Source organism: Nocardia vermiculata NBRC 100427 (assembly GCF_001613265.1).
Classification (GTDB): Bacteria; Actinomycetota; Actinomycetes; order Mycobacteriales; family Mycobacteriaceae; genus Nocardia; species Nocardia vermiculata.
This window is the reverse complement of record NZ_BDCA01000046.1, coordinates 1-40,899: the sequence shown is the minus strand read 5'-3', so window position 1 is coordinate 40,899 and position 40,899 is coordinate 1. Positions and strand designations below refer to the sequence as shown.

Genomic DNA, 40,899 nt, shown 5'->3' with positions numbered 1-40,899 from the left:
GCACACCGAGTTCGAGGGCCAGGCGTACATCCTGTCGAAGGACGAGGGCGGCCGCCACACCCCGTTCTTCAACAACTACCGCCCGCAGTTCTACTTCCGCACCACCGACGTGACCGGCGTCGTGACCCTCCCCGAGGGCACCGAGATGGTCATGCCGGGCGACAACACCGAGATGAGCGTTGTGCTCATCCAGCCGGTCGCCATGGAAGAGGGCCTGCGCTTCGCGATCCGCGAGGGTGGCCGCACCGTCGGTGCCGGCCGCGTCACCAAGGTCATCAAGTGACCTGGTAGGACCCGGCCGTCACGATATGTGACTGCAACGAAAAGGGCCGTTCCCCTCGGGGAGCGGCCCTTTTTCGCATGCCAACGGCCGGTATGCTGACTCCATGTCGAGAATCACGTTCGACCCGGACCAACTCGGGGGAAGGCCCTGCATTCGAGGCCTCCGCATTCGGGTGAAGGACATTCTCGAACTACTGGCGGCAGGTGAGAACGAAGACACGATCCTCGAGGATTATCCGTATCTGGAGCGGGACGATATCCGCGCCTGCCTGGCGTATGCCGCATCCGAGGCGGACCATCCGGTCCTGCGTACCGCCTCGTGAAGTTCCTCGTCGATGCACAGTTACCGCCTGCGCTTGCACGTGCGATAACCGTTGAGGGGCACGAGGCCGTGCATGTTTGTGATATCGCCTTGACCTCCGCGAGTGACCGTGCCGTATGGGACGAAGCTCTGCGACGGCGGGCGGTGGTGATCACAAAGGACGAGGACTTCATCCTGATCGGCCGGGCATGCAAGACGGATGTCGCGCCACCCGTGGTGTGGATCAGAATCGGCAACTGTTCGAAGAAGGCTCTGCTCGAAGCATTCTTGCCGATCCTGCCCACGATTGTCCGGCTGGTAGATGGGGGTGAAATGGTGGTCGAAGTGCGGTGAGGTGTGCTGTCTAATCTTCGGCGGCGAGGAGGAGAGCTTGGGCGAAATCGCGCATCCGGTCGGTGCCGCCGAACCACGAGCTGACCAATTCGACTGTCGCGGAGCGGGTCCGGTGAGCGGCGGCGATGAAATCGTCCAGGTCGACGTCGCCGCTCTCGGCAGTGCGCGCCACGTTCTCCAGGTTGTGGCTGGCCAGCAGTAGTTGTGCCACCAGGGTGATGTCGAGGACCTGCGCGTCGTCGTCGGTGGCTTTGGCGCGGCGGCGTGCGGCGCGGCGGGAGGTGGGGGACAAACCGGCGCGCGATGCGATGTCCTCGGTCGTTTCACCGGTGTGGTTCTCGGCGGCACGACGATTGCGGCGCGGCTCGGCCGCCGGTGATGCGCCCTGATCGGTAGTGACTGCCTCGCCGGCCGGCGCCTCGGTGGTCGCTGCCGTATCGGTGGTCGCGTGCTCGGCAATCGGCGTGACCGCATTCGATTCCGTGGTGTCGGTGGGCTGCTCGGGACCGAGCGCTGCCGACCGCCTGGAGCGACGGGTCCCGAACGGTGAGCCTGCGGGTGGCGCGGCATCCTCGGTGGTCTCGGACCGGCGCAGTACATCGGTGGACAGCCGGTCGGGAGCCTCGGCGCGGAGCGAGTGCGACGAGAAGTCGGGGCCCTCGGATGACCCGGTGGCGGCACGCCGCGGCAGTCCGTGGGTTTCGCCGCGAGCGGGCAGTTGAGCGGGCAGGGTATCGGTGTCGTGCTCGGACCTCTGGGGGTGGTCGGACTTCTCGGTGTGGTCGGGTTCGTCCGATGAAGTGGAGGTCGAGCCGGACAGGGTAGCAGCGGCTCGGGTGGGTAGACCGGCGCCGAAGGTCCGGCGCGGCCTCGACTGCCCCGCCGAGGCGGACCCGGACCGTCGTCCGGAGGTCTCCGCGCTGCCTGGGGTGGCGTCGGTATCCGTGGCGCTCGAGTCGGACGTGTCGGTGGTGGTCTCCGCGGTGTCGGCGGTCTCGGCTGTTGCGAGCGCGTCGGTGGAACCCCCAGCCGTCACAGCCTGCGCAGCTTCCGAATGTGCCGACGGCGCGGAGTGCTCCGCAGTGTCCGAGGATGCTGCCGTGTCCGAGGGCTCGGAGCCGGGAGTGGCAGTGAGGCGACGGGCAGGTGTGGCCGGTGACGTAGCCGGCTCGGCGACCGGCGATACCTCCGGCGTGGTGCCGGCAGTGGATCGGAATCCGTCGAATTCGGCCGAACGACCGCCTTCGTGGGCGGGTGTGGGTGACCGCAACGGCAACTTGGGTGAGGCCGCCGTGGTGGGCGCCTCGTCGGTGACTCCGGCCGATGCGGCGCTGCCGGCCGAGGAGTCGTCGGCACCGGAATCTTCCGTGGCACCGACGGTGTCGTCCGAATTGCCCTTCGGTTGCCGCTCCACGGCCGAGGGGGTGTCGGGGCTGCGCTCGGTGCGGCCGGTGGAGATCCCGAGCTGCTCGGCGATCCGGCGCACGGTGGCCTCCGGATCCGCGGAATCTTCCTGCGGATCGGTTTCGGACTCGGTGTCTTCCGGTGCCTTCACTGCCGGGGGTGTGATCGCGAAGCTGGATGTCGGCGTCGAATCGTCGTCGTCGAACAGGCCCGGCCCGGACTCCGACCGTTGCGAATCGGAATCGTAGGGAGAATCGAAGATGTTGGGCCGCTTGGGTTCCCGAGACGGCAATGCCGGTGGTGCGGTCGAGCCGCCGGTGGACGGTGTGCGCATCGGCAGTGCGCCGAGCGGGGGCGGAGCGGTGGTACCGGCCGGAACCGAAGTGCCGGTGAGGTAGTCGGGTGTGTAGGACGCGAGGTCGGTTGCCGTCACGCTCGGTGCGGGGCCGAAAATGCCGCCCGGATCCGAGTCGGAGGTATTCCCGGAGGTGTCCGCCGTGGTCGTTCGGGATTCGCCGCGGCGTTGCGGAAGCTCTCGGCTCGGTAGCACAGCCGGGGTAGCTCGAGTACTGTCGGATTCACTGTCGTGCCAATGCAAACCGATGACGCCGTTGTCGGCCGGCGAGTGGTCGGGAGTGTCCGTCGGGTGCTCCGAGTCCTGGTCGGGACTGGTCAGTCGGTGGCCCTCGCGTGCGTTATGGGGTTCCCCGAAACGGGCATTGGCGGAATCCGTCATACGACCATTCTTATCGCTCGAGGCCCGGGGTGGCGAGTCCGCGGGTGGACGACGGATTCCGCTGCTGCCGCAGGTGCGCTCACACCTCCCGTTTCTCCAGTTCCGTGCCGCGGCGCAGTGTCAGCGACATCAGCCTGCTCGGTTCGTCCAATTCGATGCGGTGCCAACGTCCCCGGGGCACGATGAACGCCTCGCCGGCCCCGACCCGCACCGGTTGCGTGACCGGTTCGTCGCGCAGGAACAGCCGTATACCGCCGGACAGTACGGTCACCAGTTCGTCGCCACCGGGGTGCATTTCCCAGTAGTCGCCGTGCACGTCGGCATCGGTGGCGACCTGGAATGCCGCCAGAGTCCATCCGTCCATGTCGCCGGTCATTCGGCGTTGTTCGTCGAACACCTCGCCGCCGGGTAGCAATCGAATACCGCGAGCGAACAGATCGATGGTGGGCATGGTGTTTCCTTTCATTGCTACCGCGGCGGGAGTGCAGCCGGTGTACTTTCTGTACATGTATAGAAAGTAGCGCGCCGCCGCTGTCGGTGTCGAGGCTTCGTGCCAAAATGTGCGGGTGGGTACTCGAACCGGACGTCCGCCGCGGCTTTCGCGGGCGCAGATCGTGGCCGCGGCCCGCGAGCTGATCGAGAACCACGGTGTGCAGGCGCTGACCATGCGCCGGCTCGCGACCGAGCTCGGTGCGACACCGATGGCGCTCTATCACCACGTTGCCGACAAGGACGCCTTGCTGCTGCTCCTGCTCGACGAGGTGGCAACGGCTGCGGGTCCGCCGGAACTGCCGGGCGACCCGCGGGATCGGCTGATCGCCGCGGCCTGTGCAATGCACGACATTCTGGCCTCGGTGCCCTGGGCGGCGGAGGTGCTGACGGCCGATGATCTGCTCTCACCGGCGGCGCTGTGGTACCCGGAAGCGATCCTGGATGCGGCGAGGGGCGCCGGTCTGGGGAGCGAGGATGCCGTCCACATGTACCGCTCGATCTGGTACTACACCGCGGGGGAGATCATCGTTCGCGCCGCTGCGGGGCGCCGCCGCGACGACGGGCGTCCGACCTTCCGGGAGCAGGTTTTCGCCGACCTCGATGCGGACCGGCTGCCGCGACTGGCCGCGGTGGCGGACCGCTGGGTTGCACTGACCGCGGTCGACACCTTCGAGCGAGGAGTGCGTGCGCTGATCGACGGGCTGCTGGCGAGCCGCTGAGCGGCGGTCGTCGGTGCAGCGAATCATCGACTGGGGAGGGCCTCCCGGCTCGGTCTGCCGGTGCCGGGGAAATCCTTCGGTAGCGTCGGATATGGTGGCCGTCACCGCAAACTAGAACGTGTTCTAGAATATGGTGGTTCGAATGGCGCAACGAGTGCCAGCGACGACGACCGTCCCGATCGTACGAGGAGAGCTGCGATGAATGCCCCCATCGTGATCGTGGGAGCGGGCCTGTCCGGCCTGCGCACCGCCGAAGAATTGCGCCGCGCCGGATACGAGGGTGGTGTGATCCTCCTCGGTGACGAGGCTCGCCCACCCTACGACCGCCCGCCACTGTCCAAGCAGTTCGTCCGCGGGGAAACCGATGACACCACCCTGCGGCCGCCGGAATTCTTCACCGAGAAAGACATCGAGCTGCGGCTGGGTGTGGCGGCCACGGCGGTGGATACCGCGGCGCGCCGGCTCTCGCTCGACGACGGGACAACCCTCGACTACGACCAATTGATCGTGGCAACGGGGCTGCGGCCCAAGCGGATTCCCGGACTACCCGAGGCGGCCGGGGTGCACGTGCTGCGCCGGCACGACGATGCCGCCGCGCTGCGCGACGGGCTGACTACCGCCCGGCGCGCACTGATCGTCGGCGCCGGTTTCATCGGATGTGAGCTGGCCGCCAGCTTCCGCGCCCGTGGTGTGGACGTGGTGCTGGTTGAACCACAGCCGACTCCGTTGGCCGCCGCGCTCGGCGAGGCGGTCGGCCGCCTGGTCGGCCGGATGCACCGGGAAGAAGGGGTGGACCTGCGCTGTGGTGTCGGACTCAGCTCGCTGGAGGTGACCGACGGCGCGGTCACCGGTGCCACCCTCGCCGACGGCAGCACCGTGAGTGCCGATCTGGTGGTCATCGGGGTCGGCTCCGCGCCGGTCACCGAATGGCTCGCCGATTCGGGCATCGACCTGGCCGAACCGCAGGCCGGGGGCGGGGTGCTGGCCGACGAGGTGGGGCGCACGTCCGTGCCGGGGGTGTGGGCGGTCGGCGATGTCGCCGCCTGGCTGCACGACACCGGTCGGCACAAGCGGGTCGAGCACTGGACCAATGCGGGTGAGCAGGCCAAGTTGCTGGTGACCGCACTGCTGGGTGGCGAGCCGCCCGCGACGGACCGGGTGCCGTATGTCTGGAGCGATCAGTACGGCCTGAAGATCCAGGTCCTGGGTACTCCGGCCGGGGCCGACGAGGTGCGCGTCGTGGAGGACGACGGCCGCAAGTTCCTCGCCCACTACTTCGATCACGGACGGCTCACCGCGGTGGTCGGCGGCGGTCGTACCGGTCCGGTGATGAAGATGCGGGCGGAACTGGTGGCCAACGCGCGCACCGTGGCGGTCGACTAGGCATCGCGAGGCGGGGGTAGGCCCCCGGATGCCTGAAGGCCGGTAGCTCCGGTGCGGCGCTGTGGCCGATATCGCAATCCGGGCGCAGGGCGCGGTGGTGGCGCTAATACAGTGGTTCCGTGATCGTTGCGCTCATCGATTCCGGACTGGGTCTGCTGCCTACGGGCGCGTGGCTGCGCAAGCTGCGCCCGGATCTCGATCTGCTGCTGCAACTGGACCCGGAAGGCGCACCGTGGGGGCCGAAGCCCGAACAGTGGGTGATCGAGCGTGTGCTGGCAGCCGCCGGGCGATCGCTGGACCTGGGGGCCGAGGCCGTCGTATTGCCGTGCAACACCGCCAGTGTCACGGCGCTGGAACATGTCCGTGCCGCAGTGGGGCCGCAGGTGCCCGTGATCGGTACGGTTCCGGCGATCAAACCGGCCGCGGCGGCATGCCGTTCGGTGGCCGTCTGGGCCACCGCCGCCACCACCGCGAGCCGCTATCAGGCTGATCTGATCGCGCGTTTCGGTGGTACGGCCGATGTGACCGGCGTGGCCTGCCACGGGCTGGCGGACGCGATCGACCGTGGTGATCTTGCCGCTGTCGAAGAGTCCATCGCGCGGGCGGCCGCGCAGACGCCGGCCGGTACCGAAGCGGTGGTGCTCGGCTGCACGCACTATCCGCTGGTACTGGATTCGATCGTTGCCGCCCTGCCTGTCGGGACACGTCTGTTCGACAGTGCGGAAGCGGTTGCGGGGCAGACGCTCCGGCGTATCGATGCGCTGGGGCGTCCCACTGCGGGCACGGGTGCGGTCACCGTATACACCAGCGGCCGTGCCGGTGAACTGCCCACCGGTGCCGCTGCTTACGAGTCGGGCCGGGTCCTGGGCGCGGACACAACCTGCTCCACCGCCTAGCCGTCGACGCGCGCGGTGGCGAATCGCCCGGCGCCACGGTGGTGCCTACGGTCGCGCCGGCGATGTATGCGGCTACCTCGGGTCGGCGCCGGGGTTTCGACGGGCCGCCTCCTCGGAAGTACGGTCCGCCGGCCGGTGTGAGCAGGCCGAGTGCGGTCCGCGCATCGGTTTGTCGGCGTGATGGTCGATACTGCCGGGATGGGTGATGTGATGTCCGCACCGAGTGGCCCCGCCGGGGGCGAGTGATGACCGGCGGGCAGCGTGCCGCCGAGGTGGCGCCGGCGGTGGATGCGGCGGGGGATCCGGATCGGGCGCTCGGGATGCGACGCTTCTTCAAAACAGGTCCGGGTGAGTACGGGGAAGGCGACGTCTTCGTCGGGGTGACGGTGCCGGGCGCCCGCGCGATCGCACGACAGTTCCCGAACCTGCCGGTCGCCGAGATCGCGATACTGCTGGACAGTCCGGTGCACGAACACCGCTTCACCGCACTGGTGATCGCGAACAACGCGATGGCCCGAGCCGGTAGACAACGCACTTACGACGTCGTCGCACAACAGCGGATCGTCGAGATGTATCTCGCGGCGGTACGCCGCGGCCGGGTGAACAACTGGGATCTGGTAGACGTGTCGGCCGAGAACATCCTCGGGCCGTGGTTGCTGGATCGGCCGCGCGCAGTGCTCTACCAACTGGCCCAGGCGGATTCGCTGTGGGAGCGGCGCGTCGCAGTGCTCACCACATTCGCGTTCATCAAGGCCGGTGACGCATCGACAACCTTCGAACTGTGCGAACGCTTACTGCACGACCGGCGGGACCTGATCCAGAAAGCGTGTGGATGGATGTTGCGCGAAGTGGGTAAGCGCATCGACCTTGCCCTGCTGACCGGGTTCCTCGATCGGCATGCGCAGGATATGGGGCGTACCGCATTGAGCTATGCGACCGAGCATTTGGCGCCCGGCCTGCGCGCGGACTACCGGGCTCGGCGTTAGGGCACGGAGGTGACACCGGCGGGCCGAGTGGTCTCGGCCCGCCGCATGCTCAGAACTGGATCTTCAGATTGTCGGTGACCGGGTGGGCCTGGCAGCCGAGGATATATCCGGCTTCGATGTCCTCCGGGTCGAGGATCTCCGAATTGTCCATCTCCACCTTGCCTTCCAGCACCGTGCAGGCGCAGGAACCGCACTCGCCCTCCTGGCAGGAGTACGGCACGTCCAGACCCTTGGCGAGCATGATGTCGACCAGGGTCTGCCGCCGCGGCCACTGCATGGAGTGGGTTTCACCGTCGAGTTCGACCTCGACGGTGGCGGCGTCGGCGGCCTCCTCCTCGCTCACCTCGACCGGGGCGGTATCGGCGAACGGATCACCGGACAGCGAGTTGAAGACCTCGGCATGGGTTCGGGTACGCGGCACGTCGAGCTGAGCCAGCGCGTCGTGCACGCCGTCCATGAAGGGCTTCGGGCCGCACATGTAGGCCCGGTAGCCGGTGTAGGGCGCGCACAGTGCGGCGAGACCGTCGACGGTCGGCAGACCCTGCAGCGATTCCAGCCAGTGCACGACGACCAGGCGCTGCGGATTCTTGCCGGTGAGCTCACGCAGTTCGTCGGCGAAGATCACCGATTCGTTGTCGCGGTTGGCGTACACCAGCACGATGCGGCCGTTGCCACGCGCGAGTGCCGACTTCAGAATCGACATCACCGGGGTGATGCCGCTGCCGGCGGCGAACAGCAGTAGGTCCTCGTCGAGGTCCTTCGGGGTGAACAGCCCGGACGGGGGCAGCACCTCGATCTGATCGCCGGCCTTGACGTTGTCACATACCCAGTTCGACGCATAGCCGTCCACGGTGCGTTTGACGGTCACCTTGGGCCGGTCGTCGGTATGTGGTGAGCTGGCCAGCGAATAGCAGCGGGCGACCGAGCCGGTGCGGTCGCTGGGGATCCGCAGGGTCAGGAACTGGCCGGGCTGGTAGGTGAAGCGCTCGCGCAGGTCCTCGGGCACGTCGAAGACCAGTGAGCAGGCGTCGGCCGTCTCGTTGACGACAGCGGCGACCCGCAGCACGGCCGAACGGGAGCTGTGCGGGACGGCGGGATCGACGGTCATGGTGTCCTCTCGGGCCGGACGTTCTACTAGAAAATTTGCTACTGAACGACGTCAAACTAGAACGTGTTCTAATTTATGATACGTGTCCGTCCTGCTGTCGGACAAGCTGGGCTTCCAGTCCGGCGATCAGTACCTCCATGCCGAAGTCGTAGGAGTACTTTCCGCGCAGGTCGCCCATGTGTTTGACGGCGCGTTCGACCGCGTCGGGCAACGGCATGTCGACCAGCGCGGAACGGTCGCGCGGATTGACCCGCGCACGGCCGAACAGGTACGTGTGGATCGTCGCATACGCGGCGAGTACGTTGCGGTCGGCGAATCCGGCGTCGGACAGGATCTCCATCACAGCGGCGATCAGGTCGAGCTGCTTGCCCAGGGTCTGTTCGATCAGCACGTCACCCAGACCGGGGTGTTTGCGCAGCTTCTCGTCGATCTGATCGATGAGTTCACGCAATCGCTGCTGCCAGGTGCCGAATTCCGGCGGTGGCGTTCGCACGCCGGTCAGTGCCGCGCTGGCCACCAGGTCGAGCAGCTCTCGTTTGTCCGCGACGTAGTAGTAGGGCGCCATCGGGGAGACGCCGAGTTCGCGGGAGAGTCGGCGCATGGACAGTTTCTCCACGCCGTCGGCGCGCACCACGCGCAATGCGGCCTCGACGATCTCGGCTTCCGAGAGTGTGTTGCCGCCCCCACTCGTCTGCATCCGTCCGACTCCCATTGCCAACCTCGAGACTTGCCGCAGCGCGCCCGGCGGTTCTTCCGCCATCCGCTGTGCAACGTGCTTGCCTTTCGCAGTCTAGAGTGCGGGTTCGCGGTGCTGGGGTGCTGCATGCCTGGTGCTGGGCGTGGTGGCCGCCGCGTGGGTAGCCCGGTGTGAACTGTGGTCGTGCATCATGCATCTCGACGGTGCGGCAATGAATGTTGCTGCACAATAGCCGGATCGTGTCGACGGTCATTGACACCGCCCGGCGCCGGAATCGGTGCGTTGCCGTTGCTTTCGTGGCGAATTCGGCCCGTTTTTTCCTACACGGGATGCCCGGCGAGCTCGAAGCGAATAACATTCCTGGAATGCGCCATGATCGACTACCCAACGGGTTCGGGGTGCGAATCGATCCTCGGGTGCGCACCTATTCCGGTGGACGGCTCTTGGTCGGCGGCTCGCCGACGAGGTTGCTGAGACTTGCGCCGGAAGCGGCCGCCCTGATCGGTGACGGGTATCTCGAAGTGACCGACCCCACATCCGCTGTGGTTGCCAGACGGCTGCTCGACTCCGGGGTTGCGAATCCGCGGCCGCGCCTGCTGCCGGCGCCGGAAGAGGTCACCGTCGTGGTGCCGCATCACAACGACGATGCCGGGTTACGGCGGCTCTTGTCGACGCTGCGTGGGCACAGCGTGGTCGTCGTGGACGACGGTTCCGACCGGCCGGTCCGAATTCCGCGCACCGGCGGCCGGTGCCGGGTGACGGTGCTGCGGCACGATGTTCGGCAAGGGGTGGTGGCCGCCCGGAATGCAGGATTGCATGCCGCGGCAACGGAATTCGTCGCGTTTCTGGACTCCGATGTGGTGCCGCGTCCGGGCTGGCTGGAAGTGATGCTCGGTCATTTCAGCGATCCCGAGGTAGCGCTGGTCGCGCCGCGGATCGTGGCGCGCGAGCCGGATGCCGGTGTACTCGGCCGGTACGAGAGTGCGCGTTCGTCGCTCGATTTCGGTCGCCGCGAAACGGCGGTCAGCTCGCGCGGCGCGGTCTCCTACGCGCCCGGTGCGGCCCTGCTGGTGCGGCGGCGCGCCCTGCTGGCCGAGGGGGGGTTCGACGAGCAGATGCGATCGGCCGCCGATATCGATCTGTGCTGGCGGCTGGAGCGGGCCGGCTGGCGGTTGCGGTACGAGCCGGCCGCGCACGTCGCCTGTGATTCCCCTGCCTCGCTGGGCAAATGGTTCGCCCGCAAGGTTTCTCACGGTGCAGCCGCGGCGCCGCTGGCCGACCGGCACGCCGGAATGGTGGCGCCGCTGCCGGTGCCGTTCTGGACGCTGGCCGCGACCGCGCTGCTGGCCACCGCCTCACGCGCCGGGATTCTCGGCGGGATCGCGACGCTCGTCGCTGCCCTGTTTCGGTTGCGGCGTGTCTTCGCCGAATTGGACAACCCGACTCGGGTGGCCGCCATCCATCTGGCCCGGGGGTTTTCGGCGGGAGTGTGGCGCATCGTCTCGGCGCTGTGCCGCCACTACTGGCCGGTGACCGTGCTCGCGATGATCGCTTCCCGCCGGATCCGTCGCGTCGCGGTGACGCTGGCCGTTGCCGACGGGCTGGCCGATTGGTTCACGCACCGAGACAGTGGTGGACTGGATCCGATGCGCTATCTGCTGTGCAAGCGCCTCGACGACCTGGCGTACGGCACGGGTCTGTGGTGGGGTGCGGTGCGCGCGTGCAATGTCGCCGCGCTGCGTCCGGCGGTCCCTCGGCATCGACCGGGTGGTGTGTGACCTGCCGGACAAAGCAGAAGCTTCACCCGTGTTGTTCCCGACCCACCGGTACAGTGTGGAACGGGAAAGAAAGGCAAATGGTCAGCAATCTCACAGGCGATAGCGGCCCGGGGCACAGGGCCGAGCCCGGGACTCAACTCGGCGCGCTGGAATCCTATGCCGCTCAGGCGCACGGGTACCTCAGTGTCGGCGGGGGTCAGCTCAATCAGCTGCCCGGATTGCTGCGACCGCTGGTGTTGGAATCCTGGTTGCGCAGCCTGCGCGGCGGCGTGGATCCGATGGATGTCCTGGACGGTCGCGGCTTGCGCGGCACCGACCTGCAGCGCTACCGCGACAATCATCCGATTGCCGGGGTCATGCCGCTGGTCGACAAATTGCTGCTGCAGGATGCCGCCGGCATCGGGCTGATCGTGGTGGTGGCCGATCAGTTCGGACGGGTGTTGTCGGTGCACGGCAACCCGGATCGGGTCGAGGCGGCGGCCGAGGTCGGTCTGCGTGAAGGGGACGACCTGTCCGAACGGCGGATCGGCACCAATGCTGTCGGTCTGGTGGTGCGTACCGGCCGCGCCACCTGGATTCACGGTCCCGAACATTTCCTGCACCGTATGCATCAGCTCACCGGCGCGGCGGCACCGGTCCACGATCCGGACGGCCGGCTGGTGGGTGTGCTGATGATCGCCGGTGGAGTGCGGGTGGCCCGCCCGGAGATCCTCGCACTGGTGAAGGCCGCGGCGACCGCGGCGGAAATGGATCTGTTGCTCTCGGCGGTACGGGTGGAGCAGCGCGGTGCGAATCGCCGTACTCCCGCCGGAAACTCCGCGGCGGCCCGGCCCACCGGGCGGTTGACGCTCGAGGTTTTGGGGCTGGGGCAGCCTCAGTTGAGCATCGATGGTGAGCGAATCACCTTGTCGCAGCGGCATGCCGAGATTCTGCTGCTGCTGGCCGAGCATGCCGAGGGGCTGTCGGCCGACCATCTGGCGCTGCTGCTCGACGATACCGATCTGGACAATGCGACCATCCGCGCGGCCATGTCACGGCTGCGGTCGGTCGTCGGGCCGGATGTGTTCGGTTCGCGCCCCTACCGGTTGCGGGTCCCGGTCTCCACGGATGTGGAGGCGTTGCGGGCGGCCCTGGACACCGGTGATGTGCACAGCGGGGTGCGTCATTACACCGGGCCGGTGCTGCCCCGGTCGGCGGCGCCCGGCGTCGTGGACATCCGGGACGAATTGCGGGTGCGGCTGCGGACCGCAGTGCTGCACTCCGGCGACGCGGCGGTGCTGAGCCGATGGACTTCCGGCGCCGAAGGGCGTGACGATGCGGCCGCATGGGTGGCCTACCGGGCCACCGCGGACCGCGATTCCGCGCTGTATGCGCAGATCGAGGCAAAGATCCGGGTGCTCGACCGGCGTATGGGGGCCGATGCAACGCGGATGCAACGTTTCGGATCGTAGGCTGCCGCTAGCACTGTGTTACGGCTCACATATCATCGTTAAGATGTGACGCCGGGCACATTTGCGTCGGAGACTGTTTCCAGTTGGACGCTTGTCCGACTTTTTTTGACGGAACTCGTTCCTTTTTAATCACCTTCCGCTTAGGGTTCGCTGCATGGCTCGGTACACCAGGTGCTGCCGAGCGGAGTGCGAGATGAGACCGCGAGGCGCGCGGTCCGAGATGTTGGAGGATGTCGAGTACGGCCGGCGAGCGGGCTGACCGGTCTGAATCACTGAGACGCAATCTATTTCGAACTTTCACACCTTCGCGGCATGCGTGAGGTGTATTCGCCGAACCATCGTGGCTGTGCGCCGCACCCGTCCTTGCCGATGGGTCCGGGGCTCGATCAGTGCTGCTCGAAAACGTTCGGTTGCAGGATATTTCGTCGATCGAGGAGGCTCTGGTGCAGGTTTCGGAGTTGGGTGGCACCGATTCGGGTGATTCCCGCCGCGCAGACGGTGCATCGGCCCCGGTGTCGTTTCCGTTAACGCCCGCACAACTCGGTGTCTGGTACGCCCAGCTGCTCGATCCCGCTACGCCGATCAATATCGCCCAATACGTCGACGTGCACGGCGATCTGGATGTCGAAGTCCTGCAGCAGGTATCGGTCGACGCCGCCCGCGAGTTCGGCTCGACCGTGGTCCGGCTCGGCGAGACCGACGGTGAACCGTATCAGTGTGTGGACCCGGCGCTGCCGGTCGATATCGTGCCGGTCGATCTGCGTGCGGCCGCCGATCCGGTCGCCGCTGCCCACGAGTGGATGCGAGCCGACTACACCGCACCGGTGGATCTGCTCTCGGACCGCCTGTTCGCCGGGGCGGTCCTGCGCGTCGGGGAACGACGCTGGTTCTGGTATCTGCGCGCCCATCACATCGTGCTCGACGGGTTCGGAGCACTTACCAACACCATGCGGGTGGCCGAGCGGTACACCGCCCACCTGCGCGGCGTGCCGGCGCCGGTGGTCGCGCCGGCCATGCTGCCGGTGCTGACCGACGGGGAGATCGCCTACCGCGACACCGCGCGATTCGAATCCGACCGTGCTCACTGGGCCGAGCGGGTCCGCGGTCTCGACGGCGCGACAACGTTGAACGGCCGGAGCGCGTCGCGCGCCGCGGGCAATCTGGTCTACGGTCGCAGCCTGCCCGACCGGGTCGTCGCGCGAATGAACGACCTTGCCGCCGCGCATGATTCGAGTGCGGCGGTGGTCCTGCTGGCCGCTTTCGCCGCCTATCTCGCCCGCTTGACCGGACGCGATGATGCGGTGCTGAGCCTGCCGGTCACCGCCCGCACGACCGCGACGATGCGGCGTTCGGCCGGGATGCTCTCGAGTATCGTGCCGCTCCGATTGCAGGTCGGTGCGTCCACCTGGGCCGAACTGCTGGCTCGGACCCGGGTCGAGGTCGCGGGCGCGTTGCGTCATCAGCGGTACCGGCACGAGGACATCCGCCGGGACGCCGGTCTGGAGGGGCTCGCCACACGTCGCGCGCTGTTCGGCCCGCTCGCCAACATCATGCTGTTCCGCAGCGATCTCACCCTCGGGGACACCACCGGGCGCTATCACGTGCTCTCGACCGGACCGGTCGAGGATATGAGTCTCAACGTCTACTACGGCGACAGCGATCGGGTGCACGTCGATATCGAGGCCAATCCGAATCTGTACGGCGCCGACGATATCGCCCGCCACCACGCTCGTTTCGCCGGTTTCCTGGAACGCCTGGTGGAGCTGGATCCGGGCCGGCCGCTGTCGACGGTGGAGGTGACAACCGATCTGGAACGCGAAGTGAGCCTGCGGATCTGGAATGCCACCGATACCGATGTCGAAGCGCTCACCGGACCCGGCGCCACGCTGGTCACGCTGTTCGAGCGGCAGGTGCGCCGCACCCCCGAGGCGATCGCCTTGCGCGGTCCGGAACCGGTCACCTATGCCGAGCTGGCGGCCCGGGTCAATCGGCTCGCGCGCTACCTGGTCTCCTGCGGCGCGGGCCCCGAAACCAGAGTGGCGCTGCATATCCGGCGCTCTCCCGAGCTGGTGGTCGCGATGTACGCGGTGCTGGCGACGGGGGCGGCGTATGTTCCACTCGATCCCGATCACCCGCGCGAGCGCACCCGCTACGTGCTCGACACCGCCGCGCCGATCCGGGTGCTGACCACGACCGCCGAGCCCGGCACGGAGCTGCCGAAGCGGGTCGAGATCGATGCGCTGGACTTGTCGGGCACACCGGCACATCCGGTCACCGACGCCGAACGTCGCGCGGCGCTGCGGCCCGCGCACCCGGCCTACGTCCTGTTCACCTCCGGCTCCACCGGCAGGCCCAAAGGGGTGGCGGTGAGCCATGCCGCGATCGTGAATCGCCTGGTGTGGATGCAGAGCGCCTATCGACTCACCGCCGCCGACGTGGTGCTGCAGAAGACCCCCGCCACGTTCGACGTGTCGGTGTGGGAATTCTTCTGGCCGTTGCAGATCGGCGCGAGCCTGGTGCTCGCCGCACCCGACGGGCATCGAGATCCGGACTACCTGCGGGGCGTGATCGCCGACCACGGCGTCACCACGGTGCATTTCGTGCCGTCGATGCTGGCAGCATTTCTCGGTGCGGATCCCACCGGTGCGCAGCGGGGGTCACTGCGTCGCATCTTCTCTTCCGGAGAGGAGCTGCCCGCGGCGCTCGCGCAACGCGCGCTGGCCGCGTTTCCCCGCGCCGGCCTGCACAACCTGTACGGCCCGACCGAGGCCGCGGTCGATGTCACCGCACACCGGGTCGGGCCGCTCGATACCTCCGGGGTGCCGATCGGTGCCCCGGTCTTCAATACCCGGCTGTACGTGCTCGACGCGCGCTTGCGGCCGGTACCCGTCGGTGTCCCGGGTGAGCTGTATCTGTCGGGGGTTCAGCTCGCCCGTGGCTACGTTGGGAGGCCGGAGCTGACCGCGGAACGGTTCGTCGCCGATCCGTTCGCGGGCAGCGCCGGAGCGGGCCGCGATCGGGGCGTACGAATGTACCGCACCGGTGACCAGGTCCGGTGGACCGCCGACGGTGAACTGGAATACCTGGGCCGCACCGATTTTCAGGTCAAGGTGCGCGGCTTGCGCATCGAACCGGGTGAGATCGAGGCCGTGCTGTCCGCCGTTACCGGCGTCGTCCAGGCCGTGGTCACGGCGCGGGACGACACCGGAAACGGTGCGCAACTGGTGGCCTATCTGGTGGGCACCGATCTCGACCTCGCGCGGGTACGCGCAGCGGTGGCCCGGGAGCTGCCCGGGTACATGGCGCCGGCGGCGTATGTGGTGCTGGGATCCCTTCCGGTCAACGGATCCGGCAAACTCGACCGCGCAGCGCTACCCGCGCCCGAACGCGTCGTCGTGCACTACCGGGCGCCCGGCTCGGTCTCCGAGCGGACCGTGGCCGCGGTCTTCGCCGAGGTGCTGGACCGAGACCGGATCGGACTCGACGACGACTTCTTCGCCCTCGGTGGCAATTCCTTGATCGCGACGCAGGTGGCCGCCCGGGTCAATGCGCGGCTGGGGAGCGGTATCGGAGTGCGCGAGTTGTTCGAGGCGGCCACGGTCGAGCGGCTGGCGGCGCTGATCGACCTGGCATTCGACACCGACGATATGCGCGAGGACGTGGGGCCGGTCGCGGCGCCGCGTCCCGCGGTGCTGCCGTTATCGCCCGCGCAACAGCGGATCTGGTTCCTCAATCGGTTCTCCGGTGCCGGTTCGGACTACAACATGCCGTTCCTGGTCCGGCTGCGCGGGCCCGTGGATCTCGCGGCCGTGCGTCACGCGCTCGCCGATGTCGTCGCCCGGCACGAGGTACTGCGCACCGTCTTCCCCGCTGATGCGGACGGTGTGGCGGGACAGCGCATCCTGAACGCGGCGGAGATCGGGCCCGGAACATTCGGTGTGCAACACTGCGCGGTAGCCGATCTCGACGAGACGGCGGCCGCGTTTGCCGAGCACGGCTTCGACCTCGCCACCGAGATACCGCTGCGTGCGCGCATTCTCGAGATAGCCGACGACGACGTCGCGCTCGCGATCGTGCTTCATCACATTGTCGCGGACGGGCTGTCCCTGCCGGTGCTGGCGCGTGACGTTGCCACGGCCTATGCGGCACGTCGGGCCGGCTCCATACCGTTCCCCGAACCACTTCCGGTGCAGTACGCCGATTACGCGCTGTGGCAGCGAGACCGGCTCGGCTCGGCGGACGATCCGGATTCGCTCGCCGCCGAACAGCTCCGGTACTGGTCGCAGGCGCTGGCGGGCATTCCGGCACAACTGGACCTGCCCGCGGATCGGCCGCGTCCGGCGGTGGCCAGTGGCCGGGGTGCGAATCACGAATTCCGACTGCCGGCCCGGTTGCATGCGCGGATCGCCGAATTCGCCCGTGCCCAGGGCACTTCGACATTCATGGTGTTGCACGCGGGCTGGGCCGCGGTGCTGGCACGGGTGACGAATACCGACGACATCGTCATCGGCACGCCGGTCGCCGGACGCGGACATCGCGAAGTGGACGCGCTCGTCGGCATGTTCGTCAACACGCTGGTGCTGCGCACCCGAGTAGAGCGCGACGCGCCGTTCGTTCAACTGCTGGAACGGGTTCGGGAAGCCGATCTCAGCGCCTTCGCGCACGCCGATCTGCCCTTCGAACAGCTGGTGGAGGCACTGAATCCGGTCCGGTCGCAAGCACGGCACCCGTTGTTCCAAGTCATGCTCGGAGTCGCCGACACCCGGGACATCGCGGTCGAGTTACCCGGATTGTCCGCGCGGACGAGTAGGGTGTACACGGCAGCGACCAAGTTCGACCTTCAACTCACGGTCGCTGAAAGCTTCGCCGGTGCCGGTCCCGGGGAAGGTCCGGCACCGGCGGGGATCACGGCGGAGTTCACCTACGCCACAGATCTTTTCGACCCCGAAACCATCGCCGCCTACGCGGGATGGTGGCAGCAACTGCTCGACCGGGCGGTGGCTGCTCCCGATCTCGCGGTCGGCCAGCTGGCGCTGCTGGATCGGGCGCAGCAGGTCCGCGCGATCGAATCCGGCCGACGCCCCGCCGACGGACCGGCCACCGATGTCGTTACCGCCTTCGAACACCAGGTCCGCCGTCGGCCCGGGGCGATCGCGGTAGTCGACGGCGCACACAGCTATACCTATGCCCAGCTGTCGGCGCGGATCAACCGGTTGGCTCGGCATCTACTCGCGGTCGGGGTGCGGCCGGAAACCACAGTGCTGCTCGGGATCCGTAGGTCGGCCGATCTGATCGTCGCCACCGGTGCGGTCCTGGCCGTAGGCGCCGCATATGTGCCGATCGACGTCGAGCAGCCGGCGGGACGGCTGCGCCGGATCGCCGACACCGCCCGACCGCGGTACGTGCTGACCACCGGATCGGCGCCGGACCTCGGTGTGCCCGAGATCGCGATCGACAGCCCCGAAATCGCCGGATATCGTGGCGATCCGGTCACCGACGCCGAGCGCGCCGGCGGTGTCCGGGCCGACCACGTCGCCTATGTCCTGTTCACCTCCGGCTCCACCGGGGTGCCGAAAGGCGTGACCGTACAGCGGGGCTCGCTGAATGCCCAGATCGGCTGGATCACCCGCGAATACGCGATCGACGAGCGGGATACGGTGCTGTTCAAGACCCCGCCGACCTTCGACGTCTCGGTCTGGGAACTGTTCGCGCCGCTGTACACCGGCGGGCGGGTGGTGGTGGCCGCACCCGACGGCCACCGCGATCCGGCGTATCTGGCCGCGACGATCGCTCGGCACGAGGTCACCATGACCTCCTTCGTTCCGTCGCTGTTGTCGGTGTTCGCGAGCGCCGCCGATCCCGGCGACCTGGGCAGCCTGCGCTGTGTGCTGGTAGCGGGTGAGGCGTTGAGCGGAGAAGCCGTCCGCGCTTTCGCCGCGGTGAGTTCCGCAGCCGTGCACAACCTCTACGGTCCGACCGAATTCACGGTGCACGCCACTCACGCCCCCGCCGGTCCGCCGCACCGCGGTCCGGTACCGATCGGAATCCCCGTTTCCGACAGCACCGCAGCGGTGCTCGACGACCGGTTGTGCCCGGTGCCCGATCTGGTAGTCGGCGAGCTGTACCTGTCCGGAACACAGCTTGCGCGCGGCTATCAGGGCAGTCCCGGCACCACCGCACTCCGGTTCGTCGCCGACCCGGCCGGTGCGCCCGGAGCACGCATGTACCGCACCGGCGATCTGGTGCGGCGGCTGCGGACCGGGACACTGGAATATCTGGGACGCAGCGACTTCCAGGTCAAACTGCGTGGTCAGCGTATCGAACTCGGTGAGATCGAGGCAGCGCTGCTCGCGATCGCCGGGATCGAGGCGGCCGCGGTGCGCGTCTACCGGCATCACACCGGGGATCTGCTGGTGGCCTATGTGGTGTGCGCCGGGGACCCGCGCGCAGTGGCCGAAGAGGCGCTGCGTGCGCACCTGCCGTCGTATATGGTGCCCGCCGTCTATGTCGGGCTGCCGGCGTTACCGCTGACCTCCTCCGGCAAGCTCGATCGCAACGCGCTGCCCGACCCGGTACTGGAGGGCAGGCCGTTCCGGGCGCCGTCCCGCCCGGAGGAATGTGCGGTCGCGGCCGTGTTCGAACGCGTACTCGAGGTGGCGCAGGTCGGCCTCGACGACGACTTCTTCGCACTGGGCGGCAATTCTCTGGTGGCGACCCGGATCGCGGCGCGGCTGTCGGAGGCACTCGACCGCGACGTCGCGGTCCGTACCCTGTTCGAACATCCCGACGTCGCGAGTCTGGCTCGGCACCTGGAGAATTCGGCACCTCGTCGGCGCCGGGCGCTGGTCGCGCAGACCCGTCCCACGGTATTGCCCCTGTCCTACGCGCAGCAACGCATGTGGTTCCGCAACCAGTTCGACAGTGAATCCGCGGTCGACAATCTCACCACCGCGATCCGGCTGAGCGGCGACCTCGACATCGCCGCACTGGCGTCGGCCTGGACCGATGTGCTGAACCGGCACGAGGCCCTGCGCACCCGCTATCCCGATACCGATGGGGTGCCGCATCAGCAGGTGCTGACCGCCGAAGAGACAGTGCTGGACCTGAGACCGCTGTCGGTGGCCGAGGCGGCGCTGCCGGAGTACCTGCGCGCGGTGGCTGCTACCGGATTCGTCGTGCGGGAGCAGGCACCGATCCGCGTGCTGCTGCTGCGATGTGCACCCGATACTCATGTCCTCGTGGTGTCGATTCACCACATCGCCGCCGACGGCTGGTCGATCGCGCCGCTGACCCGGGACCTGATGGATGCCTACGTGGCCCGCGCGGCAGGACGCGCGCCACGGTGGTCGCCGCTGCCGGTGCAGTACGCCGATTACGCACTGTGGCAGCGTGCGGAACTGGGGTCCGAGGACGATCCGGATGCCGCGATCGCCGCGCAGATCGGCTTCTGGCGGCGAGAGTTGCACGACCTGCCGGATCTGCTGGCGCTGCCGGGCGACCGGCCACGACCCGCGGTCGCTTCGGGCCGTGGCGCGCACCACCGATTCCACTTGCCGGCCGAGACGACGTCTGCCCTGCGCGCCGCGGCCGAGCAGGCCGGCGGCACCTTCTTCATGGCATTGCACGCGGGATTCGCGGTGCTGCTGGCGAAACTGTCCGGAGAACGGGACATCGCGATCGGCACGCCTGTCGCCGGACGGGGTGAGGCCGCGCTCGACGAGGTGGTCGGCATGTTCGTCAACACCCTGGTCCTGCGTGCCGAGGTGCACGGTGCATCCACGTTCACCGAGCTGCTCGCGGCGGTCTGCGACCGCGATCTGCGGGCCCTCGCCAACGGTGATGTGCCGTTCGAACGACTGGTGGAGCTGCTGCGTCCGGCGCGTTCGACGGCCCGGCACCCACTGTTCCAGGTCATGCTGGACCTGCGGCAGGAAGCGTCGGTGGTACCGGTGCTGCCCGGGCTGCTGGCAGAGATGCTCGAGATCGACAACGGCACTGCGAAATTCGATCTGCACCTGACCGTCGAAGAACAGCCCGGCGGCGAACTGGCCGCCACCTTCGAATACGCGACCGACCTGTTCGACCCGGCCACGATCGCCTCCTTCGCACACCGGCTGCGCACGGTCCTGGATGCGGTGGCGGGAGCGCCGGACCGGCCGATCGGGGATATCGACCTGCTTTGCGACACCGAGCGGCAGCATATTCTGACGGCCTGGAACGACACCGCCTGTGCGGTGCCGGACACCACGCTGGCCGCCCTGACCGCGGCTCAGGCCGAGCGCACTCCGAACGGTGTCGCCCTGCACTACGAGGGCAGCGAGTGGACCTACGCGGCGCTGGCCGCCCGGATCAATCGGCTGGCGCGGCTGCTGATTTCGATGGGTGTCGGGCCGGGGCGCAGCGTCGCTGTGGGGATCCGGCGCAGTGACGATCTGGTGGTGGCTCTGCATGCCGTCGTCGCCGCGGGCGGCGCCTATGTACCGCTGGATCCGGACCATCCGGTGCAGCGCACCAGCGAGGTGTTGCGCACCGTACGCCCGGTGTGTGTCCTGACCCGCGCCGCGGATCGACTCGACCTCGATACCGGTGGCCTGGTCAGTCATTGTGCCGTAGTAGACATCGAGCATTGTGACACCGGCGGATTCTCGTCCGCCCCGGTGACCGATGCGGACCGGTCGCGGCCACTGCGGCCCGAGCACACCGCCTACGTGATCTTCACCTCCGGCTCGACGGGGCGCCCGAAGGGTGTGGCGGTGACGCACCGCGCGATCGTGAACCGGTTGGTGTGGATGCAGTCCGAGTACGAGATCGGCCCGGACGACACCGTGCTGCACAAGACCCCCGCGACCTTCGACGTCTCGGTGTGGGAACTCTTCTGGCCCCTGCAGGTCGGTGCGCGACTGGTGGTGGCGCGGCCCGAGGGACATCGGGATCCTGCCTACCTCGCCGAAGTGATTCGCGCTCAACGGGTATCGGTGGTGCATTTCGTTCCGTCCATGTTGGCGGTATTCGCCGATCGGGCGCAGGCGGGTTCGTTGCGGCTGGTGTTCGCCTCCGGTGAGGCGTTGCCCGCCGATATCGCCCGGCGGGTGCGGACGGCGACCGGTGCCCGGGTGCTCAACCTGTACGGCCCTACCGAGGCCGCGGTGGATGTGACCGGTCACGAGGTGGTCGACGCGGATGCGGTGACGGTGCCGATCGGCCGCCCGGTGTTCAATACCAGGGTCTACGTGCTGGACGCGCGGTTGCGCCCGGTGCCGGTCGGTGTGGCGGGGGAGTTGTATCTGGCCGGACGCCAAGTGGCGGAGGGATATACGGCGCGGCCGGATATCACCGCTGTTCGGTTCGTTGCCGATCCGTTCGACTCCGGCGCACGGTTGTATCGCACGGGCGATCTGGCCGCGTGGAATGTACACGGCGAACTCGAATACTTGGGCCGCACCGATTTTCAGGTGAAGATGCGGGGTCTGCGCATCGAGCTCGGTGAGATCGAGGCCGTGCTGACCGGGTTGCCCGAGATCGCCCAGGCCGTGGTGACGGTGCGCCACGATCCGGACAGCGGTGCGCGGCTGGTCGCCTACCTGGTACCGCACCAGACCGTGAACCTCGATGTCGCTGTCCTGAAAGTAGCGCTGGCACAGCAACTCCCCGAGTACATGGTGCCCGCGGCATTCTTGGTCCTGTCCGCATTCCCGGTGAATTCCGCCGGCAAGCTCGACCGCGGGCAGCTGCCGGAACCGGGCTGGGAGGTGCGGGCATACCGCGCCCCCGCCACCCCCGCCGAAACCCTGGTGGCCTCGGTATTCGCCGAGGTCCTCGGGGCGCCCCGGGTAGGTAGCGACGACGATTTCTTCGATCTCGGCGGCAATTCGCTGCTCGCGACCCGGGTACTCGCCCGGATCGGCGCCGGGCTCGACGCCCGGCTGCCGGTACCCATGCTGTTCGAATCGAGCACCGTATCCGCCTTGGCCGCCGCGGCACAGACCCGTGCCGGCGCCGGCCGTCGCCTCCCGCTGATCGCGCGGGAGCACCCGGAACCGGTGCCGGTGTCGGCTGCGCAACGGCGGATCTGGTTCCTCAACCGCTATCGCGCCGACGACGGCACCGCATCCGACGTGATCCCGCTCGCACTGCGGTTGCACGGTGACCTGGACACCGAAGCGCTCGGTGCGGCCTTGGCCGATGTCCTGAACCGGCACGAAACCCTGCGCACCCGCTACCCCGAGACTTCGGACGGGCCGGTGCAGCTGGTGGAATCCGCCGCCGATCCGATAGCGGTGCGACCGGAATCGGTGGACGAGCAGGAACTGGCCGAGCGCATCGCCACACTCTGCGCCGTACCATTCGATCTGACCGCCGAAACCGGCGTCCGCACCGCGGTGTTCGAACTCGGACCGCAGCACCATGTGCTGGTCCTGGTGCTGCACCACATCTGCGCCGACGGCCTGTCGCTGACCCCACTGGCCGCCGACGTGGCAACCGCCTACGCGGCGCGCCGCGATCGGCACGAGCCCGGGTGGTGCCCGCTGCCGGTGCAGTACCGCGATTACACCCGGTGGCAGGCCGAGATGTTCGGCGAGCCGGACGATCCGGCATCGGAGCTGCACGGTCAGCGCGAATTCTGGCGGGAACGGCTGGCCGGATTACCGGAGCAGCTCGACCTGCCGACCGACCGTCCGCGTCCGGCGGTGCCGTCGTACCGCGCCGGGACCCACCGGTTCCAGATCGATTCGGACCTGCACAGCGAGCTCGCCGAACTCGCTCGCAAACACGAGACCACATTGTTCAGCACCGTGCATGCCGCGCTGGCCGTGCTGCTGGCACGGATGTCGGGTAGCGCGGATATCGCCATCGGTACGCCGGTGGCGGGCCGCGGCGAACCCGAGCTGGATCCACTGGTCGGGATGTTCGTCAATACCGTCGTCCTGCGCAGCGAGATCGACGCGCGCGCTCCCTTCCATGCCGTACTGGATGCGGTCCGGGCCCGCGATATCACCGACCTCGCCCATGCCGGCCTGCCGTTCGATCAGCTCGTGGAGCTGCTGGCTCCCGCTCGCGCAGCGAATCGCCATCCACTGTTCCAGGTGGCGCTGACCTTCCAGAACTTCACGCTACCCACGGTCGAACTCCCCGGCCTGCGGGTCACGACCGAGACGATCGATGTCACGGCCGCACAGTTCGATATGCAGTTCACCCTCGTCGAAGCCATGGACCCCGACGGCCGGGCCGGTGGTCTGGATGTCGAGATCACCTATGCTGCGGACCTTTTCGATACCGGCACGATTGCCGGGCTGGCACGTCGGTTCGAGCAGGTCCTGGCTGCGGTGAGTCACGACCACACCGTGGTCGTCGGTGATATCCAGCTGCTGAGCGCCGAGGAGCAACAGCGGGCTCTCTACGAGTGGAGTACCACCACCGCCGGAGCCGTCGAGGTCACCACCTTGGCGGATCGGTTCCACGCCGTCGCCGAGCGGGACCCCGACGCCGTCGCGGTGCGAGCGGGCGAGGTCACGCTGAGCTTCGGCGAGCTCGAGATCCGCGCCAACCGGCTCGCCCGCCGTCTCATCGCCGTCGGCGCCGGGCCGGAAACCCTGGTCGCGGTCGCGCTGCCGCGCTCCGCCGAGCTGATCGTGGCACTGCTGGCCGTCATCGAATCCGGGGCCGGCTATCTGCCGGTCGACCCGGGGTATCCGGCCGAACGCATCGACTACATGGTGACCGATGCCCGCCCGGTCTGCGCGATCAGCAATGCCGAGGGGCCGGCGGGTGACTGGTTCGACGGTCCGGTGATCGACCTCGACGGTCTGCAGTGGGAGGAGCTGGACGGGTCCGCGGTAGCCGATACCGAACGTCGCGCACCGCTGCGGCCGGACCACACGGCCTACGTCATCTATACCTCCGGCTCCACCGGGCGCCCCAAGGGCGTGCAGATACCGCACGCCAATGTGATTCGGCTGCTGGACAATACGGACGAACACTTCGACTTCCGTGCCACCGACGCCTGGACCCTGTTCCATTCCTACGCCTTCGACTTCTCGGTGTGGGAGCTGTGGGGTGCGTTGTTGCACGGCGCCCGCGTCGTGGTGGTCGACTACTTCACCGCGCGCTCCCCGCAGCAGTTCCACGAACTGCTGCACACCGAGGCGGTGACCGTCCTGTCCCAGACCCCGTCGGCGTTCTATCAACTCGCCGCCGCGGACGCGGAGCAGCCACCGGCCGAATCTCGGCTCCGATACGTGATATTCGGTGGCGAAGCGCTGGAATCGGCCCGGCTGCGGCCGTGGTTCGCCAGATATCCTCAGGCGCCGCGGTTGGTCAACATGTACGGCATCACCGAGACCACCGTGCACGTCTCCTACCGCGCGATGGGCGGTGCTGCGGAGACCTCCGGCGTGATCGGTCGTCCGCTGCCGGGTATGGCGGTGCGCCTGCTGGACTCGCGGCTACGGCCGGTGCCGGTGGGGGTACCGGGCGAAATCTATGTCTCCGGTGGACAGCTCGCCCGCGGTTACCTGCGCCGGCCGGCTCTCACCGCCGGTCGCTTCGTCGCCGACCCCTACGGCGCTCCCGGCGCGCTCGCGTACCGCTCCGGGGACCTGGCGCGGTGGACCGCAGACGGTGAGCTCGACTATCTGGGGCGTGCCGACCAGCAGGTGAACGTGCGCGGCTTCCGGGTCGAACTCGGTGAAATCGAAGCCGCACTGCTGCAGGTGAATTCAGTGGAGCAGGCCACCGCGGTGGTGCGCCCGGGGGCGGACGGGGACGCCCGAATCGTCGGGTACGTCGTCGGTGCCGAACTCGACGGCCCGACCGTGCGTGCTGCGGTGGCCGGGCGGCTGCCCGAGCACATGGTTCCTGCCGCGGTGCTGGTCGTGGAACGAATTCCGTTGACGGTCAACGGGAAACTCGATGTTCGGGCGTTACCGGAGCCGGTGTTCGACACCGTCGCCTACCGCAAGCCCGCCACCGCCGCCGAGCAGATCGTCGCCGATGTCTTCGCCACGGTGCTGGGTGAGTTCGACTCGGAGCGTGCGGTGGGCGCCGACGACGAGTTCTTCGCGCTGGGTGGCAGCTCACTGTCGGCCGCCAAGGCCGTGGCCCGCATCGGTGCGGCGCTCGGTGTCACCGTGCCGGTCCGCGTACTGTTCGACCATCCACGAGTCGCCGACCTGGCGGCGGTGGCGGCGGCGGGCGGTGATCGGCCGGCACTGGAGGCCGGGAGGCGGCCCGCGCGGGTGCCGCTGTCTCCGGCCCAGCAGCGGATGTGGTTTCTCAACCGCTTCGACCGCACTTCCTCGGCCTACACCATTCCGCTGGTGTTGCGGCTGACCGGGACATTGGACCGCGGGGCGCTGCACGCTGCACTGTGCGACGTGGTGGCGCGGCACGAATCGTTGCGGACCGTCTATCCCGATCTCGACGGTGAACCTGCCCAGGTGATCCTGCCGGAGGGTCGCGCGGTGGTCGACACGGCGGCCGTGTCGGTGCCGGAAAGTGAGTTGGCGCAGCATATCCGGGAATTCGTCGACACACCGTTCGATGTCACGGTCGATATCCCGGTCCGGGTGCGGGTGTTCGAACTCGGTACCGGTGATCACGTGCTCGCCGCGGCGCTGCACCACATCTGTGCCGACGGCTCCTCGATCGTGCCGTTCGTCGCCGACCTGATGCGGGCCTACGAAGCCCGGCTGCGCGGGCGGCCGCCCGGCTGGTCACCGCTGCTCGTGCAGTACGCCGATTACGCGCTCTGGCAGCACCGGCTGCTCGGCGCCGAATCCGATCCGGATTCGGTGGCGGCACAGCAGATCGCATTCTGGCGCGCTGCCCTGGCCGGACTGGCCGATCAACTCGAACTCCCGGCCGACCACCCGCGCCCGGCCCGGCAGAGCCTGCGTGGTGGGCGGGTGGAATTCGCACTGGACGCCGCCACGCACCAGCGCCTGAGTGTACTCGCCCGGGCGAACGGTGCGACGGTGTTCATGGTGGTGCACGCGGCTTTCGCGGCACTGCTGGCCCGGCTCTGCGACACCGGCGACATCGCCGTGGGCACGCCGGTCGCCGGCCGCAACGATGCCGCGCTCGACGAGGTCATCGGCATGTTCGTCAACACGGTGGTGCTGCGCACGGCGGTCGATGTGGACGACCGCTTCGACAGTCTGCTGCGGCGCGTGCGCACGGCCGATATCGCGGCGCTCTCGCACGCCGATGTGCCCTTCGAACGGCTGGTCGAAGTGATCGACCCGGCCCGCTCCACCGCACGGCATCCGCTGGTGCAGGTGGGATTGTCGTTCCAGAACCACGATCGAGCGACGTTGCAGCTGCCCGGACTTTCGGTCAGCGAGGTCGACACCGATTCCGGTACAGCACAATTCGATCTGCATCTGTTCGCGGTGGATCATCACACCGCGGCCGGAGCCGCGGCCGGTATCGATCTGGCACTCGGCTATGCCACCGACCTGTTCGAACCGGCGACCGCCGACCGGATCGCGGCACAGCTCACCCGGATAGTGCACACCATCGCCGCCGAACCTTCGACCCTGATCCGGGATCTGGATCTGCTGGGGGAGCGGGAGTACCGCTTCGTGGTGGAGGACTGCAACCGGACCGCGCATCAGGTCACACCGGCCACGCTGGGCGAGCTGGTGGATGCTCGGGTGAGCGCGGACCCGGCAGCACCGGCACTGATCGACGAAACCACCCGAGACCGGCGCGAACTCTGCTATCGAGACTTCGACGCGCGGGTCAACCGGCTCGCTCGGCACCTGATCACCGTCGGGGTGCGGCCGGAGTCCACGGTGATCCTGGCGCTGCGGCGTTCGGTGGAGCTGGTGATCGCGATGTTCGCGGTCGCCAAGGCGGGTGGTGCCTATGTGCCGGTCGATCCCGATCACCCTGCCGACCGCATCGCCCATATCGTCGACACCGCCGACCCGGTGTGCGTGATCGGCGCGCTGCCCGGGCTGCGTGCGGGAACCGCGACGATCGATCCGGCGCTCGACACCACCGGATATTCGGATGCACCCGTCACCGACGCGGACCGGATCACGCCGCTGCGCCCCTCGAACACCGCCTACCTGATCTTCACCTCCGGTTCGACCGGCCGGCCCAAGGGTGTGGCCGTGTCGCACGGTGCGGTGGTCAACCAATTACTGTGGCTACGCGCGGAATTCGAGATCGGCAGTGCCGACCGCAGCCTGCTGAAGACTCCCGCCACCTTCGATCTGTCGGTATGGGAGTTCTGGGCGCCGCTGATCAGCGGCGGCACCTTGATCGTCACCGCACCCGGCAGCGAACGCGATCCGGACCGGCTGCGCGAACTGATCGTCGAACACCGGGTGAGCCTGCTGTTCACGGTGCCCGCACTGCTGGGCATGCTGCTCGCCGGCGAGGCCGGGATGCCGCCGCAGGTGCGGGCCGTGCTCGCGATCGGTGAGCCGTTGCCCCCGTCGACGGCGCGGCAGTGCACCGGCACCGATCTGTTCAACCTGTACGGCCCGACCGAAACCGCGGTATCGGTCACCGCGCATCGTGTCGGCGAGGCGGCCGGTGCGGTGGTGCCGATCGGGACCCCGGTGTGGAACAGCCGCGCCTACGTGCTGGACCGGCGCTTGCGACCGGTACCACCGGGCGTCCCGGGCGAACTGTACGTATCCGGTGCGCAGCTGGCTCGTGGCTATCGGGACCGGGCCGGACAGACCGCGGCACGATTCGTCGCCGACCCGTTCACCGGCGAGCGCATGTATCGCACCGGCGATATCGTGCGCCGTCGCACCGACGGCCTGCTCGAGTACCTGGAACGCGCCGATTTCCAGGTGAAGATCGGCGGTTTCCGGATCGAACTCGGCGAGGTGGAGACGGCGCTGTTGCGCTGCCCCGGTGTCACGACCGCGCTCGCGGTGGCCCGTACCGACGGGAACACGGGACCGCGGCTGGTCGCCTATGTGACCGGTGCGGAACTCGACGCGGCCACAGTGCGCGCGCAACTGGGTGCGGGCCTGCCGAAATATATGGTGCCCGCCGCGGTGGTGGTGCTGGATGCGCTGCCGCTCAACGCCAACGGCAAGGTCGATCGGGAGCGGCTGCCGGCGCCGGTGCGTACCGAGGTCGAGTTCCGGGCGCCCGAGACCGAGACCGAAATTCTGGTGGCCGCGGAGTTCGCGGAGATCGTCGGTGCGGCCCGCGGCGACCGGATCGGCGTGCACACCGACTTCTTCGACCTCGGCGGCAATTCCCTGGCGGCGGCCCGGCTCGCCGCCCGCCTCGGAGCGGCCACCGGCACGCGAGTCCCGGTGGCGACGGTCTTCGCGGAACCGACGGTCGCCGCGCTGGCCCGGTGGCTGCAGGCCGCGGACCACCGGGAACGGGAACCACTGCGGCCCCGGGGGCACGGTGGCACGGTGGCGCTGTCCCTCGCCCAGCAGCGGATGTGGGTGCTGAACCGGCTCACCCCGGATTCGGCGGCGTACCACGTGCCGGTGGCGCTGCGCCTGACCGGCACGGTGGATTACCCGGCACTGCGCGCGGCGTTGTCGGATCTGTTGCGTCGGCACGACATCCTGCGGACCCGGTATCCGGAGGCCGAACAAGGGCCCGTGCAGGAGGTCCTGCCCGCACCGGACGAATTCATCGAGCTGGATCCGGTTCCCGTGGCCGCCACGGCAATCGAGAGCACCATCGCCGGCATCGTCGGTGCCGGTTTCGATATCACCACCGCACCACCGGTACGGGTGCGGCTGCTCCGGGTTGCGGCCGAAGACCACATCCTGGTCGTGGTCGTCCATCACATCAGTGCCGACGGCTACTCGATGGTGCCGTTGACCCGCGATCTCATCGCCGCCTATACCAGCCGGCTGTCCGGCACCGCGCCGCAGTGGAGCCCCCTGCCGGTGCAATACGCCGACTACAGCGAATGGGCGCGCGGTGTGCTCGGCACCGAAACCGATCCCACCAGTGTGCTGTCCGAACAGCTCGGGTACTGGTCCGAGCAGCTGGCCGGGACGCCCGAACAACTGGCGCTGCCCACCGATCGACCGCGTCCGGCACGCCGCGATATGTGCGGCGCCACCGTCGATGTCGAGGTCGACACGGCGCTCGTCACGGCGCTGAGCGAGCTGGCCCGCTCCCACGGGACCACGCTGTTCTCCACCGTGCACACCGCCTTCGCGGTGCTGCTGGCGAAACTGTCCGGCCAGTCCGACATCACCATCGGTGCGCCGGTCGCCGGGCGCGGAGAGCGCGAGCTCGACGATCTGGTCGGCATGTTCGTCAACACGGTGGCATTGCGCACCCGGATCGACTCCCGCGTGAGCTTCGCCGAACTGCTGCGGCGAGTCCGTGACGACGATCTCGCGGCCCTGAGCCGGACCGAGGTGCCGTTCGAACGCGTCGTGGAAGCTCTCGGCCGGGCCCGGACCAGCGCTTACACTCCGATCTTCCAGGTACTGCTCACCTTCCAGAATCTGCCGCAGGGTGCGGTGACGCTGCCCGGCCTGCGCGTGGAGACCCTCGAACCCGCACTGCCGGAGGCGAAGTTCGACCTGCAGCTGACGGTCATGGAGGAGTTCGGCGCGGGCGGTGACCGCCGCGGGCTGCGCATGCAGTTCGGCTATCCCACCGACATCTTCGACGAATCGACGATCCGACGGTGCGCCGAACGACTGCAACTGGTGCTGCGCGCTGCCGTGAGTGACCCGTCGATCGCGGTGCGCGCCATCGATATCCGTACCGAGGACGAACGCAGGCCCGCATCCGGTGCGTCGCTTCCTGGCGACTTGTTCGCGCTGATCGCCGCCGCCGCGTCCACCGCCCCCGATGCCGTGGCTGTCGAATTCGTGGGTCACAAAGTCGATTTCGCGGAACTCCAGCAGAAGCTGACGGCGGTGGGCCGCGCCATGGGCGCGGCCGCCGCTCCGAATGCACAACTCACTGTGGCACTCACCGGACTGCTGCCCGGCATTCTCACCGCCGGCGCCGGCGGACTCACCACCCTGCTCGAAACCCTGCACGTGCGCGCGCAGGGCGTGATCACTACGGAAGGAACCCACTGATGACGCATGCGGAGTCGGTTACACCCGTTCGATCCATCGAGCACCCCCTGCGCGGGGCCTACGGTATCGCGGACCTTCCGTACCTGATCGAGGTGGTCGCCGACCGGGAACCCGAGCGAATCGCGATCCGGCACGGTGACACCATGGTCCGCTACGCCGAGCTGGACGCCCGGGTGCGCGAACTGACCACCACGATGGGTGCCGCACTCACCCCGGATGCGCTGGTGCAGGTGGTGATATCGGGGCAGGTTCCGCAATTGCTGGATGCCGGCGAAGGTGCGCTGGCGGCCGCGGTCTCCGACCTGCTCGACGATGCGCTCGCTGCCGCGCAGGACCTGCTGACCCCCGGTCTCGCACCCGCCGACACGCTGGCCACCCTGTTCGCCGCGCAGGTGCAGCGCACTCCTGATGCCGTGGCGGTGGAATTCGAGGGCAACACCCTCACCTACGCCGAACTCGACGCGCGCGCGAACACCCTCGCATGGACGCTGATCCGGTTGGGCGTCGGACCGGACGCCCGGGTTGGACTGGCCATGCACCGTTCGCTCGAACTGGTGATCGGCATGTACGCGGTGCACAAGGCCGGCGGTGCCTATGTGCCGATCGATCCGGCGCATCCCGCCGAACGTGTCGCGTACGTGCTGGAGATCGCCGCACCCGTGGTGGTTCTCACCACGACCGAACTTCCGTCGCTCGCGGGCACACCGGTACTGCGGGTCGATGAATTCGATTGGGCGACACCGGTCACAGGGTCAGCGCTCGAGTCCGGCACCGTCACTGTGGCTCGTCCGGACAATACCGCCTACGTCATCTTCACCTCCGGTTCCACCGGCCGGCCCAAGGGCGTGGCGATCTCACATCGCGCGATCGTCGCGAATCTTCGCTGGCGCGACCGCGTCTACCGGATGACCGAATCGGATGTGGTGCTGCAGAAGACGCCGTTCACCTTCGACGTTTCGGTCTGGGAGTTCTTCTGGCCCCTGCAGGTCGGTGCACGATTGCTGCTCGCAGCACCCGACGGGCATCGCGACCCGCGCTATCTGATCGAGGTCATCGGCGAAAAACAGGTCACCGTCGCACATTTCGTGCCGTCCATGTTGGCGGTCTTCGCGGCCGCGGTGGCCGACGCCGAGGCGATGCACACCATCGATTCGCTGCGCATGCTCTTCGCATCCGGGGAGGCTCTGCCCGCCGCGACGGCCGCGGCATTGCGCGATGTCAGCGGTGCCACCCTGCACAATCTGTACGGTCCGACCGAGGCCGCGGTCGACGTCACCGCGCACGAGGTGACCGGCGCGGACGTGGACTCGGTGCCGATCGGCATCGCGGCCGACGACACCGAGTTGCGGGTGCTCGACGACAATCTGCAACCGACCCCGGACGGCGTGGTCGGCGAGCTGTACCTGTCCGGCGTGCAACTTGCCCGCGGTTACCTCGGTCGCGGCGCCCTCACCGCGGAGCGCTTCGTCGCCGATCCACACGGGGCGCCCGGTGACCGGATGTACCGGACCGGTGATCTCGTCCGTCGCCGCGGCGGCGCCGACGGTGGGCCCCGGGAACTGGAATATCTGGGCCGCAGTGATTTCCAGGTGAAGCTGCGCGGCCTGCGGATCGAGCTGGGCGACGTGGAGGCGGCACTGCTGGCGCACGAGACCGTCGCGCAGGCCGCGGTGGTGGTGTACCGGCACAGCACCGGCGACCAGCTGGCCGGATATGTGGTCGCGGCCGTAGGCTGCGTGCTCGATACCGGTTCGATTCTGCGCGGCGCCGCCGAGCGCATCCCGGACTATATGGTTCCGGCGGTCCTGACCGTGCTGGAACGCATGCCGGTGAACGCCAACGGAAAACTGGACCGCACCGCACTACCGGAGCCCGAATTCGCCGGCGCCGCAGAGATGTTCCGGGAGCCTGCCACCCCCGGCGAACAAGCCGTCGCGGAGATATTCGCCGAGCTGCTCGGGGTGGATCGAGTCGGGGCCGACGACGACTTCTTCGCCCGGGGCGGCAACTCGCTGCTGGCCGCGCGGGCGATCGCCCGCATCTCCGCGGCTCTCGGCGCCGGGGTGGACGTGCGCGACTTCTTCGATCGCCCGACCCCGGCCGGCCTGGCCGCCACGACTGGCCCGGCCGCCGCCGCCCGGGTGCGCCCGCCGCTGCTCGCCGAACCGCGCCCGGACGCGATTCCGCTCTCCGCGGCGCAGCGCCGGATGTGGTTTCTCAACCATCTGGCCAATACCGATGCCGCCGATACCGGCGCGGTCGCGGTGGACAACATCCCGATCGCACTGCGGCTGCGCGGTCCGCTCGACACCGCCGCACTGTTCGCCGCCGTATCCGACGTGATCGAGCGGCACGAGGTGCTGCGCACCGTCTACCCGCAGACTCCGGACGGTGCGGTGCAGGTGATCCGACCGGCCGCCGAACTCGACCCGACACCCGTGGACGTCGCCGAACCCGCGCTGCTCACCGAGGTACGCGCGGTAGCGGGCACCGGATTCGATGTGACCGCCGAAATTCCGCTGCGTATTCGCCTGCTGCGCACCGGCCCCGAGGATCACACACTGGTCCTGGTGGTTCACCACATCGCCGCCGACGGGGTGTCGATGGGGCCGCTGCTGCGCGACCTGATCACCGCCTACTCGGCGCGGACCGCAGGGAACCCACCGCAGTGGCAACCACTACCACTGCAGTACGCCGACTACACCCTGTGGCAGGGGAAGGTGCTCGGTGCGGACACCGAGCCCGGATCGGAGGCGGCGCGGCAACTGTCGTTCTGGCAGCGTGAATTGACAGGCCTGCCGGCGCAATTGGATCTGCCGACGGATCGTCCGCGACCCGCCACCACCTCGTATCGTGGAGCGACCGTCGCCTTCGCGATCGACGCCGAACTCCGGGCGGCGGTGGACGCGCTCGCCGAGCAACTGCGTGCGACGCCGTTCATGGTGCTGCACACCGCATTGGCCGTACTGCTGGCCCGGCTGTCGGGCAGCACGGATATCGCGATCGGCTCGCCGGTTGCCGGCCGCGGCGAACGGGCACTGGACGATCTGGTCGGCATGTTCGTCAACACCCTGGTGTTGCGCACACCGGTGCGCGGGGACCTCGGCTTCGCCGATCTGGTTCGCCATGCCCGCATCCGGGACCTCGACGCGTTCGCACACGCCGACATCCCGTTCGAACGGCTGGTGGAGGTGCTGAATCCGGCGCGTTCGCAGGCCCGCCACCCGCTGTTCCAGGTCGGGCTGTTCATGCAGAACATCGGCGTCGGCGCACCGGAGCTGCCCGGCCTGCGCACCGACATGGTCGATTTCGATCCGGGCGTGGCGAAATTCGATCTGCAACTGACTATTTCCACACCGCCGGAGGGCGGCGGATATCGGGCGGAATTCACCTACGCCACCGACCTGTTCGACGGCCCCACCGTCGAGGAGTTCGCCGCCAAATATCTGCGGTTGCTCGACGGGGCGCTGGCCGCACCGAATCGCGCGGTCGGTGATCTGGAACTGCTCGACGCCGGTGAACTCGACTATGTGACCTCCAGCTGGAACGCCAGTGGGCACAAGGTGCTCGACCGGTTCCTGCACGACGGCTTCGATAAGCAGACCCGTCGCACGCCGGGCAACCGTGCACTCGTCTTCGAGGGACGGACCCTCACCTACGCGGAACTGTCCGAGCGGGCGAACCGGCTGGCCCGCAAGCTGATCGAAACCGGAGTGGGCCCGGAGACCCTGGTCGTGCTGGCTATGGGGCGCTCGATCGAGCTGGTCGTGGGTATGTACGCGGTGCTGCGCGCGGGCGGCGCCTACGTCCCGGTCGACCCGGAGCATCCGATCGAACGGATCGGGCACATCTTCGCCACCGCGCGGCCGCACACCGTACTCACCACGCGCACCGCCGGATTCGAGCTCCCGCCGGCCTTCCGCACGGTACCCCTGCATCACCTCGACGACCTGGACCTCACCGACTACCCGGCCGGCAAGATCTGCGACGGTGAACGCCGCGGTGCCCTGTGCCCGGATCACCCCGCGTACGTGCTGTTCACCTCGGGGTCCACCGGCCGGCCCAAGGGGGTGGCGGTCAGCCACCGCGCCATCGCCAATCAGCTCGAGTGGATGCATGCCGAATACGGGCCCAAGGCCACCGACATCTACCTGCAGAAGACCGCCGCCACCTTCGACGTCTCGTTGTGGGGGTATTTCCTGCCGTTGCGTGCCGGAGCGACCCTGATCCTCGCCGCACCCGACGGGCATCGCGATGCGCGCTACCTCGCCGAGACCGTCGCCGCCGAGCGGGTGACGCTGACCGACTTCGTCCCCTCGATGCTCACGGTATTCCTCAACCATGCCGAACCGGACGAGCTGAGCACGCTACGAGCGGCGTTCATCGTCGGTGAGGCGCTGCCCGCCGAAACCGCCGCCCTGTTCGCCGAGAAGTGCGGTGGTGCGCTGCACAACCTGTACGGGCCGACCGAGGCGGCGGTATCGATCACCTGCCACGAAGTCACCCCGGACGACGTGCGCAGCGTCCCGATCGGTGAGCCGGAATGGAATTCGCAGGTTTTTGTGCTGGACGCGCGGCTGCATCCGGTCCCGATCGGGGTGCCGGGAGAGCTGTACCTGGCCGGTACGCAGCTCGCGCGTGGCTACTACGGCCGGGCCGATCTGACCGCCGACCGGTTCGTCGCCAACCCGTTCACCTTCGGCGGGGAGCGCATGTATCGCACCGGCGATCTGGCCCGGTGGACCCCCGACGGCGAACTGGACTACCTGGGACGCATCGACTTCCAGGTGAAGTTCCGCGGGCAGCGCATCGAACTCCCCGAGATCGAGACCGCGCTGCTGGCAGTGCCCGGTGTGGGACAGGCCGCGGTCCGGCTGATCAGCGGTGACAGCGGCGACTTTCTGGCCGGTTACGTCATCCGCACCCCGGGAGCCGACTTCGAGGTGCAGGCGGTGCGGAGCGGTCTGGGCAAGAAGCTGCCCGGCTATATGATCCCCACCGCGATCGTCGAACTCGACGCGTTCCCGCTGAACAGCAGCGGCAAGCTCGACCGCGGCGCACTACCGGTGCCGGAGCGGGCCGCCGGCCGATTCGACGCACCGCGCACCCGGCGTGAGCACCAGGTCGCCGAGGTATTCGGTGAGGTGCTGGACCGGGAAAGGGTCGGCCGCGACGACGACTTCTTCGCCCTCGGCGGCAGTTCCCTCGACGCGACCCGCGTCGCGGCCCGCCTCGCGCGCCTGATCGATGCTCGGGTTCCGGTGCGTGCCCTGTTCGAGCACGCCACGGTGGCAGGGCTCGCGGCCGCACTCGGCGGGGACGAGCCCGGCGCGGCCCGTCCGCCGCTGGTCGCACACCCGCGCCCGCACCGGATTCCGCTCTCAGCGGCCCAGCAGCGGATGTGGTTCCTGAACCGTTTCGACCCCGGATCGGCGGCGCACAACATCCCCGTCGCCGTGCGGCTCACCGGCGATCTGGATATCGATGCCCTGCACGCGGCGCTGGGCGATCTGATCGAACGACACGAAACCCTGCGCACCTACTACCCGGAGTCCGAGGACGGCCCGGTCCAGCTGGTGCTGCCCGCCACGGCTGCCGGGTGTGCTGCCGTCCCCGAGCAGGTCGCACCGCACCGGCTGCGCGAGCGTATCGCGGAGCTGACCGCGACCGGATTCGATGTGACCGCCGCGCCGCCGCTGCGCATCGCGCTACTGCGCACCGGCGAGTCCGAGCACGTCCTCGTCTTCGTCGCGCACCATATCGCCGCCGACGGCTGGTCGATCGCACCACTGACCCGCGACCTGATGACCGCGTACGGGCACCGCGCGGCCGGGACCGCGCCACAGTGGTCCGCGCTGCCCGTCCAGTACGCCGACTTCAGCATCTGGCAGCACACAGTGCTCGGATCCGATACCGACCCCGCCAGTGTGGCCGGTGCCCAGGCCGAGTTCTGGCGCACCACCCTGGACGGACTGGCCGACGAGCTGAACCTGCCCACCGACCGGCCGCGGCCGGTCCGGCCCAGCTATGCGGGCGGGCGGGTGCGCTTCGAACTCGACAGCGAGATCCGCGACGGCCTGCGGGAGCTGGCCCGGCGGCAGCAGGCCACCACCTTCATGGCGGTGCACACCGCGCTGTCGATCTTTCTGGCCCGGATGACCGGCGCCGAGGATCTCGCGATCGGCGCCCCTGTCGCCGGCCGTGGCGAACGTGAACTCGACGATCTGATCGGCATGTTCGTCAACACCGTGGTGTTGCGGACCCGGGTTCCGGGGGCGCTGTCGTTCACCGAACTGCTCGCCGCCACCAAGGACACCGACCTGCGTGCCTTCGCCCATGCGGAGTTGCCGTTCGAGCGGCTGGTGGAACTGCTCGAGCCGGAACGGTCGACCGCGCGCCACCCGTTGTTCCAGGTGGCGCTGGCCTTCGAGAACCTGCCCGGCGGGACACTCGAGCTACCGGGCTTGCGAGCGAGCACGGTCGAGATCGAGACCGAAACGGCGAAATTCGACCTGGCGCTGAATATTCGCGAGACGGAATCCGGTATGGATGCCGAATTCGCCTATGCCCGTGATCTGTTCGACGAATCGACGGTGGCAAGCTTGGCCCGCCGCTTCACCGGACTGCTACGGCAGTTGCTTGCCGACGCGGATGCTCCGGTCGGGGACCTCTCGCTGCTGGAGCCCGATGAACACGCGCATCTGACGCGCCCGCCGGTGCCGCAGCCGGCGCTCACCCTGGCGGAACTGTGCACGGCGGGCGTGCGTTTCGGCCGCGATCGGATCGCGGTGCGCGCCGCGGGCCGTTCGGTCGGTTACGGCGAGTTCGACGACTACACCAGTCGGCTGGCCCGGCACCTGATCTCGCTGGGCGTGGGCCCGGAACAGCTGGTGGCGGTGGCGCTGCCGCGGTCCTACGAGATGGTCGCGGCAGCCGTCGCGGTCGCGAAGGCGGGCGGTGCGCACGTACCGGTCGACCCGACCTATCCGGTCGAGCGGATGCGGTACATGCTCACCGACTCGGCCGCCCGGATCGGCATCACGGTCGCGGCCTACGCCGAGGCGCTGCCTGCCGATGTGCGGTGGCTGGTGCTCGATGCGCCGTCCTTCGACACCGGACTGGAGACGCTGTCTCCCGCGCCGGTCGCCGACGCAGAACGTACTGCGCCACTGCATATTTCACATCCGGCATATGTCATCTACACCTCGGGATCCACCGGCCGGCCCAAGGGCGTGACCGTCACCCATGCCGGGCTCGGTGGTCTGGCCGACGAAGCGATCGAGCGGTACGGGTTACAGCCCGAACACCGGATGCTGCACATCTGCTCACCCAGCTTCGATCCGTCGGTACTGGAGTGGATCTGTGCCTTCGCGACCGGCGCCACCCTGGTGGTCGTACCGCCGGCCGTGCTCGGTGGTCCGGAGCTGGGCGCGCTGCTGCGCACCGAGCGAGTCACCCACGCCGTCATCACCCCGGCGGTCCTGGGCACCGTCGAACCGGACCAGCTGCCCGAACTGCGGGTGCTGTCGGTCGGCGGTGATGTGACCACCGGTGACCTGCTGGGGTCGTGGGCGCCGGGGCGCCGGTACTTCAATGGCTACGGTCCGACCGAAACCAGCATCATCTCCTCGTATGCGCGGCTGCGTGCGGGCCGGCCGATCACCATCGGCACCCCGGTGCGCGGCATGTCGGCGCTGGTGCTCGATCAGCGGCTGCGGCCCGCCGCACCGGGGGTGGCCGGTGAGCTGTACCTGGCCGGTGCCGGGCTCGCCAGGGGCTACCGCAATCGCGCCGGTGCCACGGCCGAACGTTTCCTGCCGAATCCGTGGGGCCTGCCCGGCAGCCGGATGTACCGCACCGGGGACGTGGTGCGCTGGCGGGTGAGCTCCGAGGCCGGGGCGCGATGGGAGCTGGAGTACGTCGGCCGCACCGACTTCCAGGTGAAGATCCGCGGTTTCCGGGTCGAACTCGGCGAGATCGATGCGGTGCTCGCGGCACATCCCGACGTCGATTTCGCGACCACGATCGGCCGCGAACACGACACCCGCGCCACCATGCTGGTCTCCTATGTCCTGCCGAAGCCGGGACGTGCGATCGACCCGGCGGCGCTGACCGATTTCGCGGCCGGGCGGCTGCCCTCGCATATGGTGCCCGCCGCACTGGTCGTGCTGGACAAGATTCCGTTGACCCCGGTCGGCAAGCTGGACCGCAAGGCGCTACCGGAGCCGGTCCTCGCGCCTGCCACCTTCCGCGCACCGGTCGGACCGGCCGAGACACTGGTCGCCGACACCTTCGCCGCGGTACTCGGGGTGGGGCAGGTGGGCGCCGACGACGATTTCTTCGCCCTCGGCGGCAATTCACTCATCGCCACCCAGCTCGCCGCGCGACTGTCGAAATCCACCGCGATACCGGTCGCGGTCCGTGCCGTGTTCGACGCACCGACCGTGCGCGGGCTCGCCGCCCGGATCACGGTGGGAGCCGCCGGGGACACCGCTCCGACGGCCGTCGTACCCCGTCCGGACCGGGTGCCGCTGTCGATCGCCCAGCAACGGATGTGGATGCTGAACCGTCTCGATACCCGCGGCGGAAGCTACAACATCGCCTTCGCGCTGCGCCTGACCGGCGAACTGGAGGTGGACGCCCTGGCTGCGGGCCTGGGCGATGTCGTCGACCGGCACGAGACACTGCGCACCCGCTATCCCGAAATAGACGGCACGGCAACGCAACTGGTTCTTCCGACCGGCCCTGCCGAGCCGACGATCACCGATATCGACGCGGCGGATGTCACCTCACTCGCGGAGGAGCTGGCGCACACCCGCTTCGACGTGACCGCCGAGGTGCCGGTCCGCATCCGGTTGCTGCGGGTACGTCCCGAGCCCGGGGACAGCCGCGCCGAACAGAACCATGTGCTGCTGTTCGTCGTGCACCACATCGCCGCCGACGGCTGGTCGTTCGCGCCGCTGACCCGGGACCTCGCCACCGCGTACCGGGCCCGTACCCGGGGCCGGGAACCGGAGTGGGAACCACTGCCGATCCACTACGCCGACTACGCACTGTGGCAGCAGCGCACGCTCGGCGCGGCCACCGATCCGGCATCGGAATCGGCACGGCAGCTGGAATTCTGGCGTCGGCAGCTGGCCGGTGCGCCGGAGCTGTCGACACTGCCCACCGACCGGCCCCGGCCCGCGGTCGCCGCCCATCGCGGAGCGGGCCGCACCGCGACCCTGAGCCCCGCGCTGCACCGGCGCATTCACGAACTCGCCACCGAGTACCGCGCGACACCGTTCATGGTGCTGCACACGGCGCTGACGGTGCTGCTCGCCCGCTTCGGCGGCAGCGACGATGTGGTCGTGGGCACGCCGGTGGCCGGACGTGGTGAGCAGAACGTGGACGACCTCGTCGGCATGTTCGTCAACACCCTCGTGCTCCGCACCCCGGTTCGTGGCCGGGACCGGCTCGCCGATCAGTTGCGGACGGTGCGGGCGGCCGACCTCGCCGCCTTCGACCATGCCTCAGTCCCCTTCGAACAGCTGGTCGACACACTGAATCCGACACGGTCACAGTCTCATTCACCGCTGTATCAGATTTCGCTGACGTTGCAGAACCAGGCCCGCGGTGAGCTGCTGCTGGACGGGCTGCGGATCGCGGCACTGGAACCGGGCGCGGCGCCGATCCAGGTCGATCAGCACTGGACGGCGAGTGAACGCTACGCCGCGGACGGCACCCCCGCGGGAATCGATCTCCATGTGCACTACGCCGCGGAGCTGTTCGATCCCGAGAGTGTCGATGCGTTGCTGGACGTTTTCGAACGAATCCTCACCGCACTGACCGGTGCTGCCGAGACCCGGATCGCCGAGCTGGAGTTGCTGGACGCCGCGGCCCGCGACCATCTGCTCACCGGCACGAACGCCACCGAATACCCGGTCGGTCCCCGGACGCTGCCCGAATTGCTGGCAGGCCGACCACAGCGGCCGGCGGCAACGGCGGTGACCTTCGAAGGCGTCGACGTGTCGTATCGGGAATTCGATGGCCGGGTCAACCGGCTGGCGCGCTACTTGATACAGCGCGGAGTAGGACCGGAAACCATTGTGGCAGTGATGCTGCCACGGTCACCGGAACTCGTGGTGGCGATCCATGCGATCGTTGCCGCCGGTGGGGCCTATCTGCCACTCGACCCCGACCAGCCCGACGACCGGGTGCGCTACATCGTCGAGACGGCGCAGCCGAGCTGTGTCCTGACCCGCTCCGGGAACGCGACCGGGCTG

At 68.6% G+C, this 40,899-nt stretch carries 15 protein-coding genes; 11 read left to right on the top strand and 4 right to left on the bottom strand.

Translation table 11 applies throughout. The features are described from left to right. From NV2_RS29280 to NV2_RS29270, 3 genes are all read left to right on the top strand, one after another. Nucleotides 1-283, top strand: a 283-nt coding sequence (locus NV2_RS29280; protein WP_507763255.1) for an EF-Tu C-terminal domain-related protein, incomplete at its 5' end; no start/stop codon positions are given. 103 nt (nt 284-386) lie between these two features. Next, entirely contained in the window at nt 387-605 is a 219-nt protein-coding gene (locus tag NV2_RS29275; RefSeq protein ID WP_067881750.1) for a DUF433 domain-containing protein, read from the top strand. Beyond that, entirely contained in the window at nt 602-937 is a 336-nt protein-coding gene (locus tag NV2_RS29270; protein ID WP_067881747.1) for a DUF5615 family PIN-like protein, read from the top strand. Before NV2_RS29275 ends, NV2_RS29270 begins: the two co-directional genes overlap by 4 nt. A 10-nt stretch (nt 938-947) precedes the next feature. Here the strand turns inward: NV2_RS29270 and NV2_RS29265 are convergent, their stop codons facing one another. Together NV2_RS29265 and NV2_RS29260 are read right to left on the bottom strand one after the other, a co-directional pair. Beyond that, complete coding sequence (locus tag NV2_RS29265) at nt 948-3,077, bottom strand: hypothetical protein (protein WP_067881744.1); 2,130 nt, start codon at nt 3,075-3,077, stop codon at nt 948-950. A 79-nt stretch (nt 3,078-3,156) separates the two neighbouring features. Then, on the bottom strand, nt 3,157-3,528 hold the full coding sequence (locus tag NV2_RS29260; protein ID WP_067881741.1) for a cupin domain-containing protein: 372 nt from the start codon (nt 3,526-3,528) through the stop codon (nt 3,157-3,159). Between the two features lie 115 nt (nt 3,529-3,643). Here NV2_RS29260 and NV2_RS29255 point away from each other — a divergent pair, with 115 nt between their 5' ends. The 4 genes from NV2_RS29255 (at nt 3,644) to NV2_RS29240 (ending at nt 7,553) form a co-directional block, all read left to right on the top strand. Further along, nucleotides 3,644-4,288 carry a TetR/AcrR family transcriptional regulator gene (locus NV2_RS29255; RefSeq protein WP_157103146.1) on the top strand — a complete coding sequence of 215 codons (645 nt, stop codon included), beginning with the start codon at nt 3,644-3,646 and terminating at the stop codon, nt 4,286-4,288. Between the two features lie 198 nt (nt 4,289-4,486). Beyond that, complete coding sequence (locus tag NV2_RS29250) at nt 4,487-5,671, top strand: NAD(P)/FAD-dependent oxidoreductase (RefSeq protein WP_067881736.1); 1,185 nt, start codon at nt 4,487-4,489, stop codon at nt 5,669-5,671. A gap of 119 nt (nt 5,672-5,790) precedes the next feature. Further along, complete coding sequence (locus tag NV2_RS29245) at nt 5,791-6,567, top strand: glutamate racemase (protein ID WP_067881734.1); 777 nt, start codon at nt 5,791-5,793, stop codon at nt 6,565-6,567. 245 nt (nt 6,568-6,812) lie between these two features. Further along, nucleotides 6,813-7,553, top strand: a complete 741-nt coding sequence (locus tag NV2_RS29240; RefSeq protein WP_067881729.1) for a DNA alkylation repair protein — start codon at nt 6,813-6,815, stop codon at nt 7,551-7,553. A 49-nt stretch (nt 7,554-7,602) separates the two neighbouring features. Here NV2_RS29240 and NV2_RS29235 read toward each other — a convergent pair whose 3' ends face one another. Together NV2_RS29235 and mftR2 are read right to left on the bottom strand one after the other, a co-directional pair. Continuing rightward, nucleotides 7,603-8,661, bottom strand: a complete 1,059-nt coding sequence (locus NV2_RS29235) for a ferredoxin--NADP reductase (protein WP_067881727.1) — start codon at nt 8,659-8,661, stop codon at nt 7,603-7,605. Nucleotides 8,662-8,734: 73 nt separating this feature from the next. After that, on the bottom strand, nt 8,735-9,358 hold the full coding sequence (gene mftR2 / locus NV2_RS29230; protein ID WP_067881724.1) for a mycofactocin system transcriptional regulator MftR2: 624 nt from the start codon (nt 9,356-9,358) through the stop codon (nt 8,735-8,737). 365 nt (nt 9,359-9,723) lie between these two features. Between mftR2 and mftF the strand changes: the two genes are divergently transcribed. From mftF to NV2_RS29210, 4 genes are all read left to right on the top strand, one after another. Continuing rightward, entirely contained in the window at nt 9,724-11,136 is a 1,413-nt protein-coding gene (gene mftF, locus NV2_RS29225) for a mycofactocin biosynthesis glycosyltransferase MftF (RefSeq protein WP_067881753.1), read from the top strand. Between the two features lie 77 nt (nt 11,137-11,213). After that, nucleotides 11,214-12,587 carry a GAF domain-containing protein gene (locus NV2_RS29220; RefSeq protein ID WP_067881722.1) on the top strand — a complete coding sequence of 458 codons (1,374 nt, stop codon included), beginning with the start codon at nt 11,214-11,216 and terminating at the stop codon, nt 12,585-12,587. Between the two features lie 443 nt (nt 12,588-13,030). Then, entirely contained in the window at nt 13,031-30,634 is a 17,604-nt protein-coding gene (locus NV2_RS29215; RefSeq protein WP_245662825.1) for a non-ribosomal peptide synthase/polyketide synthase, read from the top strand. Further along, a partial coding sequence (locus tag NV2_RS29210; protein ID WP_067881717.1) for a non-ribosomal peptide synthetase occupies nt 30,634-40,899 on the top strand: 10,266 nt, incomplete at its 3' end. The genes NV2_RS29215 and NV2_RS29210, both read left to right, overlap by 1 nt.

Coding starts and splice junctions, on each gene's coding strand:
- mftF (WP_067881753.1), top strand. CDS start 9,724: ATGCGCCATGATCGACTACCCAACGGGTTCGGGGTGCGAATCGATCCT.
- NV2_RS29235 (WP_067881727.1), bottom strand. CDS start 8,661: ATGACCGTCGATCCCGCCGTCCCGCACAGCTCCCGTTCGGCCGTGCTG.
- NV2_RS29250 (WP_067881736.1), top strand. CDS start 4,487: ATGAATGCCCCCATCGTGATCGTGGGAGCGGGCCTGTCCGGCCTGCGC.
- NV2_RS29265 (WP_067881744.1), bottom strand. CDS start 3,077: ATGACGGATTCCGCCAATGCCCGTTTCGGGGAACCCCATAACGCACGC.
- NV2_RS29240 (WP_067881729.1), top strand. CDS start 6,813: ATGACCGGCGGGCAGCGTGCCGCCGAGGTGGCGCCGGCGGTGGATGCG.
- NV2_RS29275 (WP_067881750.1), top strand. CDS start 387: ATGTCGAGAATCACGTTCGACCCGGACCAACTCGGGGGAAGGCCCTGC.
- NV2_RS29220 (WP_067881722.1), top strand. CDS start 11,214: ATGGTCAGCAATCTCACAGGCGATAGCGGCCCGGGGCACAGGGCCGAG.
- mftR2 (WP_067881724.1), bottom strand. CDS start 9,358: ATGCAGACGAGTGGGGGCGGCAACACACTCTCGGAAGCCGAGATCGTC.
- NV2_RS29260 (WP_067881741.1), bottom strand. CDS start 3,528: ATGCCCACCATCGATCTGTTCGCTCGCGGTATTCGATTGCTACCCGGC.